56 protein-coding genes and 1 other RNA gene (1 of these 57 running past the window's edge) are annotated in these 57,320 nt (G+C 50.7%); 43 read left to right on the forward strand and 14 right to left on the reverse strand.

Annotated features, from left to right (window positions below; genetic code table 11):
* Window positions 1-152: 152 nt before the first annotated feature.
* From serA to zapA, 5 genes are all read right to left on the reverse strand, one after another.
* Window positions 153-1,382: a phosphoglycerate dehydrogenase gene (serA, locus tag BIZ37_RS03715; protein WP_187460374.1), complete on the reverse strand. Its 1,230-nt coding sequence runs from the start codon at window positions 1,380-1,382 to the stop codon at window positions 153-155.
* Between the two features lie 275 nt (window positions 1,383-1,657).
* Window positions 1,658-2,317 (reverse strand): ribose-5-phosphate isomerase RpiA, encoded by a 660-nt coding sequence (gene rpiA / locus BIZ37_RS03720; RefSeq protein WP_187460375.1) that lies wholly within the window; start codon window positions 2,315-2,317, stop codon window positions 1,658-1,660.
* A gap of 233 nt (window positions 2,318-2,550) precedes the next feature.
* Window positions 2,551-3,153: a 5-formyltetrahydrofolate cyclo-ligase gene (locus BIZ37_RS03725; RefSeq protein ID WP_187460376.1), complete on the reverse strand. Its 603-nt coding sequence runs from the start codon at window positions 3,151-3,153 to the stop codon at window positions 2,551-2,553.
* Window positions 3,154-3,237: 84 nt separating this feature from the next.
* Window positions 3,238-3,419: non-coding RNA, 6S RNA (gene ssrS / locus BIZ37_RS03730), on the reverse strand.
* A 7-nt stretch (window positions 3,420-3,426) separates the two neighbouring features.
* Window positions 3,427-3,729, reverse strand: coding sequence for a cell division protein ZapA (gene zapA / locus BIZ37_RS03735; RefSeq protein WP_107300902.1), 303 nt, complete (start codon window positions 3,727-3,729; stop codon window positions 3,427-3,429).
* 267 nt (window positions 3,730-3,996) lie between these two features.
* Here zapA and BIZ37_RS03740 point away from each other — a divergent pair, with 267 nt between their 5' ends.
* From BIZ37_RS03740 to gcvH, 4 genes are all read left to right on the forward strand, one after another.
* Entirely contained in the window at window positions 3,997-4,623 is a 627-nt protein-coding gene (locus tag BIZ37_RS03740; protein WP_187460377.1) for a UPF0149 family protein, read from the forward strand.
* A gap of 28 nt (window positions 4,624-4,651) precedes the next feature.
* Complete coding sequence (gene ubiH, locus BIZ37_RS03745) at window positions 4,652-5,839, forward strand: 2-octaprenyl-6-methoxyphenyl hydroxylase (protein WP_187460378.1); 1,188 nt, start codon at window positions 4,652-4,654, stop codon at window positions 5,837-5,839.
* Between the two features lie 2 nt (window positions 5,840-5,841).
* Complete coding sequence (locus tag BIZ37_RS03750; RefSeq protein ID WP_187460379.1) at window positions 5,842-7,050, forward strand: FAD-dependent 2-octaprenylphenol hydroxylase; 1,209 nt, start codon at window positions 5,842-5,844, stop codon at window positions 7,048-7,050.
* A 356-nt stretch (window positions 7,051-7,406) separates the two neighbouring features.
* On the forward strand, window positions 7,407-7,790 hold the full coding sequence (gene gcvH, locus BIZ37_RS03755) for a glycine cleavage system protein GcvH (protein WP_315902082.1): 384 nt from the start codon (window positions 7,407-7,409) through the stop codon (window positions 7,788-7,790).
* A 68-nt stretch (window positions 7,791-7,858) separates the two neighbouring features.
* Here gcvH and BIZ37_RS03760 read toward each other — a convergent pair whose 3' ends face one another.
* Entirely contained in the window at window positions 7,859-8,059 is a 201-nt protein-coding gene (locus tag BIZ37_RS03760; protein ID WP_107300926.1) for a DUF1107 domain-containing protein, read from the reverse strand.
* Between the two features lie 463 nt (window positions 8,060-8,522).
* On the opposite strand from BIZ37_RS03760, the gene BIZ37_RS03765 reads away from it, so the two are divergent.
* The 3 genes from BIZ37_RS03765 to nqrM are packed head-to-tail and all read left to right on the forward strand — an operon-like array spanning window position 8,523 to window position 9,498.
* Window positions 8,523-8,837 carry a DUF134 domain-containing protein gene (locus tag BIZ37_RS03765; protein WP_187460380.1) on the forward strand — a complete coding sequence of 105 codons (315 nt, stop codon included), beginning with the start codon at window positions 8,523-8,525 and terminating at the stop codon, window positions 8,835-8,837.
* A complete protein-coding gene (locus BIZ37_RS03770) occupies window positions 8,828-9,304 on the forward strand; it encodes a NifB/NifX family molybdenum-iron cluster-binding protein (RefSeq protein WP_187460381.1) in 477 nt (158 codons plus the stop codon). The genes BIZ37_RS03765 and BIZ37_RS03770 overlap by 10 nt, the downstream gene beginning before the upstream one ends.
* Entirely contained in the window at window positions 9,301-9,498 is a 198-nt protein-coding gene (gene nqrM, locus BIZ37_RS03775) for a (Na+)-NQR maturation NqrM (RefSeq protein WP_107300908.1), read from the forward strand. Before BIZ37_RS03770 ends, nqrM begins: the two co-directional genes overlap by 4 nt.
* Window positions 9,499-9,549: 51 nt before the next feature.
* On the opposite strand, the gene BIZ37_RS03780 is transcribed toward nqrM, so the two are convergent.
* The 3 genes from BIZ37_RS03780 to ygfZ are packed head-to-tail and all read right to left on the reverse strand — an operon-like array spanning window position 9,550 to window position 11,945.
* Window positions 9,550-10,488, reverse strand: a complete 939-nt coding sequence (locus tag BIZ37_RS03780; protein ID WP_107300909.1) for a LysR substrate-binding domain-containing protein — start codon at window positions 10,486-10,488, stop codon at window positions 9,550-9,552.
* 11 nt (window positions 10,489-10,499) lie between these two features.
* A complete protein-coding gene (locus BIZ37_RS03785; RefSeq protein ID WP_187460382.1) occupies window positions 10,500-10,961 on the reverse strand; it encodes an aminoacyl-tRNA deacylase in 462 nt (153 codons plus the stop codon).
* A gap of 3 nt (window positions 10,962-10,964) precedes the next feature.
* A complete protein-coding gene (gene ygfZ, locus BIZ37_RS03790; RefSeq protein WP_187460383.1) occupies window positions 10,965-11,945 on the reverse strand; it encodes a tRNA-modifying protein YgfZ in 981 nt (326 codons plus the stop codon).
* A gap of 304 nt (window positions 11,946-12,249) precedes the next feature.
* Between ygfZ and BIZ37_RS03795 the strand changes: the two genes are divergently transcribed.
* Both BIZ37_RS03795 and BIZ37_RS03800 read left to right on the forward strand, forming a co-directional pair.
* Complete coding sequence (locus tag BIZ37_RS03795) at window positions 12,250-12,510, forward strand: succinate dehydrogenase assembly factor 2 (RefSeq protein ID WP_107300912.1); 261 nt, start codon at window positions 12,250-12,252, stop codon at window positions 12,508-12,510.
* Complete coding sequence (locus BIZ37_RS03800; protein ID WP_187460384.1) at window positions 12,479-12,907, forward strand: protein YgfX; 429 nt, start codon at window positions 12,479-12,481, stop codon at window positions 12,905-12,907. Before BIZ37_RS03795 ends, BIZ37_RS03800 begins: the two co-directional genes overlap by 32 nt.
* A gap of 60 nt (window positions 12,908-12,967) precedes the next feature.
* On the opposite strand, the gene nadB is transcribed toward BIZ37_RS03800, so the two are convergent.
* Entirely contained in the window at window positions 12,968-14,584 is a 1,617-nt protein-coding gene (gene nadB / locus BIZ37_RS03805) for an L-aspartate oxidase (RefSeq protein ID WP_187460385.1), read from the reverse strand.
* 401 nt (window positions 14,585-14,985) lie between these two features.
* Between nadB and rpoE the strand changes: the two genes are divergently transcribed.
* The 11 genes from rpoE to acpS all read left to right on the forward strand — a co-directional run bounded on the left by rpoE (window position 14,986) and on the right by acpS (window position 24,094).
* On the forward strand, window positions 14,986-15,564 hold the full coding sequence (gene rpoE, locus BIZ37_RS03810; RefSeq protein WP_039465260.1) for an RNA polymerase sigma factor RpoE: 579 nt from the start codon (window positions 14,986-14,988) through the stop codon (window positions 15,562-15,564).
* A 23-nt stretch (window positions 15,565-15,587) separates the two neighbouring features.
* Entirely contained in the window at window positions 15,588-16,247 is a 660-nt protein-coding gene (locus BIZ37_RS03815) for an RseA family anti-sigma factor (protein ID WP_187460386.1), read from the forward strand.
* 14 nt (window positions 16,248-16,261) lie between these two features.
* Complete coding sequence (rseB, locus tag BIZ37_RS03820) at window positions 16,262-17,236, forward strand: sigma-E factor regulatory protein RseB (RefSeq protein ID WP_107300915.1); 975 nt, start codon at window positions 16,262-16,264, stop codon at window positions 17,234-17,236.
* Window positions 17,233-17,730 carry a SoxR reducing system RseC family protein gene (locus tag BIZ37_RS03825; RefSeq protein WP_107300916.1) on the forward strand — a complete coding sequence of 166 codons (498 nt, stop codon included), beginning with the start codon at window positions 17,233-17,235 and terminating at the stop codon, window positions 17,728-17,730. The genes rseB and BIZ37_RS03825 overlap by 4 nt, the downstream gene beginning before the upstream one ends.
* A gap of 79 nt (window positions 17,731-17,809) precedes the next feature.
* Window positions 17,810-19,606 carry a translation elongation factor 4 gene (gene lepA / locus BIZ37_RS03830; protein WP_107300917.1) on the forward strand — a complete coding sequence of 599 codons (1,797 nt, stop codon included), beginning with the start codon at window positions 17,810-17,812 and terminating at the stop codon, window positions 19,604-19,606.
* 174 nt (window positions 19,607-19,780) lie between these two features.
* Window positions 19,781-20,680 (forward strand): signal peptidase I, encoded by a 900-nt coding sequence (gene lepB, locus BIZ37_RS03835; RefSeq protein ID WP_187460387.1) that lies wholly within the window; start codon window positions 19,781-19,783, stop codon window positions 20,678-20,680.
* A 10-nt stretch (window positions 20,681-20,690) separates the two neighbouring features.
* Window positions 20,691-21,365: a ribonuclease III gene (gene rnc / locus BIZ37_RS03840; RefSeq protein WP_107300919.1), complete on the forward strand. Its 675-nt coding sequence runs from the start codon at window positions 20,691-20,693 to the stop codon at window positions 21,363-21,365.
* Window positions 21,362-22,267, forward strand: coding sequence for a GTPase Era (gene era / locus BIZ37_RS03845; protein WP_107300920.1), 906 nt, complete (start codon window positions 21,362-21,364; stop codon window positions 22,265-22,267). Before rnc ends, era begins: the two co-directional genes overlap by 4 nt.
* 8 nt (window positions 22,268-22,275) lie before the next feature.
* Window positions 22,276-22,986 (forward strand): DNA repair protein RecO, encoded by a 711-nt coding sequence (recO, locus tag BIZ37_RS03850; RefSeq protein ID WP_187460388.1) that lies wholly within the window; start codon window positions 22,276-22,278, stop codon window positions 22,984-22,986.
* Entirely contained in the window at window positions 22,983-23,714 is a 732-nt protein-coding gene (gene pdxJ / locus BIZ37_RS03855) for a pyridoxine 5'-phosphate synthase (RefSeq protein ID WP_044622515.1), read from the forward strand. The genes recO and pdxJ overlap by 4 nt, the downstream gene beginning before the upstream one ends.
* Complete coding sequence (gene acpS / locus BIZ37_RS03860) at window positions 23,714-24,094, forward strand: holo-ACP synthase (protein WP_187460389.1); 381 nt, start codon at window positions 23,714-23,716, stop codon at window positions 24,092-24,094. Before pdxJ ends, acpS begins: the two co-directional genes overlap by 1 nt.
* Before the next feature lie 193 nt (window positions 24,095-24,287).
* Here acpS and barA read toward each other — a convergent pair whose 3' ends face one another.
* Window positions 24,288-27,074 carry a two-component sensor histidine kinase BarA gene (gene barA / locus BIZ37_RS03865; protein ID WP_187460390.1) on the reverse strand — a complete coding sequence of 929 codons (2,787 nt, stop codon included), beginning with the start codon at window positions 27,072-27,074 and terminating at the stop codon, window positions 24,288-24,290.
* 153 nt (window positions 27,075-27,227) lie between these two features.
* Between barA and rlmD the strand changes: the two genes are divergently transcribed.
* The 13 genes from rlmD to rpoS all read left to right on the forward strand — a co-directional run bounded on the left by rlmD (window position 27,228) and on the right by rpoS (window position 41,078).
* On the forward strand, window positions 27,228-28,547 hold the full coding sequence (gene rlmD, locus BIZ37_RS03870) for a 23S rRNA (uracil(1939)-C(5))-methyltransferase RlmD (RefSeq protein ID WP_107300818.1): 1,320 nt from the start codon (window positions 27,228-27,230) through the stop codon (window positions 28,545-28,547).
* Between the two features lie 32 nt (window positions 28,548-28,579).
* Window positions 28,580-30,811 carry a GTP diphosphokinase gene (relA, locus tag BIZ37_RS03875; protein WP_187460391.1) on the forward strand — a complete coding sequence of 744 codons (2,232 nt, stop codon included), beginning with the start codon at window positions 28,580-28,582 and terminating at the stop codon, window positions 30,809-30,811.
* Window positions 30,812-30,884: 73 nt separating this feature from the next.
* Window positions 30,885-31,688, forward strand: a complete 804-nt coding sequence (gene mazG, locus BIZ37_RS03880; RefSeq protein ID WP_187460392.1) for a nucleoside triphosphate pyrophosphohydrolase — start codon at window positions 30,885-30,887, stop codon at window positions 31,686-31,688.
* 205 nt (window positions 31,689-31,893) lie between these two features.
* Window positions 31,894-33,534, forward strand: coding sequence for a CTP synthase (locus BIZ37_RS03885; RefSeq protein WP_107300815.1), 1,641 nt, complete (start codon window positions 31,894-31,896; stop codon window positions 33,532-33,534).
* A gap of 80 nt (window positions 33,535-33,614) precedes the next feature.
* A complete protein-coding gene (eno, locus tag BIZ37_RS03890; RefSeq protein WP_044622522.1) occupies window positions 33,615-34,916 on the forward strand; it encodes a phosphopyruvate hydratase in 1,302 nt (433 codons plus the stop codon).
* 207 nt (window positions 34,917-35,123) lie between these two features.
* On the forward strand, window positions 35,124-35,396 hold the full coding sequence (gene ftsB, locus BIZ37_RS03895; RefSeq protein ID WP_107300813.1) for a cell division protein FtsB: 273 nt from the start codon (window positions 35,124-35,126) through the stop codon (window positions 35,394-35,396).
* 5 nt (window positions 35,397-35,401) lie between these two features.
* Window positions 35,402-36,100 carry a 2-C-methyl-D-erythritol 4-phosphate cytidylyltransferase gene (ispD, locus tag BIZ37_RS03900; protein WP_187460393.1) on the forward strand — a complete coding sequence of 233 codons (699 nt, stop codon included), beginning with the start codon at window positions 35,402-35,404 and terminating at the stop codon, window positions 36,098-36,100.
* On the forward strand, window positions 36,100-36,573 hold the full coding sequence (gene ispF, locus BIZ37_RS03905) for a 2-C-methyl-D-erythritol 2,4-cyclodiphosphate synthase (protein ID WP_107300822.1): 474 nt from the start codon (window positions 36,100-36,102) through the stop codon (window positions 36,571-36,573). Before ispD ends, ispF begins: the two co-directional genes overlap by 1 nt.
* A 63-nt stretch (window positions 36,574-36,636) precedes the next feature.
* On the forward strand, window positions 36,637-37,701 hold the full coding sequence (truD, locus tag BIZ37_RS03910; protein WP_187460394.1) for a tRNA pseudouridine(13) synthase TruD: 1,065 nt from the start codon (window positions 36,637-36,639) through the stop codon (window positions 37,699-37,701).
* Window positions 37,682-38,428 carry a 5'/3'-nucleotidase SurE gene (surE, locus tag BIZ37_RS03915; protein WP_187460395.1) on the forward strand — a complete coding sequence of 249 codons (747 nt, stop codon included), beginning with the start codon at window positions 37,682-37,684 and terminating at the stop codon, window positions 38,426-38,428. The genes truD and surE overlap by 20 nt, the downstream gene beginning before the upstream one ends.
* 5 nt (window positions 38,429-38,433) lie before the next feature.
* Window positions 38,434-39,063: a protein-L-isoaspartate(D-aspartate) O-methyltransferase gene (locus BIZ37_RS03920; protein WP_187460396.1), complete on the forward strand. Its 630-nt coding sequence runs from the start codon at window positions 38,434-38,436 to the stop codon at window positions 39,061-39,063.
* A gap of 14 nt (window positions 39,064-39,077) precedes the next feature.
* Window positions 39,078-40,028, forward strand: a complete 951-nt coding sequence (locus tag BIZ37_RS03925) for a peptidoglycan DD-metalloendopeptidase family protein (RefSeq protein ID WP_255526665.1) — start codon at window positions 39,078-39,080, stop codon at window positions 40,026-40,028.
* 57 nt (window positions 40,029-40,085) lie between these two features.
* Complete coding sequence (gene rpoS, locus BIZ37_RS03930; RefSeq protein WP_107300808.1) at window positions 40,086-41,078, forward strand: RNA polymerase sigma factor RpoS; 993 nt, start codon at window positions 40,086-40,088, stop codon at window positions 41,076-41,078.
* 131 nt (window positions 41,079-41,209) lie between these two features.
* On the opposite strand, the gene mutS is transcribed toward rpoS, so the two are convergent.
* The 3 genes from mutS to BIZ37_RS03945 form a co-directional block, all read right to left on the reverse strand.
* A complete protein-coding gene (gene mutS / locus BIZ37_RS03935) occupies window positions 41,210-43,783 on the reverse strand; it encodes a DNA mismatch repair protein MutS (protein WP_255526664.1) in 2,574 nt (857 codons plus the stop codon).
* Between the two features lie 194 nt (window positions 43,784-43,977).
* A complete protein-coding gene (locus tag BIZ37_RS03940) occupies window positions 43,978-45,165 on the reverse strand; it encodes a YibE/F family protein (protein ID WP_187460398.1) in 1,188 nt (395 codons plus the stop codon).
* Between the two features lie 54 nt (window positions 45,166-45,219).
* On the reverse strand, window positions 45,220-47,439 hold the full coding sequence (locus BIZ37_RS03945) for a bifunctional UDP-sugar hydrolase/5'-nucleotidase (protein WP_187460399.1): 2,220 nt from the start codon (window positions 47,437-47,439) through the stop codon (window positions 45,220-45,222).
* Window positions 47,440-47,491: 52 nt separating this feature from the next.
* Here BIZ37_RS03945 and BIZ37_RS03950 point away from each other — a divergent pair, with 52 nt between their 5' ends.
* From BIZ37_RS03950 to BIZ37_RS03995, 10 genes are all read left to right on the forward strand, one after another.
* Entirely contained in the window at window positions 47,492-47,728 is a 237-nt protein-coding gene (locus tag BIZ37_RS03950) for a hypothetical protein (RefSeq protein WP_187460400.1), read from the forward strand.
* A gap of 167 nt (window positions 47,729-47,895) precedes the next feature.
* Window positions 47,896-48,369, forward strand: coding sequence for a CinA family protein (locus BIZ37_RS03955; RefSeq protein WP_370577300.1), 474 nt, complete (start codon window positions 47,896-47,898; stop codon window positions 48,367-48,369).
* Window positions 48,370-48,503: 134 nt separating this feature from the next.
* Complete coding sequence (locus BIZ37_RS03960) at window positions 48,504-48,698, forward strand: hypothetical protein (protein ID WP_370577301.1); 195 nt, start codon at window positions 48,504-48,506, stop codon at window positions 48,696-48,698.
* Window positions 48,699-48,884: 186 nt separating this feature from the next.
* Complete coding sequence (gene recA / locus BIZ37_RS03965; protein ID WP_187460402.1) at window positions 48,885-49,931, forward strand: recombinase RecA; 1,047 nt, start codon at window positions 48,885-48,887, stop codon at window positions 49,929-49,931.
* Window positions 49,932-49,998: 67 nt separating this feature from the next.
* Window positions 49,999-52,212, forward strand: coding sequence for a hypothetical protein (locus BIZ37_RS03970; RefSeq protein WP_187460403.1), 2,214 nt, complete (start codon window positions 49,999-50,001; stop codon window positions 52,210-52,212).
* Window positions 52,209-54,440: a site-specific integrase gene (locus tag BIZ37_RS03975; protein ID WP_187460404.1), complete on the forward strand. Its 2,232-nt coding sequence runs from the start codon at window positions 52,209-52,211 to the stop codon at window positions 54,438-54,440. The genes BIZ37_RS03970 and BIZ37_RS03975 overlap by 4 nt, the downstream gene beginning before the upstream one ends.
* Window positions 54,440-55,012 carry a hypothetical protein gene (locus BIZ37_RS03980; protein WP_187460405.1) on the forward strand — a complete coding sequence of 191 codons (573 nt, stop codon included), beginning with the start codon at window positions 54,440-54,442 and terminating at the stop codon, window positions 55,010-55,012. Before BIZ37_RS03975 ends, BIZ37_RS03980 begins: the two co-directional genes overlap by 1 nt.
* On the forward strand, window positions 55,009-56,379 hold the full coding sequence (locus tag BIZ37_RS03985) for a site-specific integrase (RefSeq protein WP_187460406.1): 1,371 nt from the start codon (window positions 55,009-55,011) through the stop codon (window positions 56,377-56,379). Before BIZ37_RS03980 ends, BIZ37_RS03985 begins: the two co-directional genes overlap by 4 nt.
* A gap of 14 nt (window positions 56,380-56,393) precedes the next feature.
* Entirely contained in the window at window positions 56,394-56,933 is a 540-nt protein-coding gene (locus BIZ37_RS03990) for a hypothetical protein (RefSeq protein WP_187460407.1), read from the forward strand.
* 9 nt (window positions 56,934-56,942) lie between these two features.
* A protein-coding gene (locus BIZ37_RS03995) for an AAA family ATPase (protein ID WP_187460408.1) crosses the window boundary here: on the forward strand, window positions 56,943-57,320 show its 5' end (the start). Its footprint extends 1,875 nt past the window's final position; the window shows 378 of its 2,253 coding nt (coding positions 1-378); its start codon is at window positions 56,943-56,945; the stop codon falls past the right edge of the window.

The raw sequence follows: 57,320 nt of genomic DNA on the forward strand, positions 1-57,320 counted from the left end.
TCCCATGATGTACGAACTGAGAAATTAACCCCCGTGTCTACTTTACGGGGGTCATATCAACCCAGGACCCAGGACCCAGGACCCAGGACCCAGGACCCAAAAACCAAAGGAGAGCATTCGCTCTCCTTTGTCGTATAGGGCGTTGTTCTTGCTTAGTGCAGGATACGGGCGCGGATCGTGCCGTCGATAGCTTTGAGCTTGGTGAGGGCATGCTCTGAGCGCTCGGTCTCAACGTCGATAACTACGTAGCCGATTTCCGGGCCGGTTTGCAGGTACTGTGCTGCAATGTTGATCCCTTCCGAGGCAAAGATAGTGGTGATTTGGTTAAGGATACCCGGGCGGTTTTCGTGAATGTGCAGCAAGCGCGAGCAGTCTTTGTGCTCTGGCAGCGAAACTTCCGGGAAGCCAACAGCTGACAGGGTAGAACCGTTGTCTGAGTATTTCGCCATCTTACCTGCCACTTCCACACCAATGTTGGCCTGGGCTTCTTGGGTCGAACCACCGATATGCGGCGTCAGCAGCACGTTGTCGTATTTTGTCAACGGGCTTTCGAACAGGTCGCTGTTGGTTTTAGGTTCAACCGGGAACACGTCGACAGCGGCGCCGGCAATATGGTTGCTTTCCAGTGCACTGCACAGGGAGTCAATATCCACTACGGTACCGCGGGCGGCATTGATGAAGATAGAGCCAGGCTTCATACGGGCAAACTCTTCAGCACCCATCATGTCCTGGGTCTCTGGCGTTTCCGGTACGTGCAGGCTGATCACATCACACTTGTTAAGTAGCTCGGTCATGGATGGTACTTGGGTGGCATTGCCCAGTGACAGTTTGTTTTCGATGTCGTAGAAGTACACTTTCATACCAAGGTTTTCAGCCAGGATACCTAGTTGGGTACCGATGTGGCCGTAACCAATGATGCCCAAGCGCTTGCCACGGGCTTCGAAAGAGTGATCGGCAGATTTGAACCATTCGCCACGGTGCGCCTTGGCATTTTTCTCAGGGATACCACGCAATAACAGCAGGATTTCCCCCAGAACCAGCTCAGCCACGCTTCGGGTATTGGAGAACGGGGCATTGAACACTGGGATACCGCGCTTGGCAGCAGCATCCAAGTCAACCTGGTTAGTACCGATACAGAAACAGCCGACGGCAATCAGCTTTTGCGCTGCGCTGAAGACTTCTTCAGTTAGTTGGGTACGGGAGCGGATGCCAACGAAATGGGCGTCTTCAATGGCGGAGAGCAGTTCGTCACCGGATAGGGAGCCTTTGTGGTATTCGATGTTGCTGTAGCCCGCCTGCTGTAGCACCTCGATTGCAGAAGGGTGGACACCTTCTAACAGCAGGATCTTTATTTTGTCTTTTTCCAGTGAAACTTTAGCCATTGATACTCATCCTTAACGCTGGGGGCTGAGGGGCTCATGGGAGCCGGGCATTGGCAGGAAAAGGAAGGAATAGATTTCCTGTGTACGGGCTGTCCATGAGCACCACATTCGTATTGCTTACATGCTGACAGTTAAGTTACCAAAAAATGACCAGAATGGGTAAGAATATTACAGGATTGATAATAAAAAACGGCATATATTATGCCGTTTTGAAAGTGGGTAACGCATAAAGCGCCTTTTGCCTTGTATACCAAGGCAAAAAAGGGGCTAGGCGATTACTTTTCGAATTTTTTCACGCCGTCAGGGCTACCAACAAGCAGTACGTCAGCACCACGGTGGGCAAATAGGCCAACGGTCACCACGCCTGGCAGGGCGTTGATTTTGTCTTCCATTGCTTTTGGATCGGTGATTGCCATGTTGTGGACATCAAGGATCACGTTGCCGTTGTCAGTCACACAGCCTTCGCGGTATTCCGGATCACCACCTAGTTTCACCAGCTCACGGCCAATGTAAGAGCGAGCCATTGGGATAACTTCTACTGGCAATGGGAATTTACCTAGTACATCTACCTGCTTGGTGTCATCGACGATACAGATAAATTGCTTGGCAATTGCTGCAACAATCTTTTCGCGGGTCAGGGCTGCGCCACCGCCTTTGATCATGTCGTATTCGCCGTTGATTTCGTCTGCGCCGTCAACATAAATATCAAGGCTAGACACTTCGTTGGCATCAAATACTGGGATACCGATTTTCTCAAGGCGCTCGGTTGAAGCGACAGAGCTTGATACTGCACCTTTGATTTCTTCTTTGCGGGTAGCCAAAGCATCGATGAAGTGATTAACCGTCGAGCCAGTACCGACACCGACAATGCTGCCTTTCTTAACGTATTCTAGAGCAGCCCAGCCAGCAGCTTTTTTCATTTCATCTTGTGTCATGCTTATCTCCTAGTGATGACAAACGTTGCGCGGAGCGCTGATTATAGCCAAATCACTGTCTGGCGTCAGTCCCTATCTGGCTCGATAACCGCAACCTTAGTTGGAGAAAAAAGACAATTCTATTAATAACATAGGGTTAAGTGGTGCGATGTGGCACAGAAAAACCAAACGTTTGCGTCGGTCGGTGGATAATCAACCGATATATTGGCTTGGCCTATAAGGTTAGCGGGTACTTACCAATGGAAGTGGTATGACGGGGTGATGATTTCTGGTAGCGGTACATCCCAAGCCTCGAAAGGCAGGCTGTCGACTTGTTGGCAATCATGGGCCAGGCCGACCGGGCGCGGGCCGCGTTGTTCGTTATGCCACAGGCTAAGGGTGCGATCGTAATAGCCGCCTCCCATACCAAGGCGCTGGCCGGTATTGTCAAACGCGACCAAGGGGGTACAGATAACATCTAGCTCTGGGACAGGTTTTACAAGCCGGATGTCCAGTGCAGGCTCTTGGATACCATAACGGTTGGTCGTCATGCGCGTTGTAGGTGTGTAGTGGAGGAACAGCAGGTGCCCTTTGCAAAACGGGTGCAGGACCGGCAGGTAGACATCTTTGCCTTGCTGCCACAACCACTCGATAATCGGCATCGTATTTAATTCGCCGTCATTGGCAAGGTATAAGGCAATGTGCTGGGCATCAAGGAGGCTGGTGGCCTGCTTGCAATGCTCGAGTAAATCCTGGGCTGCTAATGTCTGCTGGGCAGGGGTTAGCTGGCGCCTGCGCTCTCGTGTTTGTTTGCGAAGTTGTTGCCGAGTGGCTGATGCAGGAACCGCAGATCTCATAGGTCGTCCAGTGACAAAAGGTTCTGTGGGAAAGAAGGTTGATGGCTCTCAGCATGGATAGTGCTGCTGGCTCATCTGAAAAGGTATGCCCCAAGGTGCCGTTGCGAATTGTGGCCCTTGAACCAGATGTTCAAGGTGGATCAGCAACATTAACCGTAGGCTTCTCGGTACGGGCCGAGCATGCTCAATAGCTAATCAAAGCTGATCCTGGGTTTTTGCTTATCGGCTCGGGGACGTTAATCCGCTGACGCACACCCCAGGGTCAATTCATTATCAACGCTTTGGCTGATATTGCAATGCTTTCTCCAATAAATCTTCCATCTCATTGATTCTATTGGATAGTTTTTCAGCATTGCGTTGTTGTTCTTGGCGTTCGCTATGCAACTCGTTACAAATGTTCAAACCGGTAAACATTAGCAGTTGTTCGGCGTTGGTGATCTTGGTCCGTTCGGAAAGATCTTTCAAGCGCTGATCAAAATCGGCGGCTGCTGCACGCAGGGCGTCTTCCTGGCCTGCTGGGCAATTCACCTTGAAGGTGCGGCCATATACCTGAATTTCTACTGCCTGGTTACTCATAAATGTTTAATCTGCTCCGTGCCAGATCGTCCAATTTGGCATTCCGCTGCGATACGCACTAGGAGTGCCCAATATAGAAAAAGCCCTATCAACATGCAAGCGGGCCCGTCATGCTTTAGACCTAAATCTGTCTAATTAATCAGATATTAACCAGATTGAGGCAAACATCAGCCTCAGACTCTATAAATGCCGAGTGACTGATCTTTTGGTTAAGTGGTAGCATACCACAAAGACGATTTACACCCACGACAATAAGGTGAACAGCCCATGAGCGACGTAAAACTTCCAGCCTACGAAACCCTGGAGCCAATGCTGAAAGAGCAAGGCTTGGCCGTGACCCCGTCGGAGTTGCATGGCCTTCTCTGCGGGATGATTTGTGGTGGTATGGCTGTTGACGGAGAGCAATGGCTGGCACCGGTTAGCGACTATGCCAACCAAGGTGATGCGCTGACCGATGGCGCAAAAATGGTGGTTCGCTCGGTATTCGATGCCGCGTCGGCCGAGTTGGGCGGTTTGACCCAGACTTTGTTTACTTCGACTGCAGCAGAGTTGGCCGAGATGGAGTTTGATGTGGAGGTGCTGTTGCCTGCTGAGGGGAGTGAACTGATGCTCCGCGCAGAGGCCCTGAGCGAGTGGGTGACCAATTTTATCTCTGGCCTTGGTCTGATGGGCATGGACAAGAAGCAATTGTCTGATGATTTGACGGAAGCCGTTGCTGCCTTGGAAGAGATTGCCCAGTTGGGTATCGACGAAGATGAAGATATGCAAGAGCAGGCAATGCTGTTCGACAATGTGGTGGCTTATGTGCCGGAATGCGTGCTGACGTGTTTGGTTGGCCTGAGCCAGCGCGGTGATGTTGAAGATGAAGCAGCAGACAAGCCAACTCTTCACTAAGTGCAGGATTGACAGTTAAGGGACGGATGTGAAGCAGTACGATGTCGTGATAGCCGGCGGTGCAATGGCCGGTGCAACCTTGGCAATAGCATTGGATAAACTCGGTGGCAGCAAGCTCAAGATTGCTGTTGTAGAAGCGGTGGAGCCGAAGCTGGATCACCACCCTGGCTATGATGCACGCAGTATCGCCTTGTCACTAGGCTCGGCTCAGTTGCTGGATAGTATAGGCTGCTGGCAGGCATTATCAGCTGTAGCGACGGCTATTTCCCAGATCCATGTTTCCGATCGCGGCCATGCGGGGATGGTCCATCTCGATGCCCGTGAGCAGGCTGTTGATGCCTTGGGGTATGTGGTTGAGCTGGCGGATGCTGGCCGGATTTTCCATCAAAATCTGGCAAAGCTTGATCAGGTTGATCTGCTATGCCCTTCGAGGATCGCCGAGATCGAGCGCTACCAGAACGGTGTGGACTTGGTGCTGGACAATGGTGAGCAATTGCAGAGCCGCTTGGTAGTGGCAGCAGACGGTGCTTTGTCTTCAGTCTGTGACATGCTGGGGTTAGGCCGCAGTGAGCACGATTTCGACCAAGTGGCGGTAATTGCCAATGTCAGCACTGATGAGGCACATCAAGGAAGGGCATTTGAGCGTTTTACCCCGCATGGGCCGGTGGCCTTGCTGCCAATGTCTGAGGGGCGGAGCTCCTTGGTGTGGTGCATCCGCCCGGACGTGCAAGATGAAGTGATGGGCTGGAGCGACGCTGAGTTCCTTGCAAATTTGCAGCAGGCATTTGGTTGGCGGTTGGGCCGCTTGAGTCAAACCGGTGTGCGTCATGCCTACCCGCTCTTGTTGCGCCAGTCCCAACGTTTGACCTCGCATCGGGTTGCAGTGGTTGGCAATGCAGCGCAGACCCTGCACCCGATTGCCGGCCAAGGCTTTAACCTTGGTTTACGTGATGTGATGAGCCTAGCCGAGGAAGTCTGCAAGGAGTGGGCACTATCAGGTGATGCCGGGCATACCCCGGCCCTGAGTCGTTATCGCCAGCGCAGAGAGCCGGATCGTGAGGCAACGGTGGGAATGACTGCTGCGCTGGTTGGTGTGTTCGCCAACGACAGCATGCCTTTTGTTGCCGGTCGTAACCTTGGCCTAATGGCGATGGACTGTGTTGATGTATTGAAAGCCCCGCTGGTTAGGCGGGCGATGGGACAGGTAGATAGATAATCATGATGCAAAGTGTTGATGTCGCTATTATCGGCGGCGGTATGGTCGGTCTTACTCTCGCGGCAGCCTTGGCAGATACCGAACTGCGGGTGGCGGTAATCGAAGGCAAGTTGCCTGAACCTGAGTTGGCACAGCTTCCAGATGTCCGCGTATCGGCGTTGAGCCGTGCCAGTGAGCGAATCCTACGTCGTGTTGGCGCTTGGGAAGGGATTGCTGCCCGGCGGATGGCGCCATATAGCAAGATGCAGGTCTGGGAGCAGGATAGCTTTGCAAATATTGCCTTTGATGCAGCGCGGTTGGCTCAGCCTGATTTGGGCCATATCGTTGAAAACCGGGTGATCCAGCTGTCATTGATGGATTGTGTCAAGCAACTGCCTAACGTAACCCTGTTGGCGCCGGAGCGTTGCCAGAGTATTGCCTTTGGCGAGAGCGAAGCATGGTTGAGCCTTGAGTCGGGCAAAAACCTCACGGCTAAGCTGGTGGTAGGGGCTGATGGTGCTAACTCTTGGGTTCGCCAGCAGTTGGATATTCCCCTGACCCATTGGGATTATGGCCATAGTGCTTTGGTGGCCAATATTCGCTGTAGCGAAGCACACCAAGATACCGCCCGTCAGGTTTTCCGTCCGGAAGGGCCGTTGGCCTTCTTGCCTCTGGCTGAGCCGGACCTGTGCTCTATTGTATGGTCACTGCCGCCGGAAGAAGCCAGTCGCATGTGCGAATTGCCCGAGCAGGAATTCAACAAGCGTCTGACCACAGCATTCGACAATCGCCTTGGCCTTTGCAAGGTCGAGGGAGAGCGCCGGGCCTTCCCGCTCAAGATGCGTTATGCCCGTGACTTTGTCCGCGAGCGTGTGGCACTTGTTGGTGATGCAGCGCATACTATCCATCCGCTGGCAGGTCAGGGGGTAAACCTTGGCTTGTTGGATGCGGCGAGCTTGGCCCAGGAGCTAAAGCAACTGTGGCTGGCTGAGAAAGATATTGGCCGCCATGGGCACCTGCGCCATTACGAGCGCTGGCGTAAAGCGGAGGCGGCTAAAATGATTGCGGCGATGCAAGGTTTCAGGGACTTGTTTGATGGTCGCCACCCAGCGAAAAAGTTGGTGCGAGACCTGGGAATGCTGATTGCCGACAAAGCGCCGGGCTTGAAGGATGAGTTTATGCGCCGTGCCTTGGGGTTAAGCGGTGAGCTGCCGGAGTTGGCTCGCTACTGACCATGGTGATCTGCTAGCAGGCTAGAAATGAAAACCGTCGTCAGGCGGTTTTTTTGTGCCTGCTATTGCTATATTGTCTGCTAAGCCCATTAAGGCTTTCAAAACAGAACCTTAATTTTGTCTCTGTACTTTCGTTTAGGGAAATGACAAAAAATTGTTATCCAATTTAGTTATTTTCTCCTACATTAAATATCAGGAAAAAACAGAGCTGGCAGTAACCGGCCCAGGCATTATTTTTCAGCTTGTTAGCCACAACAAATACTCGCTTTTGCTCTCCCGTGCGATCACTGATACTGCTGGCCCATATTGAGAGTGGCGATAGGCAGGCTTTCATAAGGAAGTTTACTATGAGCGATATTCCCTCTGAGTTGAGATATACCAATACCCATGAATGGGTCCGCCCCGAAGGTGACGGGGTCTTTACCGTTGGGCTGACTGATCATGCCCAGTCGTTATTGGGTGATATGGTGTTTGTTGATTTGCCGGAAATTGATGCGGCGACTGAAGCAGGTGAAGACTGCGCGGTTGCTGAATCGGTCAAGGCGGCTTCGGATATCTACGCACCATTATCGGGCTTTGTGATTGCTATCAATGAAGACTTAGAAGGCTCGCCAGAGCTAGTTAATAGTGATCCCTACGGTGATGGCTGGTTGTTCCAGCTCAAGGTGGAAGACGAAGGGGAATTTGCCGATTTGCTCGATGCCGATAGCTACACGGATCTGGTCGATGAAGATGATTAGTTGATAACGTTTTATTGGCTGGTAGATAAAAGAAAAGCCCTTGATGGGCTTTTCTTTTGCTTGCGAGATTAGCAGTCCTTGAGGCGGCGAATTTCCTGATTGATTTCACTTACCGTTTGGTAATGCCGTTGCTGTGCCTTCACTGGTACTAGCAACTGACCGTTGTTGAACTCATAGCCGCCCCGACCGTCAATGTAGATCCTTCCACTGAATAAACGACTTACGTGCTTGGCGATCATCTTGGGCACGTAGCGTTTGAACATCCGCATAGTTAGCCAACCTTTCCTTGTTGTTTCTGACGGTGTGAATTATAAAACAATGCGCATGCTGCTTTTGTGACGTCTTCAGCATAATAGGGATGTTAAATAACCCTCTGTTTGATATTTCTTTTTTCTGACGTGGCTTGGTTGGGTTTTTATTCTTTTATTTTACATTGAGAATTAAGTGATTGAGCCAGGAAATTATTCACGCTTGGGTGCATGTTATTCATTTAGTTTAGTACTTTTAGAGACTTAGAATTATTGCCTGGCTGAATGAGCAAAAATACATCGATTCAAGTGATGAAAAAAGCATCTAAATTACAAGCGGTAAAATGTATTGCTTCGTGCCACATAGAGGAAAATGCTGATTGTGATAACTGGACTGATCAGCAAGAAAGCTGCTTTGGATCAAAGATTATTATTGGCATATGCCAATAATAACGTTTTTTAGCCATCAACTTATTAGTGAGCTATGCCTAGACCGAAAATCCAGCGCCGGATCAGATGCCGGCCAGCTTACAGCTGTTTTAAGCCCAATGGGGTGCCGATGTCAGCGCTAGAAGCTCTGCCATTGGCCGCCGATGAGCTCGAAGCATTGCGGTTAGTTGACCTTAATGGCCTCAGCCAGCAAGACGCTGCCCGTGAGCTTGGGGTTTCCCGCCAGACGTTGGGCAATATCGTGTCATTGGCAAGGCACAAAGTAGCAACCGCTCTGGTTAAGGGGATGGCGCTAGAGCTGGATACTCAGGTCCAGTCAGATAATGAAAAGGAGCCATCATGTCAGTAGCCATTGCTGTCACCCCCAACCATGAAGTTGCGGGGCATTTCGGAAAAGCCGCCAGCTTTGTTGTTTTTGACGATCAAGGGCAGCAGATCGCCGAGTTAGTTAACCAGGGACGCAAAGCGGTAAGCTGCAAGCATAAAAAGCAGCTTCAGGCCCAACTGGCTGCGCACAATGTAAAAACAATATTGCTTGGTAATGCTGGCCAGCGCTCGCTAGCTCGTTTGCTAGGGGCTGGATTTGAGGTATTCCGGGTACCCAATAGGACACCGCTTCAAGATGTCCTTGTCGGGAAAGCCTACCGTGAGCCACTGCTATCAGCGGATCAGGGACGGCCTTGCAAAAGAGAGAAAGGTGCCTGCGGTTGTGGCTGCGGCAGCAAGAAAGCCGTGAAACCCGCTAAAATAGGAATGACAGTCAGCGGTAATACCAACTTGCAGGGACTGACCAAGATTGGAGGTTTCAAGCTATGACCTATTTGTTGACGGTGCTGATTTTTCTACTGGTCATTGGTGCGATGGCGATTGGCTGGGTTTTTCGCAAGAAAGCGATCCAGGGGAGCTGTGGCGGCCTTGCTAATGTCGGGGTTGACAAGGAATGCGGCTGTAAGGAGCCGTGTGACGAACATAAGCTCTACCAAATCAGTGAGCCAGAGTCGAAAAAGTGACCGACGATGGGATGAAAAAGCGCAGAGTGATCTGCGCTTTTTTTGTGAACGTTAACTGGCTTTGCGTAGCTCTTCGACCCGCTGGGTAACCGCATCCCCCACACACTGGCGTAGCCACTCTAGGCGGGGGTGGTTGGTGTTACGGCGCAGCCACAGCATATTGATATCAAAGTCAGGGATATCAACAGGGGGGCGGCACTGGCTCAGGTTATCATGGAAGACATCGAGCTTGGCCATCAGGGTAGAAACAACGCATAACAGATCCCGTCCGCTCAATAGGTGGCGGATGGTTAGGAAACTGCTGGAGCCCACCGCAATCTGGCGCTGGAACCCTTGTTGCTGTAACTGGCTATCGACATTGGTCTGCAGTTTGCCGTCAGGGGACACCAAGGCTTGTGGCGTCTGGATATAGCGCGCCAGATCAATGGGTGAAGTTAGGCCCGTTGCCTTGGCGTCGAACAGGCAAACATGATCTTCGGTGTACAGGTATTGGCTGTCGAATTCATGGGGCAGGTTGGTCATTGAGCCGATGATCAGATCGATTTTCTGGCTCTCGGTAGCCTGCTGGTAGTTGTTGCGATCGACATTGCAGAAGCTGAGTTGGCTGTGCGGGGCAGCCTGGCGGATCGCATCGAACAGTGCAGGGGCAAACAAGAGTTCGGCATAGTCGGTCAGGCCTATCCGGAAGGTGCCCTGATACTCGTCAGCAGAGAATTTGTCCGGCTGTAGGATCTCGCTGGTGACCAGTTGCAAGATATGCTCAACAACCGGGGTGAGTTCGATGGCTTTTTCGGTGGCGATCATCTGGTGGCCGCGGCGCTCGAACAAAGGGTCATCAAGTAGGGCACGCAGCCGTGATAAATTGTGGCTCATGGCCGACTGGCCGATAGACAATTTGGCGGCGGCCTTGGTGACACTTCGGGTTTCCATCAGCGCCGAGAAAGCGACCAGCAGATTGAGGTCAATGCCTCGCCAATTGATATTGTTCATGCCTCTCCAGTTTAACGACAGATATCAGCAAACAGCGGATCACACAGTACCAGCAGATCATCGATAGCTAGCTCGACGCCCGCCATACGATCGCCACTGCTGATATTGACCAGGGTATGGGCGGTGATTTGGTGATCAAAAATAACGGGCAATGGGCGCTTGAGCCCAATAGGGGCAACGGTGCCTATCACCAAGCCGGTGACTTTCTCGACGTCGCTGGCATCAGCGCAGGTCATCCGGCGGCAGCCGAACATGGCGCGTACTTTTTTTGGATCAACTTGGGCCGGGCCTGGTACACAGGCCAGCACATGGAACCCTCCCATATCCCGCAGCAGGATAGACTTGACCATCTGCTGTGGGTCAACCCCGCGTTCGCGGGCTGCTTCCTCAATGGTTTTAGCGGGCTGGCTATGGGGAAGAAGGCGGTATTCCACGCCTTCTTTATCCAGGTAATGGGTAACCGGGGTATTCATAGCTTATTGGCTGTCATCCAGTGAGTATGGCAAGGCTTGCTGTTGCCATACACCTTCGGTGCCGGCTAGGCGGAAAGTCGTGCCTTCATCCAGATCGTTTGGCAGAACCACCAACGCGGTAGCTTGGCCATCGTTAAACTGGTAGCCGGCGACAATGGTACCGCCTTTACGCCAGTTCTCGCCGACGCTGCGCTCCAGGCTGTCACCTGCCTGCGGGCCGTTTTCTGCAGGTCCGCTGACGATGTACATTGCACGCTTGTTGATACCACGGTACTTGGCACGGGCTACTGTCTCCTGGCCGGTGTAGCAACCTTTGGTAAAGCTGATGCCGTCCAGCGCCTGCAGGTTCACTGCCTGCGGGATGAACTCGAGCTCGGTTGCCGTATCCACGCGCGGGATCGCCGCAAGGATATCGTACAGATCCCACAAACTGTCATCGCTAAGGACAGCAGAATCAGCAAGTTTGTTGGCAATAACGCCTGCAGCCTCGGTATTGAGTGCGAGTAACCAGCGTTGGCTGTCGACCTTCACTGCAGTACCGCCATCGATAGCACGGACATCGCCTTCACCACCAAACAGTTGCGCGACCTGCGTATCGGCTTCGCTACCTGCAATACCCAGTAGGATATCGTTGCTGGCCTCGATATCGACCTTGGAGAAAATGGCGTATTTTTTCAGTTCAGGTAACTGGGTGTCCATGATGCTGCGGCGCTGGAGGAAACCATAGCCATCATTATGGTGGAATAGGCGGAATACTGTACGAAGCTTGCCCTTGGCATCGCAGTGGCCGGCCAATGTGCTTTGGTCAGCAGCAAGGCCGACGACATCACAGGTTACCTGGCCGTGCAGGTATGATTTTTTGTCATCACCGATCAGGGTTACCAGTGCCCAGTTAGAGAGCTCAATAAGAGCGAGTGAAGGCAGGGCATCGCCCGAAGATAGGGAGATACGATCAAAGTTGAGGTTTTCAGACCAGTTGCTCATAAGACTTCCAGTTGAGAGACGTTGAAAGATGATGTGCGATTAATTTTCTCTATGTTAAAGCGCCTGCTGGAATTTGTCAGCATAATACCCAAGGAAGCGGGTCAGATATTGCGGGCAGCACTGGCTGAATAGGGCAAGCCTTGCAAAATCGATCCCAGCTCTCAACTTGAGGCAATGTTTGTGCTACCTCATGGTCGCTGGCCAGACAGGCTGCTAGTATGGTGGGCATTGTTAACGCCCGGGGCCATTGTTGTTTATTGATGCCTTTATCTGGCTGCCCCAGGATCAGTAATGAGGTTGTAAAATGTTGAGTGCAGACGAAAAAGCACGGGTTAAATGGGCATGCCGCCGCGGTATGCTGGAGTTGGATGTCATTATCATGCCGTTTTTCGAAGAGTGTTTCGATTCGCTCTCTGAGCAAGAGCAACTGGATTTTGTCTCCCTCCTGAAGTGTGATGATCCGGATCTGTTTACTTGGATGATGCAGCACGGCCGCAGTGAAAACCCGGCTCATGCCGCTATGGTCGATAAAATTGTCGCCCACAACAACAGCAAGCTTCGCTGATCTTACCCTAACACCCTCCTACCGATTAATCGGCGCGCTTGCATTGTTATATGCCAGCGCGCTGCTTCTATTGGCGCTCTGTGTGTTGCGCCAGACACTGCCTCTGCCGGCCTTTTTCACCATCGCCTGGTGGTTGATAGATGAGTGGGGTAAACGTCTAGTCGATGTCTGCAATTTGGTAGGACGGTTACAGATTTCTGGGCCGGGGGACATTCGTTGGCAGGGCCAAGTTTGGACTTTACGTACCGTTCGAATTCGTACCTCCCAGATTTTACTGTGGCATCTTGAGGGGGAGGGTGGCCGAAGGTGGTTACCGATTTGCCCCGATAGTTGTAATCACTCCGGCTATCGTTCGCTGGCGCTATATTCCCATCACTATCGGGCTATATCCGAATAAAAAACGAGCGCTTGTGCGCCCGCTTTTTTACCCGTTATTCCTGCAATTGCTCTTAGGTTGTTATAGCTGCTCTGGGACCAATACCGTTGGTTTGGCCTCGCCCGACGTTTCCGGGTGATCGAGGGTATAGTGCAGGCCGAGGCTTTCTTTTCGCTCTAGGGCGCAACGGACCATCAGCTCGGCAACCTGAAGTAGGTTACGCAGCTCGAGCAGGTTGTTCGATACTTTGAAGTTGCTGTAGTACTCGTCGGTTTCGTCTTTGAGTAGTTGGATACGGCGCATGGCTCGCTCAAGACGCTTGGTAGTACGGACAATGCCCATGTAGTCCCACATGAAAAGGCGCAGCTCGTGCCAGTTGTGCTGGATCACGACTTCTTCATCAGAGCAGCTGACCTGGCTTTCATCCCAGCAAGGCAGGGAAGGCGGCAACTCGACGCTTGCCATTTTTTCAGCAATGCTTTCAGCCGCTGACCATGCATAGACCACACACTCCAGCAATGAGTTGGAGGCCATACGGTTGGCGCCGTGTAGGCCGGTATAGCTCACTTCGCCGATAGCATATAGGCCATCAAGGTCGGTCTGGCCCTGTTTGTCGACAACAACACCGCCACAGGTGTAGTGGGCGGCAGGAACAATAGGGATTGGCTCTTTGGTGATATCAATACTGAAGGTAAGCAGCTTCTCGTAAATAGTCGGGAAGTGCTTGGTGACGAACTCGGCCGGTTTATGGCTGATGTCGAGGTACATGCAATCGGCACCGAGGCGCTTCATTTCGAAGTCGATGGCGCGGGCAACCACATCGCGTGGAGCCAGTTCGCCCCGTTCATCGAAATCTTTCATAAACCGTGAACCGTCCGGGCGGCGCAGGTAGGCGCCTTCACCGCGCAGGGCTTCGGTGAGCAGGAAGTTACGGGCGTCTGGGTGGAACAGGCAAGTAGGGTGGAATTGGTTGAATTCGAGGTTGGCGACACGGCAACCTGCACGCCAGGCCATGGCGATGCCATCACCAGATGAAACATCCGGGTTGGAAGTATATTGGTAGACCTTAGAGGCCCCACCGGTTGCCAGTACGACAAACTTGGCTCTGACCGTCTCTACCGCTTCGAGGTTACGGTTCCAGACATAGGCTCCCAGTATCCGGTTCGGCTGGTCGGTATGGCCCAGTTTGTGGCTGGTGATCAGGTCAAGGGCATTATGGCGTTCCAGCACCTCGATATTTGGGTGGTTGTGAACATTATCCTGTAATGAATTCTGTACTGCCATTCCGGTGGCATCGGCAGCGTGAAGAATACGGCGGTGGCTGTGCCCACCTTCGCGGGTCAAATGGTAACGCGGCGCATCATCGCTGTCGCTTTCCTCGCGGTCAAATGGGACCCCGCCATCGATCAGCCATTGGACACAGTGCTTGGCATTCTCGGCAATGAAGCGCACTACGTCTTCGTCACATAAATGTGCACCGGCAATCTGGGTGTCCTCGACGTGGGAGTCGACACTGTCAGACTCATCGAAGACAGCGGCAATGCCGCCTTGGGCATAGAAGGTTGCCCCTTCGCTACGCGGTCCCTTGCTCAGGACGATCACTTTACCCATGGGTGCCAGTCGAAGGGCCAGTGACAGTCCTGCTGCACCACTACCAACAACAAGTACATCGCATTGATGTTCACGGTTTTCGTTCATAATGATTTCATATCCCTGTGGTAATCCCACTATCTTACCAAATTCCACTCATTTTGTTCATTTTTGACGGATGGTTCACAAATCACCCTTCATAAGCGATATAATGCACAAATCAGCGTTATCAAAGCGTGCATCGAGCAGTCATACTGCTTTAATACAATGGAAAAATCGCGCACTATTATTGAGAAATTATGTTTTCGTCGGGAACTTTGCCAGTAACCCCGGGTCTTAAATAGTGCTCACGCTCATACATTTTTATCATATTGTTTTGATTGAGCATGCCCGTCATAGCTAGGCGGGTTTGGCACAAGGTGTACTAGCAAGAAGAGTTTGTTTTTTGGTTTTTAGCCGGAACAACTGATAAAAGTGCGGGTGAAATTGATATAGGAGTACACGCTCGAATGAGCGAGCAGCAAACTGATCAGGTATTAATTGAGCGGGTACAGCGTGGTGACAAGCAGGCATTTAACTTACTGGTAGTGAAATACCAGAACAAAGTGTGCAACCTGGTTGCCAGATATGTCAGCAACTCTGGTGATGTGCCGGATGTCGCTCAGGAAGCATTTATTAAGGCGTACCGGGCTTTGCCTACCTTCCGGGGGGAGAGTGCGTTTTATACATGGCTGTATCGTATTGCTGTCAATACAGCAAAAAACTATTTAGTGGCTCAGGGGCGCCGTCCGCCTGCCTCCGATGTGGATGCAGAGGATGCGGAATATTATGAAAGTGGCAATGCACTGAAAGAAATTTCGAACCCTGAGAACCAAATGTTGTCTGATGAATTAAGGCGGGTAGTTTTCAGTACCATTGAAGGATTACCGGATGATCTCAAAACTGCGATCACCTTACGCGAGCTGGAAGGCTTAAGCTATGAGGAAATTGCAGAGGTCATGGGGTGTCCCGTCGGTACAGTTCGCTCCCGAATATTTCGTGCGCGAGAGGCGGTTGAAAAACGTATTCGACCTCTTACACAGCGATAGTGTTGGGCCAAACGGTGAAAAAGATGGCTGATAAAGAAAAAATCTCGTCATTGCTTGATGGCGAAGAGCTGGATCAGGGCATTATTAATGCATTGGCTGTCGATGAAGACAGTCAGCAGACCTGGCGGAACTTCAACCTTATTGGTGATGTGATGCGCGGGGAAGCACCGCAAAACAAGGAATGGGATATTGCGGCTAAGGTAGCACTGGCGCTGGAAGATGAACCTGCTCATACAGGTCAGATACAGGCAGAGCCTGCCTCTGTGGTCTCGATTGCCACGGCGCGTGAGGCGCGGGTTGAGGAATCTCAGCCGACACCTCAGCAAGCCAAACGTAAAATGCCGGCTTGGTTAACCCAATTCGGACAGGTCGCGGTTGCCGCAAGTGTTTCTCTGGCAGTGATTGTTGGTGTCCAACAATACAACGGCGGTGAAGAGTCTTTGACTACGTCGACAGGGGAAGCACAACTACCCGTTTTAGAAACTATTCCGTTTGCGGGCACTGCTGAACCTGTAAGTTTGACACGTGATTCTGTTCGCTCGAACCGCCATGCCGGACCGAGTGAAGAGCAGGTGATGGAACAACGTCGCCGCATCAATGCCATGCTACAGGATTATGAATTACAGCTTCGACTCAACGCGGAAGACGGTTCTATTGACCGTACTATGCTCGAAGTGAATTAATCGATGGCGGATAAATGAAGAGACTCCTGGTCGGTGTATTGACACTGGTCAGCCTCGCGATGCCGTGCCAAGCCTCTGCGGAAGAACCAGTTTCTTCTGCCGAGGCTTTGTTGCATCAAATGGACGAGGCTAGCCGTAAGCTCAGTTATGAGCTGTCGTATATCTTAATCAAGAAAAACAGTATCGAACCCCTGCGTTATCGCCATGCTCTGGAAGATGGCGAGACCTATGCACACCTTGTTTACCTCAGTGGCCCACCCCGTGAGGTGATCCAGCGAGGTGATGAAGTTAGCTACTTCGAACCAGGGTTGGACCCGTTCACCATCGACAGCAACAAGATGGTGGCGCCCTTGCCGCCGATCATGAAAACCGACATCAATGAGCTGGCTGGCTACTACGACTTTATCTCGATGGGGCGTGCCCGAGAGGCAGGCGTAGCCTGTGATGTGGTGCGGATTGCGCCTAAAGATGGTGCCCGCTATTCCTACCTGTTGTGGATTGATACTCGCAGCAAATTGGTGATGCGTGCCGACTTGCTGGACCGTGACGGCGAGCCGCTGGAGCAGTACCGCGCGGTATCGTATGTCATCAACCCGAAAGTGGCCGATGTACTGAAAAGCCTGAAAACGGTTGAGCTACCCGCCGTAGTGCAACTACCTCCTCAGCCACAGGCCGAACTTGATTGGCAGGTGAACTGGCTGCCGCAAGGGTTCGAGTCGATTTCCCGTAACCGTCACCGGCTGATGATGACCGAGCGCCCAGTCGAGAGCAAAATGTACAGCGATGGCCTGTTCAGTTTCTCCATTTATATCTCTTCGGCAGATAACTTTACTGTTAGGGAGCAATTGGTGCGCCAAGGCCGCCGTACCCTGCACAGCTATCTGATGAACGACAAAGAAGTCACGGTGGTTGGGGACATCCCTCCAGCAACAGCACGCCGGGTGGCGGAGTCTGTGGTGTTTGATGCGGCGGGGAGCCAAACCCCATGATGCGCTCCCTCGCTGAAGTGATTGCTGCCAAGCCCGGCGAGATCACTGTCAGCTGCCAGCAGCAAACGAGTTGCGGCAGCTGTGCTTCCCGCGATAGCTGCGGTACCGGCATTGTCAGCAAGGCATTGCCGGGACGCCAGCACCAACTCAAAATAGCGACCGATAAACCGGCCAAGGTCGGTGATGTGGTCGAAATCGGTTTGTCCGAACGCAGTATGCTTCATTCCGCCGCACTGGTTTATGTGCTGCCTTTGCTATGCTTAGTGCTAGGTGCAGCACTGGGCCAGTGGTGGTTTGTGGTGCTGGCTGGTGGCGGAGAGTTGGGAGTGATCCTGACTGCGCTTGGCTGTGCAGCCTTTGGTTTATGGCTGGCAAGGCGTCTGGCGGTGCGGGTTGAAGGGGATTTAGCCTACAAACCTCACCTTATTCGGGTACTGGGAAGTCCGGTTTCTGCAGAGTTGGCGATAAATGGCGCATCGAAAGATAGCGACTAGCGGCGAAATTCGGTAGAATCCGTCAACTTGATCTGTAGATCCCATTCATTTATTAATCACGAGTTAGTCACGCCAATTCATGAAGCACATTCGTAACTTTTCGATTATTGCACATATCGACCATGGTAAGTCGACCCTATCCGACCGTCTGATTCAAGTCTGTGGCGGCCTTTCCGATCGTGAAATGGCTGCTCAGGTTCTTGATTCCATGGATCTTGAACGCGAACGCGGTATTACCATCAAGGCTCAGAGCGTGACGCTCGACTATAAAGCCAAAGATGGTGAAACCTATCAGCTTAACTTTATCGACACCCCGGGACACGTAGACTTCTCATACGAAGTATCTCGCTCCCTGGCGGCCTGTGAAGGTGCGCTGCTGGTAGTTGATGCCGGCCAAGGGGTAGAAGCCCAGACATTGGCTAACTGTTACACCGCCATCGAAATGGATCTGGAAGTAGTGCCAATCTTGAACAAGATTGACCTACCAGCAGCCGATCCTGAGCGCGTAGCAGAAGAGATTGAAGAAATCGTTGGTATCGACGCCCTGGAAGCAACTCGCTGTTCAGCGAAGACCGGTTTGGGTGTTGAGGATGTTCTAGAGAACATCGTTACTGCGATCCCTGCGCCGGAAGGCGACCCTGAAGCACCGCTTCAGGCACTGATCATCGACTCTTGGTTCGATAACTACCTTGGTGTTGTTTCTTTGGTTCGTATCAAAAACGGTCAACTGAAGAAGAATGACAAGATCAAGGTTATGAGTACTGGCCAGGTTTGGGGTGTAGACCGTATCGGTATCTTCACACCGAAACAGGTTGATACAGATATCCTGCGTACCGGTGAGGTAGGTTGGGTTGTTTGTGGTATCAAGGACATCCTTGGTGCGCCAGTCGGTGATACCTTGACTCATGCCAAGCATGGCAGTGAGACACCGTTGCCAGGTTTCCAGAAAGTGAAGCCGCAGGTTTACGCTGGCCTATTCCCGGTATCTTCTGACGATTACGAGAACTTCCGTGATGCACTGGGCAAGCTGAGCCTGAATGATGCTTCGCTGTTCTACGAGCCAGAAAGCTCTGCAGCACTGGGCTTCGGTTTCCGTTGTGGCTTCCTGGGGATGCTACACATGGAAATCATCCAGGAGCGCTTGGAGCGTGAATACGACCTGGATCTGATCACCACGGCACCGACAGTAGTGTACGAGGTGAAGAAGACCGATGGCACCCAGATCTACGTTGATAGCCCGTCTAAGCTACCGGCTGTGAATGACATTGAAGTTGTCGGTGAGCCTATCGCCCGCTGTAACATCCTGGTACCGAGTGAATACCTGGGTAACGTGATCACACTATGTGTTGAGAAGCGTGGTATGCAGGTGGATATGGTTTACCACGGCAACCAGGTTGCTCTGACATACGATATCCCGATGTCAGAAGTTGTTCTGGATTTCTTCGACCGCCTGAAGTCAACGTCTCGTGGCTACGCGTCACTGGATTACAACTTCCAGCGCTATGAAGAATCTGACATGGTGCGTGTTGATATCCTGCTTAACGGCGACCGTGTTGATGCGCTGGCGATTATCACTCACAAAGATAATGCCCAGTACCGTGGTCGTGATCTGGTTGAGAAGATGAAGGAATTCATTCCTCGCCAGATGTTTGATATCGCCATCCAGGCGGCTATCGGTAACCACATCATCGCGCGTTCGACGGTGAAGCAGTTGCGTAAGAACGTTATCGCCAAGTGTTACGGTGGTGACGTGAGCCGTAAGAAGAAACTCCTGCAGAAGCAGAAGGAAGGTAAGAAGCGAATGAAGCAGATCGGTAATGTTGAACTGCCACAGGAAGCTTTCCTTGCTATCTTGCACGTAGGTAAAGACAAGTAATTATAACTTATTGTTATCTCTGGACGCTTTTGTGTTCACCTTGCTACCATTAGCAAAGACATTGATAACAAAATCAATGCAGCAGGCCCGTCTTGCTGCATTGTTATATCGAGTGGGCTGTAACGGCATACGCTGCTGCCGCCCACTCGGTAATTGATATAAGTAGGGAAGATAATGGCAAATACTTTTTCGCTTATCCTGGTGCTGGCAACATTGGTGACCGGGATCATTTGGGCTTTGGATAAATTTATCTGGGCGCCAAAACGTCAATTGAAAATTGAAGCGGCGGCAGTCAATGCCGGCGATCAGGTGGATGCTAAAACCCTACAGGCCGTGGCACCGCAACCGAGCTGGGTAGAATCTGCCAGTTCGATGTTTCCGGTGATCGCGCTCATTATGGTATTTCGCTCATTTATTTATGAGCCGTTCCAGATCCCATCCGGTTCGATGATGCCAACCTTGCTGGTTGGTGATTTTATTCTGGTTGAGAAGTTTGCCTACGGTCTGAAAGACCCGGTTTTCCGTCATCAAATGATTGAAACCGGTGAGCCAGAACGTGGTGATATCGTGGTATTCAAGTACCCGCCTCAGCCAAACATCGATTACATCAAGCGTGTTGTTGGCTTGCCGGGCGATACCGTTCGCTACAGTGCCCACAAGCAAATTTGTGTGGCAGCGAAAGGGTCTAACGAGTGTAAGCCAGTACCGTTGACAGAGATGACCGACAGCGAATTTAGCCAGGGCATGACCCGTTTGGTGCAGTTCAACGAGCAGTTGGGCGAGCATGAGCACCAAATTCTAGTTCATCCGCTTAAGCGTGACCGTACATTGGCTTATCAGCCACGTCCGGGTGTTAGCGAGTGGGTGGTACCAGAAGGCCAGTATTTCGTGATGGGTGATAACCGCGACAACAGTGCAGATAGCCGTTACTGGGGCTTCGTACCTGAAGCTAACCTAGTAGGCAAAGCGGTCGGGATCTGGATCAGCTTTGAGTTTGAACGAGGTGCTGACAGTGCACTTCCATCTTGGATTCCTACCGGTGTGCGATTCAATCGCATCGGTGGCATAAACTGATCGGGAAAAAATGACCACTCCTGCAAACAGACTTCAGCGTAAGCTGGGTTACCAATTTAACAATCTAGACTTGCTGACTTTGGCACTGACACACCGCAGTGCCAACGGGACACACAACGAACGCCTTGAGTTCCTGGGTGACTCGATCCTCAGCTTCGTGATCGCTGACGACCTTTACCACCGCTTCCCGGCAGTGGATGAGGGCGATATGAGCCGCATGCGTGCCACCTTGGTGCGTGGTAAGACATTGGCAGAGCTGGGCCGTGAGTTCGACTTAGGTGATCACTTGCTGCTTGGCCCAGGTGAGCTCAAGAGCGGTGGTTTCCGCCGTGATTCGATCCTGGCCGACTGTGTCGAGGCAATCATCGGTGCTATCTACCTTGATAGCGATATCGAAAATGTCCGCGGTATCGTGCTGCGTTGGTACCAGTCTCGCCTTGAAACGATCAAGCCGGGTATCAACCAGAAAGATCCAAAAACCCGCCTGCAGGAATGCCTGCAGGGTCGTCGCCAGCCATTGCCAGTTTATACTGTGACTAAGGTACATGGTGAGGCACACAACCAAGAGTTTACGGTGCAGTGTGAAGTGGCAGGTTTGGAGAAACCTGTTATCGGTAAAGGCGGCAGTCGGCGCAAGGCAGAGCAGGCAGCGGCAGAAATTGCACTTAAGCAGTTGGAATCATGACAGATAAGCAACATTGTGGCTTTATTGCCATCGTCGGTCGCCCGAATGTTGGTAAATCGACGCTCCTGAACCGTTTGGTCGGCCAGAAGCTCTCTATCACTTCGCGTAAACCACAGACCACACGCCACCGCATTATGGGTGTTGATACCCGTGACGGTTACCAGGCGGTTTACGTTGATACCCCGGGTCTTCACATCGAAGAAAAGCGTACCATCAACCGTTTGATGAACCGTGCAGCTAGCAGCTCGCTGACCGATGTTGAGTTGGTGCTGTTCTTGGTTGACGGCACCATGTGGACCAAAGACGACGAGATGGTACTCAACAAGCTGGCCAAGTCGGGCCTGCGTACGGTGCTGTTGGTCAACAAGGTCGACAACGTCAAAGACAAGCATGAGCTGTTCCCGCACCTGCAGGAGCTGTCGAGCAAGATGGAATTTGTCGATGTGGTGCCGGTATCGGCGAAGCACGGCACTAACATCGATGCGGTTGAAAAGATCGTTCGTGAACATTTGCCGGAATGTGAGTACTACTTCCCTGAGGAGTATGTCACAGACCGCTCCCAGCGTTTCATGGCATCTGAGATCATCCGTGAGAAGCTGATGCGCTTTACCGGTGACGAGCTTCCGTACTCTATCACGGTAGAAATCGAGCGCTTTGACTACAACCCAGATACCGACGGCTTTGATATCAATGGCCTGATCCTGGTTGAGCGTAAGGGCCAGAAGAAAATGGTGATCGGCAAGGGTGGCGACAAGATCAAGACCATCGGCCGCGAAGCACGTATCGACATGGAAGACCTATTCGAGCGCAAGGTTTACCTTGAGCTATGGGTGAAAGTGAAATCCGGTTGGGCGGATGATGAACGAGCCCTGCGTAGCCTAGGCTATATTGACGATCTATAAGGTAGCGAATGGAAGGGCTTCAGCGTTGTTTTGTCCTTCATACTCGTCCTTATAGCGAGACGAGCCTGATCCTCGACGTCTTTAGCGAGGACTCGGGCCGTCTTACCCTTCTTTCGAAGGGGGCGCGCCGCAAGCGCTCCAACCTCAAAGGGGCGCTCCAGCCTTTTACCCCACTTTTCATGAAATGGTCCGGCAAGGGCACCATGCCCGTATTAACCCATGCCGAGCCGATCAGTATCGGCCTGCCTATGCGCAGCTATATCCTTTATTCTGCCATGTACGTCAATGAATTGTTGGCGCGGGTGCTGGAAACCGATACCCCTTACCCCGTGTTGTTTCTGGATTACCTGAATGTGCTGCGTGAACTGGCACAGGCGGAGAATCCAGAGCCTGCACTGCGCCGTTTTGAACTGGCTTTGCTGGATCATCTCGGCTATGGTGTGGACTTCCTCCATTGTGCGGGCAGCGGCCTGCCGGTGGATGACACCATGACTTATAACTACCGGGAACAGCGCGGGTTTATTGCCTCGCTGACGGTCGGGCAGCTGACCTTCACCGGTGGACAACTCAAGGCGATTGCCGCAAGGCGGTTCGAGAACCCGGATCAGCTCCGGGCAGCGAAGCGCTTTACCCGTATCGCTCTGAAGCCTTATCTTGGCGGCAAACCATTAAAAAGCAGGGAATTGTTTATCCCTAGAGGAAGGAGTACCGGAAAATGAACAACATCTTACTCGGCGTGAATATCGACCATATTGCGACTCTACGTAATGCACGTGGCACCCGTTATCCTGATCCGGTGCATGCGGCTGAGGTGGCTGAGCGTGCCGGAGCTGACGGTATTACCATCCACCTGCGCGAAGACCGCCGCCATATCACTGATCGCGACGTACGCATTCTGCGCGAGACTATCCAGACCCGCATGAACCTTGAAATGGCCGTGACCGATGAGATGGTCCAGATCGCACTGGATACCAAACCGGAATTCGTTTGCCTGGTACCAGAGAAGCGTGAAGAGCTGACTACCGAAGGCGGCTTGGATGTGGCGGGCCAGCTAGAGAAAATCAAAGCGGCAACTGCAACGCTGACTGAAGCTGGAATCAAAGTTTCTCTGTTCATCGATGCAGACCGTGCCCAGATTGATGCGGCAGTTGCCTGTGGCGCACCTTACATCGAGCTACATACCGGTCATTACGCCGATGCCGAAACAGAAGAAGAGCAGCAGGCAGAGCTGAAGAAGATTGCTGCGGCTGCAAGTTACGCAGATGATCAGGGTATCAAGGTCAACGCCGGCCATGGCCTGACTTACCACAACGTCAAGCCAATCGCGGCATTGCCTGAACTGTACGAGCTCAATATCGGCCACTCTATCATTGGCCGCGCGGTGTTTGATGGTTTGGAAAAAGCCGTTGCAGACATGCGTGCTGAAATGCTGAGTGCCCGCCGTTAATGGCGATTGTTGGCCTAGGAACTGACATCGCTGATATCGAGCGGGTGGAGAAAGCCTTCGCCCGTACCGGCGATGCCTTTGCCCAGCGCCTGCTGGCCCCGAGTGAGTACGAGGTTTACCAATCCCTCAAACAGCAGGGTCGCTATTTGGCCAAGCGCTTTGCGGTCAAGGAAGCAGCCTCGAAAGCACTGGGCACAGGTATTGCCTGCGGGGTCACCTTCCATGACTTTACCGTGACCAACGACGAGCGCGGCAAGCCCCTGCTGGCCTTGTCGGGCAAGGCCGCAGAGTTAGCCGAAGCAATGGGCGTCAACCACGTCCACCTGACGATTGCCGACGAGAAAAAGTACGCAGTCGCGACGGTGGTGTTGGAAACCTAAAGCGGCACTGGGAAGAGCGGGCCCTAGGCTCTGGGGCTAAGCAAAGAAGCTTGGCCATTGGTAAAATGGCTAGAGGCCAAAGGAAAAGCAAGAGCTTGACGTGGTTAGGCTCTTGCAAACAACCTGGTTCGCCCATCGCCCATCGCCCATCGCCCATCGCCCATCGCCCATCGCCCATCGCCCATCGCCTCGCTTAGTGCCTATAAGCCTTAGACGCCTTCACCACATTGTTCATCTCATCGATGAGCTCAAACAGCTCCGGTTCGATGTCCTCGGTGCTGGCACCGGCCTTGAGCTCGGTTTCGATGGTGTGGCACAGGCTCTTGAGGCGCGGTACGCCGCTATAGGCACAGCTACCGTGAAGCTTGTGGATTGGCGGCCACAGCTCGATATCTTTGCCGTCGAGCGCTTCGTTGACCAGCATCTCTACCTCAGGCATGAAGTCGAGAAGCATCTGCAACATATCTTTGGCTAGCTCTTCCTTACCCGCGGCTTGTTTCAAGGCCAATTCCCAATCCCAGCTCACATTGCTGTTGACTGGCGTTGGTGCCTCACTTTTGCCTTCCTCTGTTTCAGTTTGCTCTGGTGCTGGCGCATCGAGCTCGAGTACTGGCTTGTCGTGTGGTGTGGTCCATTTGGCGAGGATCTGCTGCAGGATCCGCTCTTCGATAGGTTTGGTCAGGTAATCATCCATGCCGGCTTCAATCAGGCGCTCGCGCTCACCGGCCATCGCATGGGCAGTCACGGCAATGACAGGGGTTGAGTGGTTAAGATCCGTTTTATGGATTTCCTGACAGGCGGTGACACCATCCATTTCCGGCATCTGGATATCCATAAAGATCAAATCGAACTCTTTCTGGTGGGCATACTCCACGGCCTTGCGGCCACCACTGGCGGTGATCACCGTTTCGACCCGCTCGCACAACAGGGCTGAAATCAGCTTGAGGTTGGCCGGGTTATCATCGACAGCCATGACAGTCAGAGGCTGGATGTTTGGTGCCTCGGCGGTAATTGGCTGCGGCTCTGGCTCACTGAACTGATCCGGTTCGCTGACTAATGCCTCAAACAGTTTGCGGTGACCCAGCGGCTTCGGCAAGCAAGAGGTAACCCCGGCATTGATCAGGCGCTCAGAGAGTGCCAGTTCGGTGGTTGGCAGGCTGACGATCACTTTTTCGCTTAACTGCTCGGCCTTGAAGACCTGATCGAGCAAGGTGGCGATGGGTGGCTGTTCGCCCGGAGACAGGTTGAGCAAGGCAAAGTCATGCTGCTCGGCATCATCCGGCATGCTTGAACGGTACGTGACATGGATACCGGCACGGATCAAACGCTGCTGGATCACCGATGCTGCTTGCATGTTCGGCTCGATAAGCAGCAGTTTCTTGTTCATCAGCGTGTGGGTGTCAATAGGCTGCGACACCGGCAAATCGGTCTTGTTGAGGCGCAGGCTGAACCAGAAGGTCGAGCCTTGGTGCAGACGGGAGGTCAGGCTGACTTCACCGCCCATCTGGCTCACCAGTTTCTGGGTGATGACAAGGCCTAGTCCGGTACCGCCATATCGGCGGGAGATGCTGGCATCAGCCTGGCTAAAGGCCTGGAATAGCTGGGCTTGCTGGCGCTCGGAGATCCCGATACCGGTATCACGCACCATAAATTGCAATTCGAGGCTCTCGTCACGGTCGGTTTTGAGTTCGACCGAGACATCGATGTTGCCGCGTTCGGTAAATTTGACCGCGTTACCAATCAGGTTGGTCAGTACCTGCTGGATACGCAGCGGGTCGCCGATCATACCGCTCGGAATGCGGTGGTCGACTTTGAGGGTTAGCTCGAGCCCTTTTTCGTGGGCACTTGGGGCCAGTAGTTTCATGACCTCATCGAGGGACTCGGTAAAGTCGAACGGGATGTTTTCAAGCAACAGCTTACCGGCTTCCAGCTTGGAGAAGTCGAGAATGTCGTTGATGATGGTCAGCAGGTTGTTGGCTGACTTCTCGATTGTCTGCAGGTAGTCCTGCTGGCTGGTACTCAGGCGCGTTTTGAGCATCTGCCGGGTAAAGCCAATGACCCCGTTGAGCGGGGTACGTAGCTCGTGCGACATATTGGCCAGGAATTCGGATTTCACCCGAGCCGCCTCTTGCGCACGTTTCTTCGCGATATCCAGTTCGACGTTCTGAATTTCAAGCTGCTCCAGCGTTTCACGCAGATCCGAGGTGGCCTGATCGATACTCTGTTGCATCTCGATATGGTATTCAGACAGCGAAATCGCCATTGCATTGATACCGTTTTTCAACGTATCCAGCTCGCCCAGCAGTTGGCCTTCGATACGGACATCGAGGTGGCCACGGCGGATCCGGTCGACCACGCTCACCATGTGCGAGATAGGGCGGGTGACGTCTTTCATCAAGCGGTAGGCAAACAGCGATGACAGCGTCAGGCCCAGCAGTAGTACCATCAGGGCGGTGAACACTTCCTGGTACTGTTGCAGGCGCAGGGCACTCAAGTCGAGTTCGAGGGCTATGTAACCAAGGGTTTCGGCTTGGTAGCCGGGAATAGATGAGTTACTGAACTGGCCCTCTTTGAGGATGGGGGCCCGCAGGATCAGTGAATTTTCGTTGAGCCTAGTTTCCAGAAGCAGCGGTATCGGTTGATCCTCTGGGTACATCAACGCCTCGAAATTACGGTGGAAATTCGAGGTTACGAACAGCTCGTTTTTGGTATTAAAGACCGCAATACTGCGCACGATTTGTGAGTGCTTGCGGTGGGCGTAGCTGATCAACCGGCGCACAGCCTCACGGTTTTGATCGGCCATGCCATATTCGCTGGAGATCGCCAAGGGCTCGATAATGCTGGCACCGGTCGAGATAAGCTGGTGTTCAAGATCGCGATATCGGCTCATAGTAAAAAATGCGCTCAAAAGCAGGCCAATAATCAGCGTCGGTGCTAATGTCAGGGTGAATACCCTGGCACGAAGTCCATATTTGGTCATGGTTCTCTTAATTACAAGAATGCGATTCTATGGGACAATTATCCCATCTATGGCCGCTAGCTTAATGAAAGTCAGGCTATTCGACAATCAACTCATCCCAAACTGTTGTTGAAATCACCAGTTTGGGCAAATTGCTCCGTGGGTCCAATTACTATGGCACGCTTTTTCAAGCCTCAGAAACGAAAATTAACCGATACCAAGCATAAAGAAATTACCATCAGCCGGCTCGACCACCTTGGTGCCGGTATCGGCCACCTCGACCGCAAGCCGGTTTTTGTCGAGGGGGTGTTGCCAGGAGAGAAGGCAATCATCCAGCTGACGGAAGACAAAAAGCAGTTTGCCAGGGCCAAAGTGATCCGCCGCCTTAGCGACAGCGAAGAGCGTGTTGCGCCGGCCTGTCCTATCTATGACCAATGTGGTGGTTGTAACCTGCAGCATTTATCCCATCAGGGTCAGGTGGCTGCCAAGCAGCAATCGTTGGGCGAGCTAATGGGCAAGTTTGCCCGTACCGGCGAGCAGGTCGAGCAAGTTGCCCCGATCACAAGTGATGAATGGCAATACCGCCGCTGTGCCCGACTTAGCATTATGCCAAAAGGTGGTGAGCTAAAGGTGGGTTTTCGCAAGAAGCAAAGCAAGGAAATTGTCGACGTTGAACATTGTCCGGTGCTGGCGCAATCACTGAATGAACTTTTGCCGCCATTGCGGAGTCTGTTATCCCAGCTGAAAGGCCGTAAGCACCTTGGCCATGTCGAGCTAGTGGAAGCCGACAATGGCCGTGTGGTACTTATCCGTCACCTGCAGCCTTTTTCTGACAAAGACATGACCGCCATCCGTCAGTTTGCTGACCAACACCAGCTAATGTTGTACCTGGCCCCCACTTCTGATGCGATTGATAGCATTTCCGGGCCAGCACCATATTATGAGTTGGATGGCTTGGAGCTGGTTTTCTCGCCGAAGGATTTTATCCAGGTTAACCGTGAGGTGAACCAGAAGATGGTCGCACAGGCTATGGACTGGTTGGCTGTCGGACCTGATGACCGGGTGCTTGATCTATTCTGTGGGCTTGGTAACTTCAGTCTACCGCTCGCAAAGCAAGCAAAAGCACTGGTTGGTGTTGAAGGCGTCGACGAGATGGTGCATCGTGCATCTGAGAATGCAAAAAATAATCAACAGGTTAATGCTGAGTTTTATCAAGCCAACCTGGAAGAAGATGTCACGACAAAGTCGTGGGCAAAAGAAAAGTTCAGTAAGGTCCTGCTGGATCCTGCCCGGGCCGGTGCAGCTGGCGTTATGCAGCACGTGGTAAATTTGGGCCCGGAGCGGGTGGTGTATGTCTCCTGTAATCCAGCAACGCTGGCACGAGACAGCCAGGTATTACTGAAGCAAGGTTATCAGTTGGAACGGTTGGGTATGATGGACATGTTCCCCCATACCGGACATTTGGAGTCGATGGCGTTATTTATCAAGCGATAGGCTCACATTACTAGAGTAAACAGGATAGAAAAATGGTCGCAGTTCGCGGTGCGCATTTAAAGGAAAATGATACATTCGAGCTTTCTTCGTGGGTTGATAGCCTCAAGCTAGATGCCAAGGTCACCAAGCATCTAGCCAAGACCTATCAGCGATGTATCGATTTAACGACAGAGGACGAGCGCGCGTCATTATTGCTATGGCGTGGTCGCGAGATGGTCGAGATCCTGGTAACGCTTAGCATGGACAAAGATACGCTGGTGGCTGCTTTGCTGTTCCCATTGGTGGAAGCCGGCGTATATAGCCCAGAGCAGCTCAAGGAAGACTACAACAATACAATTTTGCAGATGGTCACTGGTGTTGGCCAGATGGCGGCTATCGGCCAGCTCAACGCCACCAAGGAAGGTGCCGAGCAGTCTGCGCAAGTCGATAATATCCGCCGTATGCTGCTGTCGATGGTCGATGACTTCCGCTGCGTGGTCATCAAACTGGCCGAGCGGATCTGTAACCTGCGTGAAGTAAAAGACGAGCCGGATGAGGTGCGTAGGGCGGCAGCCAAAGAGTGTGCCAACATCTATGCACCACTGGCAAACCGCCTGGGTATCGGTCAGCTCAAGTGGGAAATAGAAGACTACGCTTTCCGCTACCGCCACCCGGACACTTACAAGCAGATTGCCAAGCAGCTGTCCGAGCGCCGTATTGACCGCGAGCAATACATCGAGCACTTCGTGACGGACTTGGCCGATGACATGAAAGCCTCGGCGATCAAGGCCGATGTGCAGGGGCGTCCGAAGCATATCTACAGCATCTGGCGCAAGATGCAGAAAAAGAGCCTGGCATTCGACGAGCTGTTCGATGTCCGTGCGGTGCGGATCATTGCTGACGAAATACAGGACTGTTATGCCGCGCTGGGTATCGTCCATACCAAGTACCGCCACCTGCCAAAAGAGTTTGACGACTATGTCGCCAACCCGAAACCTAATGGTTACCAGTCAATTCACACCGTGGTGCTGGGGCCGGAAGGCAAGACAATAGAGATCCAGATCCGTACCAAGCAGATGCACGAGGAGTCGGAGCTGGGGGTTGCGGCCCACTGGAAGTACAAGGAAAGTGGGTCATCGTCTGGCGGTGCCAAGTCATCTTACGACGAGAAAATCAACTGGCTGCGTAAGCTATTGGCTTGGCAGGAAGAGATGTCCGACTCGGGCGAGATGCTCGAAGAGCTGCGTAGCCAGGTCTTTGACGACCGAGTCTATGCCTTTACCCCAAAAGGCGATGTGGTCGACTTGCCGCTTGATGCCACGCCGTTGGATTTCGCTTACCACATCCACTCTGAAGTTGGCCACCGCTGTATTGGTGCCAAGGTCGAAGGGCGCATTGTGCCATTCACTTACAATTTGCAGATGGGTGACCAGGTCGAGATCATCACCCAGAAAGAGCCGAACCCGTCGCGTGACTGGTTGAACCCGAACCTTGGGTTTGTGAACTCTAGCCGCGCCCGTTCGAAGGTCCATGCTTGGTTCCGTAAGCAGGACCGCGACAAGAACATCTTGGCAGGCCGTGAGATCTTGGAAATCGAACTGGTCAAGATCGGCGCCACCATGAAAGATGCCGAGGCCTATGCGCTCAAGCGCTTCAACGTCAATTCGGCTGATGAGCTTTTTGCCGGTATCGGAAGTGGTGACTTGCGTATCAACCAGGTTATCAACCACATCAATGCCCTGGTCAACAAGCCGACTGCCGAGGAAGAAGACCAGCAGTTGCTTGAGAAGCTGACTGAGGCCAGCAGTAAGACGGCAACAACCAAAAAACCGCAGCGAGATGCTGTGGTGGTGGAAGGGGTCGATAACCTGATGACCCACCTTGCCCGTTGTTGCCAGCCAATTCCAGGTGATGACATTCAGGGCTTCGTGACGCAGGGGCGGGGGATTTCGGTTCACCGCAGTGACTGTGAGCAGCTTGAAGAACTGCGCCATGTCGCGCCGGAGCGTATTATCGATACGGTATGGGGCGGCGGCTTTGTTGGCAATTACCACATCACGGTAAGGGTCACGGCGGCAGAGCGTAACGGTCTGCTCAAAGAGCTGACCAATACCTTGGCCAACGAGAAGGTCAAAGTGGCGGGCATGAAGAGCCGGGTCGACTACAAGAAGCAGATGTCGATCATGGACTTTGATATCGAGCTGACCGATCTGGAAGTACTGAGCCGGGTACTCAAGCGTATCGAGCAAGTGAGAGACGTTGCTGAAGCGAAAAGGCTACACTAAACGGTATTATGATTAATGACAAAAGCGGGAGCCGAGGCTGCCGCTTTTTCTTTTGCAGACAGAGAATAATCCAATGAGTAAAACACAGCGCCCTATCGAACAATTGGTAGCGATCATGGCCAAGCTACGTGACCCGCAAAATGGCTGCCCGTGGGATTTGAAGCAGACCTTTGCCACGATTGTGCCGCATACCCTGGAAGAAGCCTATGAAGTGGCTGATGCGATTGAGCAGCAGAATTGGGATGATGTCCGGGAAGAGCTGGGTGATTTGCTGTTCCAGGTGATTTTCTACAGCCAGCTGGGCAAGGAGCAAGGGCTGTTTGACTTTGATGATGTAGTGGAAGGGATCAATGAAAAGCTGACCCGCCGGCATCCCCATGTCTTTGCGGATACCAAGTTTGCCAGTGAGGCCGACATCAACGCCAACTGGGAAGCGGAGAAAGCCAAGGAGCGTTCGAGCAAGGGCTGTGATGAGAGTATCCTTGCGAATATCCCCCGTGCAATGCCAGCTTTGATCCGCGCTGATAAAATTCAAAAGCGTTGTGCTAAGCATGGCTTTGACTGGGACACCTTGGGCCCGGTGGTCGGTAAGGTCCAGGAAGAGATCGAAGAGGTGATGGAAGAAGTCATCCAGGTGTCACCCGATCAGGGTAAAATCGAAGAAGAAATGGGTGATCTGCTGTTTGCTGTCGCCAATTTCAGCCGTCATGTAAAGGTCAAACCGGAAGTGGCCTTAGCGCGAGCCAACCAAAAATTCGAGCGCCGGTTTCGCGAAGTGGAGAAAACTGTGCTAGAAAGAGGGAAGCGCCTTGACGATTGCTCGCTCGATTATCTCGATGCTATCTGGGACGAAGTGAAACAGCGTGAGCAGAAGTAATATTGAGCGGGGTGGCTTGATGGTGACCAATGGCAGCATTGAGTGGACAATCAATAGTCACCCAGTTTAGTAGAATTGATTTGAAACAAAAAAAAACCAAACGTGCTGTGATAGTTTTCACGTTGTGGCAATAAAGTGTGTCTGGTATACTAATTTCCCGTCCAGATACTTTTTATATCCTCTATACCAATCTTCCAGGTAAAACATGACAACGAATTACATTTTTGTTACGGGCGGGGTCGTATCCTCACTAGGTAAAGGTATTGCTGCAGCATCGCTGGCGGCTATTCTAGAAGCACGTGGTCTGAAAGTGACCATGATGAAACTAGACCCTTACATCAACGTTGACCCAGGCACAATGAGCCCAATTCAACATGGTGAAGTATTCGTAACGGAAGACGGTGCAGAGACTGACCTTGACCTAGGTCACTATGAGCGTTTCATCCGTACCAAGATGACTAAGCGCAACAACTTCACTGCGGGCCGCGTTTACGCTGATGTACTGCGTAAAGAGCGTCGTGGTGACTACCTAGGTGCAACGATTCAGGTTATCCCACACATCACCAACGCCATCAAAGAGCGTGTTATTGCTGGTGCAGAAGGCCACGACGTTGCTATCGTCGAAGTGGGCGGCACAGTAGGTGATATCGAATCTCTACCATTTATGGAAGCTATCCGTCAGCTAGCTGTTGAACTGGGCCGCGAGCGCGCAATGTTCATGCACCTGACGCTAGTACCATACCTGGCAGCGGCTGGTGAAGTGAAAACTAAGCCAACCCAGCATTCTGTGAAAGAACTGCTTTCTATCGGTATTCAGCCAGACATCCTTGTATGTCGTTCTGACCGTATGATCCCTGCTAACGAGCGTGCCAAGATTGCACTGTTCTGTAATGTTCAGGAAAAAGCAGTTATCTCAATGAAAGACGTAGATTCTATCTACAAGATCCCACAGCTTATCAAGGCTCAGGGTCTTGACGACTTGGTATGTCAGCGTTTCGGCATTACTGCGCCGGAAGCTGATCTTTCTGAGTGGGAACAAGTGATCTACGAAGAAGCGAACCCAACTGCCGAAGTCGTTATCGGTATGGTGGGTAAGTACATCGAACTACCAGACGCGTACAAGTCAGTGAACGAGGCGCTTAAGCATGCAGGCCTGAAGAACCGCCTGTCTGTGAAGATCAAGTATGTTGACTCTCAAGATGTTGAGAGCAAAGGCGAGGAAGCCCTACAAGGCCTTGACGCTATCTTGGTTCCTGGTGGTTTCGGCGGCCGTGGTGTAGAAGGTAAGATCCTAACTGCACAGTACGCCCGTGAAAACAAAATCCCTTACCTTGGCATCTGCCTAGGTATGCAGGTTGCACTGATCGAGTTTGCTCGAAATGTCGCTGGCCTTGAAGGCGCTCACTCTACTGAGTTCAATGCTGACACCAAGAACCCTGTTGTTGGCCTGATCACTGAGTGGGTTGATGGCGAAGGTAACGTTGAAGAGCGTACCGAGAAGTCTGACCTTGGCGGTACTATGCGCCTGGGCTCTCAGCTATGTCACTTAGCTGAAGGTTCTAAAGCGCGTGAGCTATACGGTAACCCAACAATTCACGAGCGTCACCGTCACCGCTACGAAGTAAACAACAACCTACTTCCTCAACTAGAGAAAGCAGGTCTTAAGATTTCTGGTCTGTCTGCAGACAAGAAATTGGTGGAAATCATTGAGATCCCGAACCACCCATGGTTTGTGGCTGCTCAGTTCCACCCTGAGTTCACCTCAACGCCTCGCGATGGCCACCCTCTATTTGAAGGCTTCGTGAAAGCGGCTGGTGCAAACCAGCGTGGTGAGCTTAACAAGTAAGGATTACGGATAGCTGTGGCAGTGATGGCTGCAGCTATTTTTTTAGCTTTTAATTTGAAGATAAAGCAAGAGGAAACACAATGTCTAAGATCGTTAAAGTTCTAGGTCGTGAAATCATTGACTCACGTGGTAACCCAACTGTAGAAGCTGAAGTTCACCTAGAAGGCGGTTTCGTAGGTATGGCTGCTGCACCATCTGGTGCATCAACTGGTTCTCGTGAAGCTCTTGAGCTACGCGACGGTGACAAGTCTCGTTTCCTAGGTAAAGGTGTTCTTAAAGCTGTTGAAGCTGTGAACGGCCCAATCGCGGAAGCTCTAGTAGGTAAAGACGCTAAAGCACAAGCTGAAATCGACCAGATCATGCTTGACCTAGACGGCACTGAAAACAAGTCTAACTTCGGTGCAAACGCAATCCTAGCTGTATCTCTAGCGAACGCTAAAGCTGCTGCAGCAGCTAAAGGCATGCCTCTATACGAGCACATCGCTGAGCTAAACGGTACTGCTGGTCAGTTCTCTATGCCTCTACCAATGATGAACATCATCAACGGTGGTGAGCACGCTGATAACAACGTTGACATCCAAGAGTTCATGATCCAGCCAGTTGGCGCGAAGACTCTTAAAGAAGGTCTACGTATCGGTGCTGAAGTATTCCACAACCTAGCTAAAGTTCTTAAGTCTAAAGGCATGAGCACTGCTGTAGGTGACGAAGGTGGTTTCGCTCCTAACCTAGAGTCAAACGCTGCTGCTCTAGCTGCAATCAAAGAAGCTGTTGAGCTAGCTGGCTACGAGCTAGGCAAAGACGTTACTCTTGCTATGGACTGTGCTGCATCTGAGTTCTTCGACAAAGAAGCTGGCAACTACAACATGAAAGGCGAAGGTAAGATCTTCACTTCTGAAGAGTTCAACCACTACCTAGCTGGTCTAGTTGCTGAGTACCCAATCGTTTCTATCGAAGACGGTCTAGACGAGTCTGACTGGGATGGCTTCAAGCACCAGACTGAACTACTAGGCGACAAGATCCAGCTAGTAGGTGACGATCTATTCGTTACTAACACTAAGATCCTTGCTCAAGGTATCGAGAAAGGCGTTGCTAACTCTATCCTTATCAAGTTCAACCAGATCGGTTCTCTAACTGAAACTCTAGCTGCTATCAAGATGGCTAAAGACGCTGGTTACACTGCAGTTATCTCTCACCGTTCTGGTGAAACTGAAGATGCAACTATCGCTGACCTAGCGGTAGGTACTGCTGCTGGCCAGATCAAGACTGGTTCTATGAGCCGTTCTGACCGTGTTGCTAAGTACAACCAGCTAATCCGTATCGAAGAAGCGCTAGGTGAGAAAGCACCTTACAACGGTCTTAAAGAAGTTAAAGGCCAAGCTTAATTAAAAGCTGCGCATCGGGGTAACCCGAGCCGATACTAAAAACCGCCCATCATGGGCGGTTTTTTTATGGGCGAATGGTTGCTTGGGGGCCTATAGCCCCTAGTGTCAGAGTGCAACTTATGGGATTATTACCAGCGGCTTGACACGTCTTTGTGTTTCAATCTGTTATGATTAGATTAATTTCTTAACCATTGCCAAGAGGGCGCAATGCGATTGTTAAACCTCCTGCTGCTGGCAATCCTCGGCTGGTTACAATATGACTTCTGGCTCGGCAAAAACGGCATGGCCGACTACCTTGCGGTGCGTGATAACGTTGCGGTGCAGCAACAGGCCAACGCCGAATTGGTTCAACGTAACCAGCAGATGTATTTCGAAATTCATGACTTGCACCGTGGTCAGGAAGCTATCGAAGAGCGGGCCCGTAACGAGCTGGGTATGATCGGAACGGGCGAGACCTTTTTCCGCATTGTCAGTGATTGAATTCCATGAAAGAAAAATTGATCGCAGTCGTTCCGGCTGCTGGCGTCGGTAGCCGGATGGCTGCTGACCGACCGAAACAGTACTTGCACATTGCTGGCAAGACGATTCTCGAACATACCATTGACCGTTTGTTGCAGCATCCGATGATAGAGCGCGTCGTTGTTGCTATTAGCGAGCAGGATCCATACTTCCCAACCTTGTCGTTGGCGGAGAACCCAAAGGTAACGCGTGTTGACGGTGGCGCCGAGCGCGCTGACTCTGTCTTTTCTGGTTTGGCAGCGATTGATGATCCTAGTGCTTGGGTGCTGGTCCATGACGCCGCTCGCCCATGTTTGCGCCAGCAGGACCTGCAAAGGTTGATTGATGAAGCACAGGCTAGCGATTATGGCGCTATCTTGGCAGCGCCAGTGCGCGATACCATGAAGCGCGGCAATGGTCAGCAAGCTATCGCGGTGACGGTTGAACGCAGCGACCTCTGGCATGCCTTAACGCCACAGATGTTCCGGGCAGGCCAGTTGAAGCAGGCACTGGAAAAAGCGCTGGATGATGGGGCGGTCGTGACCGATGAAGCTTCGGCCCTGGAGCATTGTGGCATGGCACCTAAGTTAGTGGCGGGGCGGGCTGATAATCTGAAGGTGACCCAACCGGAAGATCTCGCTATCGCGGAATTTTATCTGCAACACTTATTGAAGGAAGAGCAATGATGCGAATTGGACACGGTTTTGACGTGCATAAATTTGGTGGCGAAGGGCCGGTAATTATCGGAGGCATTGCTATTCCTTACGAACAGGGCCTGATTGCACATTCTGACGGTGATGTCGCGCTGCATGCAGTTTGCGACGCCTTGCTGGGGGCTATTGGTGCGGGTGATATAGGCCGTCACTTCCCTGATACCGATGCGGAGTGGGAAGGGGCTGACAGCCGTATGCTGCTGCGCGATGTATACCGTAAAGTTAAAGCGAAAGGCTACACCTTGGGTAACGTGGATGTCACTATTATTGCCCAGGCCCCTAAAATGGCACCGCACATTGATGCAATGTGCCAGGCTATCGCCGAGGATTTGGAAACTGATATTGAGAATGTCAATGTCAAAGCGACCACCTCGGAGCGTCTAGGTTTTACCGGGCGTAAAGAAGGCATCGCCTGTGAAGCGGTTGTGCTGATCAACAAAGAATAAATCGGGTAGGGCGATATAGCCTTGCCTTCTGGCATCTCGGTGCTGCTAAAGAATGGTGTAATTATGTCTACGGTAATGGACAACTTCAGCTGGTTGTATGGAAAACCAAGCTGTCAGGGCCGCATTAAGGTTGAGCCTGAAGATTTTGTAGTAAAGGAAAACCTTGGCTTTGAGTTTGCCTGTGTGGGCGAGCATTTTATGGTGAAGATCCGTAAAACCGGAGAAAACACCAAATATGTCGTCAATGAGCTAGCTAAAGCCTGTGGTGTGAAATCACGTGATGTCAGTTGGGCTGGCTTGAAAGACCGTCACGCGGTGACCGAGCAATGGCTCAGCGTTCATTTACCGGGCAAGCCGGACCCTGACTTGGCACAGTTCGTGGCTGAGCACCCGGGTGTTGAAGTGCTTGAAACTGCACGCCATGATAAAAAGCTCCGTCCGGGGGATTTGAGCGGCAACTGGTTCCAACTGACGCTGCGCGAGCTTGACCAGCCAGAGGATGTGTTAGCCCGGCTTGCTCAGGTACAGCAACTCGGTGTCCCGAACTACTTCGGCGAACAGCGTTTTGGTCATGGCGGTAACAATGTCACCAAGGCCCGTGCCTGGGGTAATGACGAATTTCGTGTGCGCGACAAGAGCAAGCGTAGCTTCTACCTGTCTGCAGCGCGCTCATGGATGTTTAATTTAATCTTGTCTGCCCGTATCGAACAGCACACTGTCCATACTGTTATGGATGGCGACCTGCTGGACGTCGAGGGTGATGATCGCGATCGTTTGGTTGAGGCTGATATTGCACAGTGGCAGCAAGCCGTAGATAACGGGACGGCCTCTATCACTGCACCAATGATGGGGGATAATGCCCTGCCGACCAGCGGCCAGGCGGAAGCGTTTGAAATGGCTATTGCCGAGCAAGAGCCGCATCTACTGAAGCTAGTTCGAGACAACCGCATGCGTCATGAACGCCGTCCACTGCTACTTAAACCGCAGGACATGGCCTGGCAGCAAGATGGCGATAAGGTAACCGTTTCTTTTGCCCTACCGGCGGGCTGTTTTGCCACTGCGGTGGTTCGCGAGCTCATGGTTGAGCTGCAACAACAGGAAGGATACGATGCGAATTCTGATCAGTAACGACGATGGTATCTTTGCCGAGGGGATCAACACCTTGGCAGCTGTCCTGAGTGAAATTGGCGAGGTAACGGTGGTTGCCCCGGACCGCAATCGCTCAGGGGCATCAAACTCATTGACCTTGGATAACCCGCTGCGGATCCGCCACGAAGGCGAACAGCGGATCTCAGTGGAAGGGACACCGACAGATTGTGTCCATTTTGCACTGAACGAATGGCTCGATGACCGTCCTGATGTCGTGGTTGCCGGCATCAACCATGGTGCCAACCTCGGTGATGATGTGCTGTACTCCGGTACGGTAGCGGCGGCAACAGAAGGCCATTTCCTTGGCGTGCCGGCGATAGCTGTCTCCTTGGTCGGGCACCAACATTTTGATACCGCGGCGCAAGTGGTGAAGCAAGTACTGCAAAAAATGCAGTCAGCACCCTTGCCGAGCAATAAAATTTTAAATATCAACGTACCGGATGTCGCTTATTCTGAGTTGGGGAGCTGGCAGGTAACCCGTCTTGGTGCCCGTCACCGAGCTGAGAATATGGTAAAAGGCACCGATCCCCGGGGCAAGGAGCTCTATTGGTTGGGGCCTCCGGGTCCTTGCCAGGATGCCGGTCCGGGTACTGATTTTTACGCTATTGAACAGCAGTGTGTGTCGATAACGCCACTGCAGGTCGACCTTACCGCGCATGATGCGCTGGCAGGGCTTGGCTCTTGGATTGAGCAACAGGAGAAATAGTCGCAATGCGCTATGTGGACGAGCGGACGCTTTTGCTGAACTATTTGCGCCGGCAGGGAATCAAAGATGACAAGGTGCTTCAGGCCATGGCATCTGTCCCGCGGGAGCGATTTATCGATGAAGCCCTGTCACACAAAGCTTATGAGAATAATGCTCTGCCTATTGGCAGTGGGCAGACTATCTCGCAGCCGTATATTGTTGCCAAGATGACGGAGTTAATGGCGCTATCACCTGACTCAAGGATCCTTGAAATCGGCACGGGTTCGGGCTACCAGACTGCAGTGCTGGCACATTTGGTTAACCACGTCTATTCCGTTGAGCGGATCAAGGCATTACAGTGGCAAGCCAAGCGCCGTTTGAAGCAGCTTGAGTTACATAATGTTTCGACCAAGCACAGTGACGGCTGGCGCGGGTGGGCAGGCAAAGGCCCGTTCGATGCGATTATCGTGACAGCGGCGGCGGCTGAGATCCCTGTTGAATTGTTAACGCAATTAGCCGACGGTGGTCGTTTGGTCATCCCTGTTGGTGAGCATTCGCAGGTACTGAAAGTGATTATCCGCGAGGGGGATCGCTTTGCTTACCGTGATATTGAAGCCGTGCGTTTTGTTCCGCTTGTCGCCGGGGAGTTGGCCTAGGTTATATGGTAGGGATGTTGCCTTCAGCAAGGACGTGGAAGCTGGCAGCGTTAGTTGCCGGCTTGATGCTGTCTGGCTGTAGTAACCATAGCCCTGCGCCGGTGATGAGCCTGGGCAAAGACTACAACAGCCTTGAGCGCGGTAGCTACCGTGGGAGCTACTATGAAGTGCAAAAAGGCGATACCTTGTATTTTATCTCCTACATTACCGGGCGTGATGTCGACGATATTATTGCAAGTAATAAATTGTCGAAGCCTTATACCATTTTTCCCGGTCAAAAGTTGCAGCTATGGCGGCCGAAGTATGTCGCCCCGAAGTATGGACGGGTAGCCCCGGCAGCAGTCGCTGCGGCGCCGGCTGCTAAATCTTCAACAAAAACAACCAACTCAAAACCTGCTCAGCCAAAACCTGCGGCAACAGCTCAGACTGCTACTCAACCGGCCTCCCAGAAACCGGCTCAGGCAGCAGTGTCTCAAAAACAAAACGAGCAAAAAGCCGCCAATAAAAATGTTGATCAGGCTCCCACAAAAGAGTACTCTCAAAAAACCAAAAGTAACAAAGTTGTTACATCTAAGCCGCAACCTAGCAACACCAAAGTGGCAAAGTGGACTTGGCCGTCAAAGGGGCGTGTAATTGCTAAGTTCTCCAACTCGGAGAATGGCAACAAAGGTATCGACATCGCCGGGCAGCGTGGACAAGCTGTCAATGCATCAGCAAATGGGGTGGTGGTCTATGCCGGAAATGCGCTCCGCGGGTACGGTAATTTGGTCATTATCAAGCACAACGATGATTACCTCAGTGCCTATGCCCATAACGACCAGGTTTATGTGAAGGAGCAGCAAAAGGTATCGGTTGGCCAGAAAATTGCTTCAATGGGAAGCTCGGGCACAAATACAGTAAAGCTGCATTTTGAGATCCGTTACAAAGGTAAATCCGTAGATCCTATGCGGTATTTACCGCGATAGACAACATGGCATAGTTAAAGTTGTAATGTCTTGCTAACTCGCCATCTGGGAGGCGCTATGAGTGGAAGCAATACTGCTGCAGATATCGAAGATTTTGATTTTGAAGAAGAAATGGAAGCTGATTCCGCAACTGTCGAAGCCAAAACCGAAGATGTTAGTGCTAGCGATGATGATGTCGATATGTCGCAATACGGGGCTACGCAGAAAGCTCTGGACGCGACCCAACTCTACCTTGGTGAAATTGGTTTTTCACCCTTGTTAACTGCAGAGGAAGAAGTCCTCTACGCCCGCCGTGCACTGCGGGGCGACGAAGTTGCCCGCAAGCGAATGATCGAAAGTAACCTCCGCTTGGTGGTTAAAATTTCACGCCGTTACAGCAACCGAGGTTTGGCTTTGCTCGACTTAGTCGAAGAAGGCAACCTGGGCTTGATCCGTGCGGTAGAGAAGTTCGATCCGGAGCGCGGTTTCCGTTTTTCTACCTATGCAACGTGGTGGATCCGCCAGACGATTGAGCGGGCTATCATGAACCAAACCCGGACAATCCGCCTACCAATCCACGTCGTCAAAGAGCTGAATGTTTACCTCCGTACTGCCCGTGAGCTGGCACAGAAGCTAGACCATGAGCCGACGGCGGAAGATATTGCACTCAAGCTGGATAAATCCGTTGATGATGTAAATCGGATGCTTCGCCTCAATGAGCGTGTTGGCTCGGTAGATAACCCTATCGGTGGCGACTCGGAAAAAGCCCTGCTGGATATCATTCCTGATGAAAAAAGTGGTGGCCCGGAAACGTCGACCCAAGATGATGATATCAAAACATCCATCGTCCATTGGTTACAGGAGCTCAACCCGAAACAGCGCGAAGTGCTGGCCCGCCGCTTTGGCCTACTAGGCTATGAAGCATCGACATTGGAAGATGTTGGTCGCGAGATTGGCCTGACACGGGAAAGAGTTCGCCAGATCCAGGTTGAAGGCCTGCGTCGTTTGCGCGATATGCTGACCCACCAAGGGCTAAGTATCGAGTCACTGTTCAACCAGGAACAAATGTAGAAAGCCGGGTTCTTTTATTCCACACTTTTACCGGTAATTGCAAAAAGGGATGCCAACGGCATCCCTTTTTATTACCTTGCTTAGCCAATAGCCAATAGCCAATAGCCAATAGCCAATAGCCAATAGCCCAATTACATCAAGGCTTTCAGGCGATACAACTCATCAAGGGCTTGGCGTGGTGTCATTTCATCCGGGTTGATACGAGCCAGGGCTTCCTCAACTTCACTTGGCTCCGGCAGCAGGCTCAATTGTTGCTCGGCAACTGGAGCTTGGCTCGCGGGTGCAACGGCCTGCTGGTGGCCGCTGGCTTCGAGTTGCTGAAGCTTGAACTTAGCACGCTTGATCACCGATTTTGGTACCCCGGCCAGGCTTGCGACTGCCAAGCCGTAAGACTTGCTGGCTGCGCCTTCTTGTACTGCATGCATGAAGGCAATCTCGTCACCGTGCTCCACTGCATCGAGGTGGACATTGGCAAGCCCATCCATCAGCGATGGCAGTTCAGTTAACTCGAAGTAGTGGGTGGCGAAAAGCGTCATGGCAGAGATCTTGTCTGCTAGCCACTCGGCACTGGCCCAAGCTAGCGACAAGCCGTCATAGGTACTGGTGCCACGGCCGATCTCATCCATCAAAACAAGGCTATTTTGCGTTGCATTATGCAGGATATTGGCGGTTTCGGTCATTTCTACCATGAAAGTCGAACGGCCTGACGCCAAGTCGTCAGAAGCACCGATACGGGTAAAGATCCGATCCAGCGGCCCGATCTTAACGGCTTCGGCCGGGACAAAAGAACCGACATGGGCCAATAAGGCGATTAATGCTGTTTGGCGCATGTAGGTCGACTTACCGCCCATATTCGGGCCGGTAATGATCAACATCCGGCGATCATGGTGGAGCGAGATTGGGTTAGCGATAAACGGTTCGCTCAATACCTGCTCGACCACCGGGTGGCGGCCTGCGGTGATTTCAATACCGGTTGTTTCCGTCAACTCCGGACGGCAGTAGTTCAGGGTATCGGCACGCTCGGCCAAGTTGGCAAGCACGTCGAGCTCTGAGATAGCGGCTGCGGCATTTTGTAGCTGCTCTAGGTGTGGTAACAGCAGATCAAACAGCTCTTCCCATAGCTTTTTCTCTAGTGCCAAGGCTTTTGATTTGGAGTTGAGGACCTTGTCCTCGTGCTCTTTGAGCTCGGGGATAATGTAGCGCTCGGCATTCTTCAGCGTCTGGCGGCGCACATAGTGGCTTGGCACCAAGTGGCTCTGGCCGCGGCTGACTTGGATGTAAAAACCGTGGACATTATTGAAACCGACTTTCAGGCTGTCGATGTCATGGCGCTCGCGCTCGTTGGCTTCCAGCTCTTCAAGGAATTTGGTGGCACCGTCGGCCAAATCGCGCCACTCGTCCAGCTCTGCGTTGTAGCCCGGCGCCAGTACGCCACCGTCACGGATCACCACGGGCGGGTTCTCGATAATTGCCCGCTCGAGCAGTTCACACAGCTCGTCCATCGGTGCGGCTAGGCCAGCTAGCTCGCTGATGCGGTGTTGGTCGGTTTCGCCAAGCATTTCAGCCAGCTCTGGTAGGTGCTGCAATGCGGTTCGCATACGGGCAAGATCGCGCGGTCGGGCAGAGCGCAGTGCTAGGCGGGCAAGGATACGTTCCAGATCGCCCATGTGGCGCAATACCCCGGCGATATCTAAAAACAAGCCGGTGTCTTTGAAGCTGGTAATGGCATCAAGACGACCATTTAGCTGTTGGCGGTCACGGATTGGCTGGTGCAGCCAGCGCTTGAGCAAGCGGCTGCCCATCGGCGTTGCGGTCTGATCCAGTACCGAGGCGAGGGTGTTGTCAAAGCCACCGGCTAGGTTCTGGGTCAACTCAAGGTTACGGCGGGTCGCCGCGTCTAGGATCACTGAGTGATCTTTGGTATCCAGGGTAATGGCACGGATATGCGGCAGGGCGGTACGCTGGGTGTCTTTGACATATTGCATCAGGCAACCGGCAGCACACAGGCCATGCTCGGCTTGCTCGACACCAAAGCCCACTAAGTCGCGGGTACCGAACTGCATGGTTAGCTGCTGGCGCGCGGTATCGAGATCGAATTCCCACACCGGGCGGCGGCGGGCACCTTTCATACCGTGGAATAAGCCAGGCAGGTCGAAATCTTCCGGATAGAGTAGTTCCGCTGGGCTGGTGCGTTGTAGTTCAGCCTGCATCGCTTCTTCGGTTTCGGGCTCGGTCAGCATGAAGCGGCCCGAAGTGATATCCAATGTGGCGTAACCGAACTTATTGCCTTCATGAAAAATGGCAGCAATCAGGTTGTCTTGACGTTCGCTAAGTAGCGCCTCGTCGCTGACGGTACCTGGTGTAATGATCCGCACAACCTTGCGCTCGACCGGTCCTTTACTGGTTGCTGGGTCACCAATTTGTTCACAGATGGCAACTGACACCCCTTGTTGGACAAGGCGGGCAAGATAGCCTTCAACTGCATGGTATGGCACCCCTGCCATCGGGATCGGCTGGCCATTGGATGAGCCGCGCTTGGTCAGCGATATATCCAGCAGCTGTGAAGCTTGTTTGGCGTCATCAAAAAACAGTTCGTAGAAATCCCCCATCCGATAGAACAGCAAGACTTCCGGATTCTCTGCCTTGATCCGTAAGAATTGTTGCATCATTGGAGTATGTTTCTGTTCTTTGTCTTTGTTTTTCATGGGTAACGGCACCGACGAATAGAAATGGGATGGAGGCGCGGATTGCGATAACGACGAAGGATACCAAATCGACAAGCTTTAGAGAAACAGCGGATAAGCTGGAAGTACTGATTTAGCCAAGCTCGGCTTGTTGGGCAGAGATAATACTGCCCAACTGCAGCTTTTCACTTTCACATACTCGGCTAACACTCCTGTTATGCTCCGGAATGTCCTGATGTGACCGGTGGCGGAGAGTCTTCATTCCTTCGGGAGGCTTTGATAGTGGTGGTATGAGGTTGCAACAACAAGTTACAGCAAGCTACTGTAGCTGGAATAGTTAAGGTCAACCCGATGCTACCAGCCAGGCCATGAATGATGGATAACGAGATAGCTGGAATATTGATAAATTGCAGGAATGGCATCTGGAAGCCCCAAATCATCATCATGGTGGTGAGGGAGCTGCCGACAAAAGCCAGGATCAATGTGTTGGTCATCGTGCCTAAAATATCACGACCGATCCGCATGGTCGCGATCGAGTATTGCTTGGCTGAGAGGTGGGGGTTGGCTTCGAGCAACTCTTGGTAGGAAGAAACCATTGAAATTGCCACGTCCATCACGGCGCCAAGTGCAGATATGACGATGGCAACAAATAATAGCCAGCGAACATTGACCTGGTACTGGCCACCGAGATAGAGCAGATCTTCCCCCTTATCTAGGTACAAACCGTTGAGGTGGGCCATTTCACCAAACAATTGGGCACATAAACCGGCAGCGATAACTCCGCTAATTGTGCCTAACATAGCAATCAATGACTTACGACTCCAGCCTGCGATAAGTAGAAAACTTACGGCGATTTTTAACCCGACTAAGCCTATGGTCAACGGGACCGGGTGCCAGCCCGCGAAAATGCCCGGGATCAAAACCCCAATGATCAGTGAGGCGGTAAAGTAGAGTGAAACCATGGAATTAACACCCTGCCAGCCCCCAAAAGCGACGACGAGGGAGATGAGAAAACCAAGCATAGTTACGATGGCTGGTAGGCGATTATGATTAAAGGGCCAAAACAGTGTGCCATTGGCCTGTTCGCGGATCATTACAATAAAGCTATCACTAGGCGCTACTGCTACATTGTGTAGACGACTGATATTGTTCTCTATCTGCTTTTGCTGCCCAGCAAATTCTCCACTGTTGATTGTGGCTGTGAGACGCTGACGCCCTGTTCGTATAGACGGTACCATTGGATCGGGGTGGGTCTCATCCACTTCGATGCTCTCGACAGTTGCTGTAACAAACTGCTGAGAAAGGGAGTTTGCTGGACGGAATTGTGAGCTCCATTCGGGCGAAAACAAGAATAATGCAGTGGCGAGACAAAAAATAAAAAAAGGAAAATAAATACGTTTCATAGCGCAAACCAGAAGAAAAGGCGGGGCGATACCCGCCTTGTTTGGGGTTACCAGTTAGTGGACGCAGCCTTGGTAGGTTCCAGGTTGCGGGTTCTCGTACCAGGTTGAACCATCTTTATAATTGACTGCAATTGTAATGTCGCTGTCACGGCTTTCTTCGCGAACAACACATATTTCTTTGTTTTGTAATTGCTGCCAGAGCTTGCTGCCTTCCTCTGTTTCCCGTGCTTTGAGCAGGGCTCCTTTGTCACCAACCAAATTGCCTTCGGCATCAGTTTGGCCATACTGGACAATGTGCCAGTTCTGGTTGGTAAACTCACCGGCAGAGAGGGTGCCGGTTTCCGCTACGTATTCGGTCAGCATGTCTCGGATGGCATAGACGGTTTCATCTGCGGAGTTCCACAGTTCATCTTCTTCACTTACCCAGCCATTAGGTACCATGGTCGACGAGAAGCGGTAGTCGTTAACGGCGATCACGTATGTGGCATCCTTGTCGAATTCGGTACCTCGGATGCTGGTAATAGTGACACGGTTACCTGGCTCCTGCGCGATGTCGACTTCGTAGGTAAAGCCCTGGCCATCGAACAGGTCGTAGTTATAGGCGCGGATGTCCTTGTTGAACGATACTGTGATATCACCTTCCTGGTAGGTGTTGAAGTAACTGTATGACCATTCCATAAAGTTCTGCAGTTGCTCACCTGAGATCTCGGTAGCAACCAGCATGTTGTCGTACATATACAGGTTGGCACTGTCTTTTTTGAGGTAAACTTGGCCGTCAGTCAGGTTGGAGCTATCTCCAAAAAGGGCAGCCGCAGAAACATCCACCTTTACAGGGTTACCATTGTGGTCGGTTGCCTTCTCTTCGATGACCCGGATCTGGGTCTGGTTGATGAAGTCAACCAGTGGCATATCTGCTACTTTGGCGTGGTGGATGGTGGTGTACAAACGGTTAGTAGCACCATCGAATTGTGGGTCTTCGTGGACTGCTTCATCACCACCAAATTTGCTAACGTGGCCAGTAAAGGTGAAGTTGCCATCAACGGTACCGATCTGGGTATTGGCATCAATGACTGAGGCATCGTGGATTTCCTGCATTTCTTGTTGCAACGCTGCGTCTTCTTCAATGTCGGCAACAGTGCGGTTGGCAAGGGTGGTATCAAAGATCTGCCACTTACCATCAGCATCTTTATATAGCTCGATCTCTGCCTTGGCCAACGCCCACCCCCAGCTGCCAGGCTCAATGACCTTGACGCTTTCGTGGCGGTTGGCGCTGTGGTAACGCTCGGAAATATTTTTATCCTCAACCTGGTTTTGAGGGCGGCCGTCTGCGTCACGTACAGAAATATTTAGCTGGTCAGCAGTATAGTCGCCGTCTTTTTCCACTCGCTCGATGAACTGGGCATGTTCATGACCCATGAAGAGCACATCAAAGTAGTCAGCAAGTTCAGTTGCGATTTTGTGAACCCCGGTTCCCCCGTCCTTACGGCCCCAGTGTAGGGCACCGATCACAACGTCGGGTTGATGCTTAGCCGTGGCATCCTCGACAGCTTTTCGAACTGACTCTAGTTCGTTTTTAAAATCGAGGTTACGGAAGTTTTGCGGAGAACTAGCCTGCCAGTTGGTTACCCAAGATGGTGTTAGGCCAACCACAGCCACTTTTGCCCCGTCAATTTCAAAAATTTGGTAGCTAGGTAGGAACGGCACTTCCTCACCATTGGTTGCACAGGCATCTGAGTTTTTATCCCAGACGATATTGGAAGAGATGACCGCCTGCTCGAAGGCTTGGATATTCTTGTCTAGGAATGAGCGCTCGAAATCAAACTCATGGTTGCCCGGAACCCATAGGTCGTAATCCATGAAATTCATGGTGTCTACCACAGGGTGGACTGGCAGATCGTTGAAAAGTTCTGCCGAGTTACCCTGAAGGGTATCGCCCAGATCGATCATGATCATATTTGGGTTCTGGGCTCGTTCTTCACTTAGCAGGGTTGAAATTTTAGTAAAGCCGGCATTCACATCGACACTATCTAGTGCATAATCATAGGCAAAGATACGGCCATGCATATCACCGGTTGCACCGATGGTAATGGTTTGCCTTTCTATGTTTTCGTTGTCACTGAGGACGATTACCTCAGGGGCACTTTGGTAGGTTTTACATTCCTCCAAAGGTAATGTGTGGCCACCGCCATCATTGCTGTTGCTACTGTTACATCCGGCAAGTGCCAATGCGATTGATGAGGCCAGCAAGGCCCTGCTCAGTGTTGTTGATTTCATTATTGTATCCAAACATATCCGCTAGAATTTAGCTGCAATTTAGGAGCAGGAAATGACAGTTTGGTTACGGTTCAATGGCGGCAAAAGCCCTTGCTTGCTTTGTGGTTATTTGCCAGCGCTTTACTCTTCTGGCTGTAATAGATTACATGAAGCTTTTTTTAATTCTGTAGTTGAAGCCCTGCTTTTTTGTGCTTGTTGCGTTTTTTTGCTACATCTTAATAGCGTTTTGGTTTATCCGGCTGCTCGGTTTGCTATTGATTGGTTTAATTCACTGTGTGCTGGTTTTTAGTAACACATATCCCTTGGGTTGAACGTGGGGAAGGACGATTCCTTTGTAAGCAACAGGCCGCTATATTCTGGCCGGAATTATATGATGTGAATTGGGTTGTCGAGTCATGATGGCTAGGGGTAAGCTGTATCGACGCGGGGTTGCCCGAAATACATGGAGATAACAAGGTGCTAGCACAACAGGTTGGCCAAGCTCTGGCCTTGCGCAATTGGGTAGCCGTTACGGCAGAGTCCTGTACCGGCGGTGGGGTTTCAGCGGCAATCACAGACATCGCAGGTAGCTCTGCATGGTTTGACCGCGCATTTGTGACATATAGCAACGAAGCCAAGCAGGAAATGCTAGGTGTTAGCGGGGAAACCTTGGCTGAGTATGGTGCGGTAAGCGAAGCGGTGGTGGCGGAAATGGCTGCGGGCGCTTTGGTACATTCGCGTGGACATATCTCTGTAGCTATTAGTGGTATTGCCGGCCCCGGAGGCGGGAGCGAAGAAAAACCTGTCGGTACCGTCTGTTTCGGTTGGGCCGATCACACGGGCAAGCTCAAAGTAGAAACCTGTTTATTTGCCGGCGATCGCCAAGAGGTGCGCCAGCAAGCTGTTGATAAAGCATTATCTGGATTGATTGCCTTGATGGCACAATCTTGAGCCAAAGTTGGACGAGCATCAATTTGGCGAAAAAATTTTCATACAGTGCTAGACACTGTATGAATAGACAGTATACTAATCATCATTATCAGTACTTAGTTTAAGCATTAATTAAGCATCCCTTGGAGAGTCGAATGGACGACAACAAGCAGAAGGCACTCGCCGCCGCGTTAGGTCAAATTGAAAAGCAATTCGGTAAAGGCTCGATCATGAAGTTGGGCGACAACCGCACTATGGATGTCGAAACCGTGTCTACCGGTTCTCTGTCCCTCGATATCGCCTTGGGTGCTGGTGGTTTGCCAATGGGCCGTATTGTTGAAATTTATTAAAGTAAATCTAAAAATGGTTCATGTTGACATACTCACTCAAAATGCTAGGGTTGTAACAGTCAGCTAAGAACGAACTGGTTCATACCATACTCATCTGTATGACTTGAACCGAACTGGAAAAATTACTAACGTTTCTTGTGAATATGCATTCACAAAAATGAATAAAGAAATTGAAGGAATTCAGAAATGTCTACAGATGAAAATAAGCAAAAGGCTCTAGCCGCAGCGCTAGGTCAAATTGAGAAACAGTTCGGTAAAGGCTCTATCATGAAGCTGGGTGAGAACCGCACAATGGATGTGGAAACCATCTCCACTGGCTCTCTAGCCCTTGATATTGCCTTGGGCGCAGGCGGTCTTCCTATGGGAAGGATCACTGAAATTTATGGCCCGGAATCGAGCGGAAAAACAACTCTTACCTTAGAAGTTATCGCTGCTGCACAGCGTCAGGGTAAGACATGTGCGTTCATTGATGCTGAACATGCGCTTGATCCAATCTACGCAAGAAAGCTAGGTGTCGATATCGACAACCTACTTGTATCGCAGCCTGATACAGGTGAGCAGGCTTTGGAAATTGCTGATGCCCTAGCTCGTTCTGGAGCAGTTGATGTATTGGTTATTGACTCAGTAGCTGCCCTTACGCCTAAGGCTGAGATCGAAGGTGAAATGGGTGACTCGCACATGGGTCTGCAAGCTCGTATGTTGAGTCAGGCGATGCGTAAGATCACGGGTAACCTGAAGCAGTCCAACTGTATGTGTATTTTCATCAACCAGATTCGTATGAAAATCGGTGTGATGTTCGGTAACCCAGAAACCACTACTGGTGGTAACGCGCTAAAGTTTTACGCTTCAGTCCGAATTGACATCCGACGCACAGGCGCAGTTAAAGAGCAAGACGAGATAATCGGGAACGAGACACGGATGAAGATTGTTAAGAATAAGATTGCGGCCCCATTTAAACAGGCTGAAACCCAGATTCTTTATGGAAAAGGCTTCAACCGCTATGGTGAATTAATTGACCTAGGTGTTAAGAACAAGCTGGTTGAAAAAGCAGGTGCTTGGTACAGCTATCAGGGCGATAAAATCGGTCAGGGTAAGGCGAATGCCTGTAAGTACATTGAAGAAAACTCCCATATCGCAGATGAGCTTGACAAGAAACTGCGTGAGCTTCTTCTAACTCCGGCTACCCTAGATGCCGAAGACGAAGAGCCACAAGAAGAAGATGAGGCTTTCTAAAGCATCATAAATAACTTCCCTAGGGGGCATCCTGCCCCCTTCTTTCATACCTCTACAATATTCAAGGATGTCGTTAGTGTCTCGACCTCAACTTGTTCTAATTAAATCTTCATCTGTTGAAGATAATATCAAAACTAGAAAGTTCTCAGATAAGGGAGTATTTGCCCCTTTAACTAAGAGCTTTTTAAATTGCTTAGATAGCAGTTATAGAGAATATGTAACAGACGACCAGAATACCGAGCGTACTGGAGAATCTCGCCTATATTCGAGATTAAATTACTTCTTCACATATTTAGTGAACTCTACATCTAAGTCAGCGATTAGCCTTATTGATGATATCCAAAATCTGGGATACGAGAAGGTTGAATATCTTACTTGGCAATTCGCCATTGATGGTTACCGTGACTATGTAATCGAAAGTAAAGGTAAAGGGAAAAATAGCCACAACTACATCAGTGGTTTATCGTCCTTTTTAAAATATGCTGCCTCAGATGGCCTTTGGCCTCACAAACTCAAGATCAGGAGTTTTAAACTAGCTCCTACCTTGGCTAAATCAATTCTCACCAACAACAGAGCAGTCCCTCTTTCAGAAATGGAAGTTTCGATAAACAAGTCTATCGATAATATGGATTTGGACGGTGAGAATGATCAAATCAAGTCATTTGTTTCGAGCGTAATCAGGGCTACAAATCAAGAGATCAAGAGTAAGGATCAATTGATACAGGTTACATGCGAATACCTGTCTGATACGCTAAAAGACATACGACTTAATGCTGAAGTTGAGCTTCGCGTAATAATGGCTCGGCATTATCGAGCTATCCGTAACGCACAACGAAATGTAGACCAAGCCGACGCAATACATGCCCTTATGATTAGAAGGGATGGATTGTTGTGTGAGTCAAATCTAACTCCAAATGGTGGCAGAACACGCGAAACAACCGAAGAGTTAAAACGAATTCGAAAAGAGATTCTCTTCTACGGTCAAAAGGGGCTTGCTGCATACATTTACCATTACCATGATGGTATTACCCCTAGAGATGTCAAAATCGAAGATGGCATCCATGGATACCACAACAAAAACTTGGCGGCTTACCTTGGTAGGTTGAGTAAAGACATGGGCACTACCCTGATGGGTATAAACAACCTGTTCAACTTAACGTCTAGGGCACAAATTCTCGCGCAGTGTATTTTGTATATTGATACATCAGGAAATGAAACCAGTGTTCGCTTTCTTGATAGTGAATGCCTGACTTCTGAGGTGATTAAAGTCAAGAAAAGTGGCTCAGGTAAAGAGACCATAGATAAGACTATTTACACCTACGCAGATGTAAAAAACCGTGCGAATCAGAGCGCTTACTCACCTTTAATTTTCACTAGCAATCCTAACGAGAACCGTAAGGATATGCTGGTGTTTACAGGTGAAGATAAGATAAAAACAAGCGTTCCCGATGTAATTCAATTCCTTCAATCATCAACAAGGAATTACAGGAAGTACGCTGTTGGCACCAACAAGAACCGACTGTTCCTTACCTTGTACAAGAACAATAACAGTGGTCATGACGGTTACTACCCGGCACCGCTAAGCGGCGGACGCTCAACAACCCTCTTTGGTGAAGTTGTAGCTGAGTTGACGTATGGTGCAATCAAGATTCCGCCAAACCTAATCCGGCAGAGCACAATGCAGTTAACAGGACTGCTGACGAAAGACCCACTCAAGGTCAAAGCTCAAGGTCGCCATGACAAGATCAGCTCGGCTACAGCTTATCTAAAACACCTAGCAATCACTTTTAGTAACGAACTTGATATCCGAGAGTTTCAATCCGCACTGGAGGCGATGGTAACGGTAGATATCGCAAAGTTCATTGAGTTTGCAGGTATAGATCAAGATGAATACCTGATAAGTCTGGAGAACGCTAAGCGCATTTTGCAGAGCCATTTTGGTGGGGCTTACTGTAGTGACCCGACTGGAGGTGAGCACACAGATAAAGGCAAAGTCTGCGATCAGGTTCACCTGTGCCCGACTTGCCCTAAACGCAGACCTGTACTTCTGGCAAGCGTCCACTCCATCTTAAACACCTTGTTATGGAATGAGGCGCTAGAGCGTGCCTTTAAAGAAATTCTAGATAAAGAAAAGATGAGAAAATGGCAGCTTTGGATGGCATTCAACAAGTATGCGTTGAGTGTATTTGAACAAGCCTCCTACATAACAGAATACGAGGCCGCTAAGGAAATGGCCGAGACCCGCGAGAACCCATATTTGAAGGTGTTTTTTAAATCATGAGTGCTGCATTAGCTAGATCTAAGGCGTTAGCCAAAGTAGAGAGACAATTTGTTCTCTTGGACGAATACAGCCCGAAGCACAGCAGGCTTCTTTCCGATTTTAATGACAATGAATGGAAGCTGCTGCTGGGTGACGGAGAGGCAAGCTATGAATATGAGTTTTCCTTCGACCAAGTAATTGATGCAGGTCTTTCTTTAACCGACGAGAAAGAGCTTCTTAAATCTGTTAAGTGGCTTGTCTTACTTTCAATTGTCGATACAGACGCGGCAAAATCTCCTCTTGGCAATGAGACCTCTATTAGAAAATACCTAGATTTGATCCTGTATTTTGTTCGCTACATGAGGGTCAAAGGGATTCGTAAACCTAGCTATGCCCCTTTAACTATGGTGCAGGAGTTTGCTGAGAACCTTGTGTATTCTATTGGTGCGAATCTTAACTACATAAAGAGATTCAATGACTTCTCTCATGACAAAGGTCATGACTTGTCAGAGTATTGCGATAAAGAGATGGCAAATAATGTTGGCCGTTTTTTCGACATCAGCAAAATGTTACTCGATATCGGCATCGCCACATCAAGTTGGTCAAGTTTTTACGAACTGGCTGATATCTCTGACTCGTTACGTAAGCAATACGAGGACAACAACTCTAAGACCACCGAACATTCGGGCAAGAAGAAGTCGATACATAAAGTTTCAACAGTGGGTTCAACACAAAAATCGATTTCATTCCTTAATCGAATGTTGAAGACCGCAAAATACTTCCCTGAACTGGTTCCTATGTTCCCGTCTGACTTATTGCCTTCACCGAAGAAGGTAAGGAAGACCACGCAGAACAAAGCCAGAAAGGACGGCAAAACAAAAGACGTACCTTTCATCGTAATGAAGGAAACACTTGAGCGCTCTATCAAGTACATCATTCATTTCAGCCAGTTAACGGCTCTTAGGGACAAATCGCTCAAAGAGTTTGAAGAGTTGGTTGAAGCGAAGCCAAACCGAAAGAGATCTGAACTTGCTAAAGAGCATTTTCGGAAGAACCCAATCTTCTTAAAGGGAGATGAAGAGCTAGGCTTCCCTGATATCAAAATCACCAACTTTGACAGAACTGCAAAAAACAAGGCCACTGATGAAGATAAAGCCAAGTGGGCGAGAGTGGCTGAGTTAAATGCCAATGGTGAATCCATGGCCGCCATAGCTAAAAAAGAAGGTGTTGCGAAAGGAACCATTAGCAAATGGATAGCACAGCACCACGACCCTTATCGAGATGAGGAGTTTAACTATGGGCTGTCCACCTTGCTTCACAATCATATGCTTGTAGCAATTGAGATGGTGATCTGTTTCCTGACGGCAAGAAGAAGCATCGAGGTTAATAAACTTGAAGCTGGGTGCATTAGCACCACAGAGTCAGGTCACTGGATTGAGATGTATGTGGCGAAGACATACCAAGTCCACGATCATTTTCCCGCAACAAACCTTGTGAAAATCTGTATTGAACTGCTTGAAAGTATTAGCTTGCCAGCTAGGAAAGAGACCGGAAATAACCTGTTGTTTCAGTACCCAAGTTTCTCGGGGGACAAGAAATCCAGTAAGTACCTCTTCAAAGAATGTCGTGCTGGGTTCTTAGAATTTGTCGGTATTCAGGGAGACCATAGCTGGGATTGGAGTGAACACCAGTTCAGGCGTTTCTTTGCAGGCACATTCGTCAACCACTACGGCGGAAGTGTAGATGCTCTGAAGTATCACTTGAGACACACAGATATTGCCATGACCTTTGAATACCTAAACAAGCTGACAGATGGTGACAATCTAGACACCCTTCAGTCAGAGGCAATGATGGAAGTCTTAGACCAACAAGCTCAAACCAGTGGTGGATTCAGTGAAGATACTGAGGTTGGGAGGAAGTTTAATGAGTGTGTCTCTCAGGCTGTGGGCATATCTGAGAAGCGTGCGCAAAACCTCAAACGGTTCAACAAACTGGTCAAGCAGGATGACATCGTCTTCGAAATGATTGAAGAAGGGCTTTGCGTGGGCAATACGCCATCATACCGAGAGCGTTCGAAATGCATCACAGGTGATGGCCTTGCTCAAACAATCAAAGCTAACTGTGAGTTTTGCAAAGGCTGCCCCAATAAGATCCTCCTAGATAACTGGGAGTACAAAAATATTGGTGAGCAATGCCTTATGAACCCTGAAGAGTCCAATATTTTGAGCGCTGTACTGGAGAATGTCTGATGAGTAAGTTGGAAGGAAGTGCTGCCCAGCAAGGTTCAGCGGCGAACAAGAAATATGCTGAAGAACGATTGAAGGCCAAGCTCAAAGCCGTTCAAGAGATTGCGGTTGATGGAGCCTTGCTAGAGAAACTACGTGAGCAATTGAAATCCGAGAATAGGAAAAAAATTGGGATTAATTGGTTCTCTGAGTGGTTAGGCTTTAATGGTGAGTTTGATAAAACAGGCAAAAATACAGACACATACAGAGAGAACAAAGACAGAATCATCAAAGAGGTAGACACTCTAAAAGAAGCCCTAAAGAGTCCTACAACATCGGCTTCGAAGTCCGATTGGGAAGCGCTATACAAGGAGGAATCTCTTGCTAACAAAATTCAAAATGAAGATTTGTTAATCGAGAGGGAGTGCTCACAACAACTGCGTGATCAAGTCGAACGATTAAAAGCTCAGATTAGAATCCTCGAAGAGGAGAAAGCCGAGCTTATGGATGAACGAAACGCCCTCTCCGAACAGGTGAATAGATTAAGAGGTTCACGCATCAACTTAAGAGTAATAAAAGATGAGGGTGATGAATGACTTTTAAGCTCCGTCAGACGAGGGATGGTTTCTACGACACTGGGGACAAAGGTTTTCTAATCTCTTTCCCTAATAATCGTATTTACTGGGATGCCACTGATTACCTAACTGAACGTGCGGGGTTTAGTCACCAAGACACGGTATATAACCATGCCCTGTACCTGACCAAATTTTTTAATTGGCTGACGAAGGGATTCACTAGCAACAACCAAAGTTCATTTTACACAAATGCTATTAATGGCGCGGATCAAGACAAGATCAAAAGCTATAAAAGCCACCTGCTAAAGACTATCAAGGCAAGCTCTGTAAATCAGAACCTGTCGGTTGTTATTGAATATTATTGGTGGCTACAAAAGAACAAAAAAACAAATGAACCTTACTTGTGTGGCTGGGCGGATAACGAGAAAGGTATTCCAAAGCACAGAATCCAAGTGAAAGCACCGAAGTCTCAGGGTGCCGAGTATTCCAACCCGCTATTGATTAAAGGTGCTGCCCAGAAAAATATCGGTTACGTACCTTCTCGAAGCGAGATGACGGCATTAGCTAAACTCGTGGCTCTGAAGGCCATGGAAACTGCACCCAAACGCGAAGGTATCGACCTTTCAGAAGAATACAAAGTAAGGAACTTACTGGTATTTGATTGGGTGTCACAAGCCGGACTTCGGCGTAATGAGATGCGACTGCTGAAATGCGAAGCCATTCACCAAGCAGTTAAACGTGCCCAGAATGAAGAAGACGGGATCAAGAGCGAACTTGCCAAGCACCAAGGGAAAGAATACGAGCGTAGTAAAATCCGCAAACTGATAAAAGTCGAGATAAAGACAGGTCTCAAAAAGAACAAAGAGCGGATAGTACATATCACCCCGGAGTTGTTGGAACGTACGCTAGATTACATTGAATTCGAACGCGAAGATATTCTCGAAACAGGTAAGTGTAAGGACACTGGGGAACTTATTGTGACCGTCCATACGAAACCTGAAGGCTCTTCCTGTGCGGTGTCCAAGCCATACATCAACAACATGCTCAAAGTGAAAGCGAAACTCGATGGTGAAGAGGTATCAGCTGAGAAAAATGACGTTATACCACATGCCTTGAGACGTTACGCATTGAAGCAGTACGCGACAATCCTGTGGCAGGTTGAATTGAAGCGAGTCGAACAAGGCCAAAAGAAAGAAGTAGACGAAATCGGGGTCTTGAATGCTCTAAGGAACTTTGCAGGGCATAACGAGCCAGACACAACGTTAAAGCACTATGTCGATATAACAAAAGCCATTGCAGAAGCAGGTGAGTCTGCGATGGAAAATACCCGTTCTGAGATAGAACACATGCGTATTTTAATTGCTGAACTTGAATCATCGGTCGATTAAAGGGGGTCATCTTAATGGCAAAGAAACTTACTGAGAAACAGCAAAACAAACTCAATAAAAACACCGAACAACTCAGGAAGGTGAAGGAGTTCATTGACTCAACGGGCTTTAACTTTTTCAATGCCAAAGAGATGGAGGAGGCTTTCCGAACCAAGGCTATTAAGAAAAGCGGGGTGGTAAACCAGTTCAACAAAGTAAACCGTTCACCAATAAAGGACTTACTTGCTGATCAAAATGTCTTTGACACTAAGCGTGGTAACGCTCAAGTGTTGGAGTATATCAACGACCTAGACAAACGATGCGCCACCTATGCTGAAAGCGCGGTTGTAAGGCAATCTGACATATTAACGAGCCCAACAGGTGATTCTGATAGTCAGGCGTCTTTTGTCACCTCTAAGAGCCATAGAGAGCTTCTTTCAAAGGTGTCGAAACTTGAGAATGAGCTAGTCAAACTTAGAGCTGAAAAAGCAAAACTTCAAACGTTTTATGACCAGTACCATGATTCAACAGACTTCCTAGACCAGATTCAAATCGACCCGAATACATTGTTTTAAGGAGAATGTATGGCTCTATCTCGTTATACGGTTCGCGTTAGCCATGTCCTGACTGCGGAAGAATCCAATCACGACAGCGTGGTGTTCTCCTGCTCATTCGTACAAGACGAAGATTATCTTCATCACCCAGAACTAATTCAGGATGATAAAGATAAGCTATCAAAATATGTTGTTGTGGATGCTACTCGCGCCAACCTACACGTCTTTCCAAAAAAAGGTCAGACGTGGAAGATCTCAGGTAAGAACCACTATGCGATTGAAAAGACGAAGAATGGTCATCCGGTCAAGGAATACCACATGTCTCCAGTTCGCCTTAAATGCCTCATCCCCAATTCCCCGGAGCTTTTCTCCAAGCTAATTGGTCGAGATACCAAGACATTCGCGGGA

This window comes from Photobacterium sp. BZF1, from assembly GCF_014349205.1.
Lineage (GTDB): Bacteria > Pseudomonadota > Gammaproteobacteria > Enterobacterales > Vibrionaceae > Photobacterium.

Bases quoted from the DNA above. Each gene is read 5' to 3' on its own strand.
- serA (WP_187460374.1), bottom strand. From the start codon at position 1,382: ATGGCTAAAGTTTCACTGGAAAAAGACAAAATAAAGATCCTGCTGTTA.
- rpiA (WP_187460375.1), bottom strand. From the start codon at position 2,317: ATGACACAAGATGAAATGAAAAAAGCTGCTGGCTGGGCTGCTCTAGAA.
- BIZ37_RS03725 (WP_187460376.1), bottom strand. From the start codon at position 3,153: ATGAGATCTGCGGTTCCTGCATCAGCCACTCGGCAACAACTTCGCAAA.
- zapA (WP_107300902.1), bottom strand. From the start codon at position 3,729: ATGAGTAACCAGGCAGTAGAAATTCAGGTATATGGCCGCACCTTCAAG.
- BIZ37_RS03740 (WP_187460377.1), top strand. From the start codon at position 3,997: ATGAGCGACGTAAAACTTCCAGCCTACGAAACCCTGGAGCCAATGCTG.
- BIZ37_RS03750 (WP_187460379.1), top strand. From the start codon at position 5,842: ATGATGCAAAGTGTTGATGTCGCTATTATCGGCGGCGGTATGGTCGGT.
- BIZ37_RS03760 (WP_107300926.1), bottom strand. From the start codon at position 8,059: ATGCGGATGTTCAAACGCTACGTGCCCAAGATGATCGCCAAGCACGTA.
- BIZ37_RS03765 (WP_187460380.1), top strand. From the start codon at position 8,523: ATGCCTAGACCGAAAATCCAGCGCCGGATCAGATGCCGGCCAGCTTAC.
- BIZ37_RS03770 (WP_187460381.1), top strand. From the start codon at position 8,828: ATGTCAGTAGCCATTGCTGTCACCCCCAACCATGAAGTTGCGGGGCAT.
- nqrM (WP_107300908.1), top strand. From the start codon at position 9,301: ATGACCTATTTGTTGACGGTGCTGATTTTTCTACTGGTCATTGGTGCG.
- BIZ37_RS03780 (WP_107300909.1), bottom strand. From the start codon at position 10,488: ATGAACAATATCAATTGGCGAGGCATTGACCTCAATCTGCTGGTCGCT.
- BIZ37_RS03785 (WP_187460382.1), bottom strand. From the start codon at position 10,961: ATGAATACCCCGGTTACCCATTACCTGGATAAAGAAGGCGTGGAATAC.
- ygfZ (WP_187460383.1), bottom strand. From the start codon at position 11,945: ATGAGCAACTGGTCTGAAAACCTCAACTTTGATCGTATCTCCCTATCT.
- BIZ37_RS03795 (WP_107300912.1), top strand. From the start codon at position 12,250: ATGTTGAGTGCAGACGAAAAAGCACGGGTTAAATGGGCATGCCGCCGC.
- nadB (WP_187460385.1), bottom strand. From the start codon at position 14,584: ATGAACGAAAACCGTGAACATCAATGCGATGTACTTGTTGTTGGTAGT.
- rpoE (WP_039465260.1), top strand. From the start codon at position 14,986: ATGAGCGAGCAGCAAACTGATCAGGTATTAATTGAGCGGGTACAGCGT.
- BIZ37_RS03815 (WP_187460386.1), top strand. From the start codon at position 15,588: ATGGCTGATAAAGAAAAAATCTCGTCATTGCTTGATGGCGAAGAGCTG.
- rseB (WP_107300915.1), top strand. From the start codon at position 16,262: ATGAAGAGACTCCTGGTCGGTGTATTGACACTGGTCAGCCTCGCGATG.
- BIZ37_RS03825 (WP_107300916.1), top strand. From the start codon at position 17,233: ATGATGCGCTCCCTCGCTGAAGTGATTGCTGCCAAGCCCGGCGAGATC.
- lepA (WP_107300917.1), top strand. From the start codon at position 17,810: ATGAAGCACATTCGTAACTTTTCGATTATTGCACATATCGACCATGGT.
- lepB (WP_187460387.1), top strand. From the start codon at position 19,781: ATGGCAAATACTTTTTCGCTTATCCTGGTGCTGGCAACATTGGTGACC.
- rnc (WP_107300919.1), top strand. From the start codon at position 20,691: ATGACCACTCCTGCAAACAGACTTCAGCGTAAGCTGGGTTACCAATTT.
- era (WP_107300920.1), top strand. From the start codon at position 21,362: ATGACAGATAAGCAACATTGTGGCTTTATTGCCATCGTCGGTCGCCCG.
- recO (WP_187460388.1), top strand. From the start codon at position 22,276: ATGGAAGGGCTTCAGCGTTGTTTTGTCCTTCATACTCGTCCTTATAGC.
- pdxJ (WP_044622515.1), top strand. From the start codon at position 22,983: ATGAACAACATCTTACTCGGCGTGAATATCGACCATATTGCGACTCTA.
- acpS (WP_187460389.1), top strand. From the start codon at position 23,714: ATGGCGATTGTTGGCCTAGGAACTGACATCGCTGATATCGAGCGGGTG.
- barA (WP_187460390.1), bottom strand. From the start codon at position 27,074: ATGACCAAATATGGACTTCGTGCCAGGGTATTCACCCTGACATTAGCA.
- rlmD (WP_107300818.1), top strand. From the start codon at position 27,228: ATGGCACGCTTTTTCAAGCCTCAGAAACGAAAATTAACCGATACCAAG.
- relA (WP_187460391.1), top strand. From the start codon at position 28,580: ATGGTCGCAGTTCGCGGTGCGCATTTAAAGGAAAATGATACATTCGAG.
- mazG (WP_187460392.1), top strand. From the start codon at position 30,885: ATGAGTAAAACACAGCGCCCTATCGAACAATTGGTAGCGATCATGGCC.
- BIZ37_RS03885 (WP_107300815.1), top strand. From the start codon at position 31,894: ATGACAACGAATTACATTTTTGTTACGGGCGGGGTCGTATCCTCACTA.
- eno (WP_044622522.1), top strand. From the start codon at position 33,615: ATGTCTAAGATCGTTAAAGTTCTAGGTCGTGAAATCATTGACTCACGT.
- ftsB (WP_107300813.1), top strand. From the start codon at position 35,124: ATGCGATTGTTAAACCTCCTGCTGCTGGCAATCCTCGGCTGGTTACAA.
- ispD (WP_187460393.1), top strand. From the start codon at position 35,402: ATGAAAGAAAAATTGATCGCAGTCGTTCCGGCTGCTGGCGTCGGTAGC.
- ispF (WP_107300822.1), top strand. From the start codon at position 36,100: ATGCGAATTGGACACGGTTTTGACGTGCATAAATTTGGTGGCGAAGGG.
- truD (WP_187460394.1), top strand. From the start codon at position 36,637: ATGTCTACGGTAATGGACAACTTCAGCTGGTTGTATGGAAAACCAAGC.
- surE (WP_187460395.1), top strand. From the start codon at position 37,682: ATGCGAATTCTGATCAGTAACGACGATGGTATCTTTGCCGAGGGGATC.
- BIZ37_RS03920 (WP_187460396.1), top strand. From the start codon at position 38,434: ATGCGCTATGTGGACGAGCGGACGCTTTTGCTGAACTATTTGCGCCGG.
- BIZ37_RS03925 (WP_255526665.1), top strand. From the start codon at position 39,078: ATGTTGCCTTCAGCAAGGACGTGGAAGCTGGCAGCGTTAGTTGCCGGC.
- rpoS (WP_107300808.1), top strand. From the start codon at position 40,086: ATGAGTGGAAGCAATACTGCTGCAGATATCGAAGATTTTGATTTTGAA.
- mutS (WP_255526664.1), bottom strand. From the start codon at position 43,783: ATGAAAAACAAAGACAAAGAACAGAAACATACTCCAATGATGCAACAA.
- BIZ37_RS03940 (WP_187460398.1), bottom strand. From the start codon at position 45,165: ATGAAACGTATTTATTTTCCTTTTTTTATTTTTTGTCTCGCCACTGCA.
- BIZ37_RS03945 (WP_187460399.1), bottom strand. From the start codon at position 47,439: ATGAAATCAACAACACTGAGCAGGGCCTTGCTGGCCTCATCAATCGCA.
- BIZ37_RS03950 (WP_187460400.1), top strand. From the start codon at position 47,492: ATGACAGTTTGGTTACGGTTCAATGGCGGCAAAAGCCCTTGCTTGCTT.
- BIZ37_RS03960 (WP_370577301.1), top strand. From the start codon at position 48,504: ATGGACGACAACAAGCAGAAGGCACTCGCCGCCGCGTTAGGTCAAATT.
- recA (WP_187460402.1), top strand. From the start codon at position 48,885: ATGTCTACAGATGAAAATAAGCAAAAGGCTCTAGCCGCAGCGCTAGGT.
- BIZ37_RS03970 (WP_187460403.1), top strand. From the start codon at position 49,999: ATGTCGTTAGTGTCTCGACCTCAACTTGTTCTAATTAAATCTTCATCT.
- BIZ37_RS03975 (WP_187460404.1), top strand. From the start codon at position 52,209: ATGAGTGCTGCATTAGCTAGATCTAAGGCGTTAGCCAAAGTAGAGAGA.
- BIZ37_RS03980 (WP_187460405.1), top strand. From the start codon at position 54,440: ATGAGTAAGTTGGAAGGAAGTGCTGCCCAGCAAGGTTCAGCGGCGAAC.
- BIZ37_RS03985 (WP_187460406.1), top strand. From the start codon at position 55,009: ATGACTTTTAAGCTCCGTCAGACGAGGGATGGTTTCTACGACACTGGG.
- BIZ37_RS03990 (WP_187460407.1), top strand. From the start codon at position 56,394: ATGGCAAAGAAACTTACTGAGAAACAGCAAAACAAACTCAATAAAAAC.